The 47294-nt window shown below is 44.4% G+C and carries 45 protein-coding genes, 7 tRNA genes, 1 rRNA gene and 1 riboswitch; of the genes, 5 read left to right on the forward strand and 48 right to left on the reverse strand.

Annotated elements, in window-relative coordinates; translation table 11 throughout:
• Positions 1–210 precede the first annotated feature (210 nt).
• The 12 genes from D7Y06_RS13730 to D7Y06_RS13785 form a co-directional block, all read right to left on the reverse strand.
• Positions 211–1149, reverse strand: coding sequence for an ROK family glucokinase (locus tag D7Y06_RS13730; RefSeq protein ID WP_120408354.1), 939 nt, complete (start codon positions 1147–1149; stop codon positions 211–213).
• 130 nt (positions 1150–1279) lie between these two features.
• Positions 1280–3397 carry a transglycosylase domain-containing protein gene (locus tag D7Y06_RS13735; RefSeq protein ID WP_120408355.1) on the reverse strand — a complete coding sequence of 706 codons (2118 nt, stop codon included), beginning with the start codon at positions 3395–3397 and terminating at the stop codon, positions 1280–1282.
• Between the two features lie 123 nt (positions 3398–3520).
• Positions 3521–4069 carry a stage V sporulation protein T gene (gene spoVT / locus D7Y06_RS13740; RefSeq protein WP_120408356.1) on the reverse strand — a complete coding sequence of 183 codons (549 nt, stop codon included), beginning with the start codon at positions 4067–4069 and terminating at the stop codon, positions 3521–3523.
• Between the two features lie 116 nt (positions 4070–4185).
• Positions 4186–5244: a phosphotransferase enzyme family protein gene (locus D7Y06_RS13745; RefSeq protein WP_120408357.1), complete on the reverse strand. Its 1059-nt coding sequence runs from the start codon at positions 5242–5244 to the stop codon at positions 4186–4188.
• Positions 5245–5263: 19 nt separating this feature from the next.
• A complete protein-coding gene (locus tag D7Y06_RS13750; protein WP_120408358.1) occupies positions 5264–6187 on the reverse strand; it encodes a sugar phosphate nucleotidyltransferase in 924 nt (307 codons plus the stop codon).
• A 12-nt stretch (positions 6188–6199) separates the two neighbouring features.
• Positions 6200–6667, reverse strand: coding sequence for a 6,7-dimethyl-8-ribityllumazine synthase (ribH, locus tag D7Y06_RS13755; protein ID WP_120408359.1), 468 nt, complete (start codon positions 6665–6667; stop codon positions 6200–6202).
• A gap of 49 nt (positions 6668–6716) precedes the next feature.
• Positions 6717–7919, reverse strand: coding sequence for a bifunctional 3,4-dihydroxy-2-butanone-4-phosphate synthase/GTP cyclohydrolase II (locus D7Y06_RS13760; protein ID WP_120408360.1), 1203 nt, complete (start codon positions 7917–7919; stop codon positions 6717–6719).
• A gap of 44 nt (positions 7920–7963) precedes the next feature.
• Complete coding sequence (locus D7Y06_RS13765) at positions 7964–8611, reverse strand: riboflavin synthase (RefSeq protein WP_120408361.1); 648 nt, start codon at positions 8609–8611, stop codon at positions 7964–7966.
• Positions 8593–9696, reverse strand: coding sequence for a bifunctional diaminohydroxyphosphoribosylaminopyrimidine deaminase/5-amino-6-(5-phosphoribosylamino)uracil reductase RibD (gene ribD, locus D7Y06_RS13770; RefSeq protein ID WP_120408362.1), 1104 nt, complete (start codon positions 9694–9696; stop codon positions 8593–8595). Before ribD ends, D7Y06_RS13765 begins: the two co-directional genes overlap by 19 nt.
• 82 nt (positions 9697–9778) lie before the next feature.
• A riboswitch (FMN riboswitch) is annotated at positions 9779–9912 on the reverse strand.
• A 62-nt stretch (positions 9913–9974) separates the two neighbouring features.
• Positions 9975–10562 carry a hypothetical protein gene (locus D7Y06_RS13775; RefSeq protein WP_120408363.1) on the reverse strand — a complete coding sequence of 196 codons (588 nt, stop codon included), beginning with the start codon at positions 10560–10562 and terminating at the stop codon, positions 9975–9977.
• Positions 10555–12492, reverse strand: a complete 1938-nt coding sequence (locus tag D7Y06_RS13780) for an LTA synthase family protein (protein ID WP_120408364.1) — start codon at positions 12490–12492, stop codon at positions 10555–10557. Before D7Y06_RS13780 ends, D7Y06_RS13775 begins: the two co-directional genes overlap by 8 nt.
• On the reverse strand, positions 12489–13427 hold the full coding sequence (locus tag D7Y06_RS13785) for a lysylphosphatidylglycerol synthase transmembrane domain-containing protein (RefSeq protein ID WP_256387226.1): 939 nt from the start codon (positions 13425–13427) through the stop codon (positions 12489–12491). Before D7Y06_RS13785 ends, D7Y06_RS13780 begins: the two co-directional genes overlap by 4 nt.
• A gap of 301 nt (positions 13428–13728) precedes the next feature.
• Between D7Y06_RS13785 and D7Y06_RS13790 the strand changes: the two genes are divergently transcribed.
• On the forward strand, positions 13729–14691 hold the full coding sequence (locus D7Y06_RS13790) for a zinc dependent phospholipase C family protein (RefSeq protein ID WP_158591371.1): 963 nt from the start codon (positions 13729–13731) through the stop codon (positions 14689–14691).
• 9 nt (positions 14692–14700) lie between these two features.
• Here D7Y06_RS13790 and D7Y06_RS13795 read toward each other — a convergent pair whose 3' ends face one another.
• The 15 genes from D7Y06_RS13795 to D7Y06_RS13865 all read right to left on the reverse strand — a co-directional run bounded on the left by D7Y06_RS13795 (position 14701) and on the right by D7Y06_RS13865 (position 30209).
• Positions 14701–15648 carry a D-2-hydroxyacid dehydrogenase gene (locus tag D7Y06_RS13795; protein ID WP_120408366.1) on the reverse strand — a complete coding sequence of 316 codons (948 nt, stop codon included), beginning with the start codon at positions 15646–15648 and terminating at the stop codon, positions 14701–14703.
• Between the two features lies 1 nt (position 15649).
• On the reverse strand, positions 15650–17098 hold the full coding sequence (locus D7Y06_RS13800) for an MFS transporter (RefSeq protein ID WP_120408367.1): 1449 nt from the start codon (positions 17096–17098) through the stop codon (positions 15650–15652).
• A 100-nt stretch (positions 17099–17198) separates the two neighbouring features.
• Entirely contained in the window at positions 17199–18050 is an 852-nt protein-coding gene (locus D7Y06_RS13805; RefSeq protein ID WP_120408368.1) for a patatin-like phospholipase family protein, read from the reverse strand.
• Between the two features lie 112 nt (positions 18051–18162).
• Positions 18163–20007 (reverse strand): methyl-accepting chemotaxis protein, encoded by a 1845-nt coding sequence (locus D7Y06_RS13810; RefSeq protein WP_120408369.1) that lies wholly within the window; start codon positions 20005–20007, stop codon positions 18163–18165.
• Between the two features lie 53 nt (positions 20008–20060).
• Positions 20061–20510: an NfeD family protein gene (locus D7Y06_RS13815; RefSeq protein WP_120408370.1), complete on the reverse strand. Its 450-nt coding sequence runs from the start codon at positions 20508–20510 to the stop codon at positions 20061–20063.
• A 142-nt stretch (positions 20511–20652) separates the two neighbouring features.
• Positions 20653–21117, reverse strand: a complete 465-nt coding sequence (locus D7Y06_RS13820; RefSeq protein ID WP_120408396.1) for a MarR family winged helix-turn-helix transcriptional regulator — start codon at positions 21115–21117, stop codon at positions 20653–20655.
• 20 nt (positions 21118–21137) lie between these two features.
• The gene (locus D7Y06_RS13825) at positions 21138–22103 is read right to left on the reverse strand and encodes a beta-ketoacyl-ACP synthase III (protein ID WP_120408371.1); all 966 of its coding nucleotides are present in this window, start codon (positions 22101–22103) and stop codon (positions 21138–21140) included.
• 15 nt (positions 22104–22118) lie between these two features.
• Positions 22119–23831: an acetyl-CoA carboxylase carboxyltransferase subunit alpha gene (locus D7Y06_RS13830; RefSeq protein ID WP_120408372.1), complete on the reverse strand. Its 1713-nt coding sequence runs from the start codon at positions 23829–23831 to the stop codon at positions 22119–22121.
• Position 23832: 1 nt separating this feature from the next.
• The gene (gene fabZ, locus D7Y06_RS13835; RefSeq protein WP_120408373.1) at positions 23833–24270 is read right to left on the reverse strand and encodes a 3-hydroxyacyl-ACP dehydratase FabZ; all 438 of its coding nucleotides are present in this window, start codon (positions 24268–24270) and stop codon (positions 23833–23835) included.
• A 3-nt stretch (positions 24271–24273) separates the two neighbouring features.
• Positions 24274–25509 (reverse strand): beta-ketoacyl-ACP synthase II, encoded by a 1236-nt coding sequence (gene fabF / locus D7Y06_RS13840; RefSeq protein ID WP_120408374.1) that lies wholly within the window; start codon positions 25507–25509, stop codon positions 24274–24276.
• Positions 25510–25537: 28 nt separating this feature from the next.
• Complete coding sequence (gene fabG, locus D7Y06_RS13845) at positions 25538–26278, reverse strand: 3-oxoacyl-[acyl-carrier-protein] reductase (RefSeq protein WP_120408375.1); 741 nt, start codon at positions 26276–26278, stop codon at positions 25538–25540.
• On the reverse strand, positions 26265–27179 hold the full coding sequence (fabD, locus tag D7Y06_RS13850) for an ACP S-malonyltransferase (protein WP_120408376.1): 915 nt from the start codon (positions 27177–27179) through the stop codon (positions 26265–26267). The genes fabG and fabD overlap by 14 nt, the downstream gene beginning before the upstream one ends.
• 26 nt (positions 27180–27205) lie before the next feature.
• Positions 27206–28138, reverse strand: coding sequence for an enoyl-[acyl-carrier-protein] reductase FabK (gene fabK, locus D7Y06_RS13855; protein WP_120408377.1), 933 nt, complete (start codon positions 28136–28138; stop codon positions 27206–27208).
• A gap of 4 nt (positions 28139–28142) precedes the next feature.
• Positions 28143–28376, reverse strand: coding sequence for an acyl carrier protein (acpP, locus tag D7Y06_RS13860; RefSeq protein WP_120408378.1), 234 nt, complete (start codon positions 28374–28376; stop codon positions 28143–28145).
• Between the two features lie 153 nt (positions 28377–28529).
• Positions 28530–30209: a methyl-accepting chemotaxis protein gene (locus D7Y06_RS13865; RefSeq protein WP_120408397.1), complete on the reverse strand. Its 1680-nt coding sequence runs from the start codon at positions 30207–30209 to the stop codon at positions 28530–28532.
• Positions 30210–30626: 417 nt separating this feature from the next.
• Between D7Y06_RS13865 and D7Y06_RS13870 the strand changes: the two genes are divergently transcribed.
• Complete coding sequence (locus D7Y06_RS13870) at positions 30627–30854, forward strand: hypothetical protein (protein WP_147415667.1); 228 nt, start codon at positions 30627–30629, stop codon at positions 30852–30854.
• Between the two features lie 348 nt (positions 30855–31202).
• On the opposite strand, the gene D7Y06_RS13875 is transcribed toward D7Y06_RS13870, so the two are convergent.
• The 5 genes from D7Y06_RS13875 to D7Y06_RS13895 all read right to left on the reverse strand — a co-directional run bounded on the left by D7Y06_RS13875 (position 31203) and on the right by D7Y06_RS13895 (position 36620).
• On the reverse strand, positions 31203–32090 hold the full coding sequence (locus D7Y06_RS13875; RefSeq protein ID WP_120408380.1) for a C40 family peptidase: 888 nt from the start codon (positions 32088–32090) through the stop codon (positions 31203–31205).
• 47 nt (positions 32091–32137) lie between these two features.
• Positions 32138–33115 (reverse strand): dipeptidase, encoded by a 978-nt coding sequence (locus D7Y06_RS13880; protein ID WP_120408381.1) that lies wholly within the window; start codon positions 33113–33115, stop codon positions 32138–32140.
• A 308-nt stretch (positions 33116–33423) separates the two neighbouring features.
• Entirely contained in the window at positions 33424–34947 is a 1524-nt protein-coding gene (locus D7Y06_RS13885; RefSeq protein ID WP_158591372.1) for an O-antigen ligase family protein, read from the reverse strand.
• A gap of 116 nt (positions 34948–35063) precedes the next feature.
• Positions 35064–36104, reverse strand: coding sequence for an Ig-like domain-containing protein (locus D7Y06_RS13890; RefSeq protein ID WP_158591373.1), 1041 nt, complete (start codon positions 36102–36104; stop codon positions 35064–35066).
• A gap of 336 nt (positions 36105–36440) precedes the next feature.
• Positions 36441–36620: a hypothetical protein gene (locus D7Y06_RS13895; protein ID WP_120408384.1), complete on the reverse strand. Its 180-nt coding sequence runs from the start codon at positions 36618–36620 to the stop codon at positions 36441–36443.
• Between the two features lie 199 nt (positions 36621–36819).
• Here D7Y06_RS13895 and D7Y06_RS13900 point away from each other — a divergent pair, with 199 nt between their 5' ends.
• Entirely contained in the window at positions 36820–37005 is a 186-nt protein-coding gene (locus tag D7Y06_RS13900) for a ribbon-helix-helix domain-containing protein (RefSeq protein ID WP_199714717.1), read from the forward strand.
• A gap of 82 nt (positions 37006–37087) precedes the next feature.
• Here the strand turns inward: D7Y06_RS13900 and abc-f are convergent, their stop codons facing one another.
• The 5 genes from abc-f to D7Y06_RS13925 form a co-directional block, all read right to left on the reverse strand.
• On the reverse strand, positions 37088–38581 hold the full coding sequence (gene abc-f / locus D7Y06_RS13905) for a ribosomal protection-like ABC-F family protein (RefSeq protein WP_120408398.1): 1494 nt from the start codon (positions 38579–38581) through the stop codon (positions 37088–37090).
• A gap of 360 nt (positions 38582–38941) precedes the next feature.
• Positions 38942–39238 (reverse strand): hypothetical protein, encoded by a 297-nt coding sequence (locus tag D7Y06_RS13910; protein WP_120408386.1) that lies wholly within the window; start codon positions 39236–39238, stop codon positions 38942–38944.
• 133 nt (positions 39239–39371) lie between these two features.
• On the reverse strand, positions 39372–41387 hold the full coding sequence (locus D7Y06_RS13915; RefSeq protein WP_120408387.1) for a beta-galactosidase: 2016 nt from the start codon (positions 41385–41387) through the stop codon (positions 39372–39374).
• Between the two features lie 15 nt (positions 41388–41402).
• The gene (locus D7Y06_RS13920) at positions 41403–41996 is read right to left on the reverse strand and encodes an HAD family hydrolase (protein WP_120408388.1); all 594 of its coding nucleotides are present in this window, start codon (positions 41994–41996) and stop codon (positions 41403–41405) included.
• Positions 41997–42057: 61 nt separating this feature from the next.
• On the reverse strand, positions 42058–42615 hold the full coding sequence (locus tag D7Y06_RS13925) for a manganese efflux pump MntP (RefSeq protein WP_120408389.1): 558 nt from the start codon (positions 42613–42615) through the stop codon (positions 42058–42060).
• A gap of 341 nt (positions 42616–42956) precedes the next feature.
• Here D7Y06_RS13925 and D7Y06_RS13930 point away from each other — a divergent pair, with 341 nt between their 5' ends.
• Positions 42957–43295, forward strand: a complete 339-nt coding sequence (locus D7Y06_RS13930) for a PadR family transcriptional regulator (protein ID WP_120408390.1) — start codon at positions 42957–42959, stop codon at positions 43293–43295.
• Positions 43292–44626 (forward strand): permease prefix domain 1-containing protein, encoded by a 1335-nt coding sequence (locus D7Y06_RS13935; protein WP_120408391.1) that lies wholly within the window; start codon positions 43292–43294, stop codon positions 44624–44626. The genes D7Y06_RS13930 and D7Y06_RS13935 overlap by 4 nt, the downstream gene beginning before the upstream one ends.
• 29 nt (positions 44627–44655) lie before the next feature.
• Here D7Y06_RS13935 and D7Y06_RS13940 read toward each other — a convergent pair whose 3' ends face one another.
• From D7Y06_RS13940 to D7Y06_RS13990, 11 genes are all read right to left on the reverse strand, one after another.
• Positions 44656–44931, reverse strand: a complete 276-nt coding sequence (locus tag D7Y06_RS13940) for a hypothetical protein (RefSeq protein WP_120408392.1) — start codon at positions 44929–44931, stop codon at positions 44656–44658.
• Between the two features lie 18 nt (positions 44932–44949).
• Positions 44950–45672, reverse strand: a complete 723-nt coding sequence (locus tag D7Y06_RS13945; RefSeq protein WP_120408393.1) for a phosphatase — start codon at positions 45670–45672, stop codon at positions 44950–44952.
• A 3-nt stretch (positions 45673–45675) separates the two neighbouring features.
• On the reverse strand, positions 45676–46332 hold the full coding sequence (locus D7Y06_RS13950) for an HAD family hydrolase (protein ID WP_120408394.1): 657 nt from the start codon (positions 46330–46332) through the stop codon (positions 45676–45678).
• Between the two features lie 77 nt (positions 46333–46409).
• Positions 46410–46482 (reverse strand) — tRNA-Lys (locus D7Y06_RS13955).
• A 21-nt stretch (positions 46483–46503) separates the two neighbouring features.
• Positions 46504–46576: transfer RNA gene (locus tag D7Y06_RS13960), tRNA-Phe, on the reverse strand.
• A gap of 5 nt (positions 46577–46581) precedes the next feature.
• A tRNA-Met gene (locus D7Y06_RS13965) sits at positions 46582–46655 on the reverse strand.
• A 47-nt stretch (positions 46656–46702) separates the two neighbouring features.
• A tRNA-Tyr gene (locus tag D7Y06_RS13970) sits at positions 46703–46784 on the reverse strand.
• 49 nt (positions 46785–46833) lie between these two features.
• Positions 46834–46906, reverse strand: a tRNA-Thr gene (locus D7Y06_RS13975).
• Between the two features lie 53 nt (positions 46907–46959).
• A tRNA-Val gene (locus D7Y06_RS13980) sits at positions 46960–47032 on the reverse strand.
• 4 nt (positions 47033–47036) lie between these two features.
• Positions 47037–47110: transfer RNA gene (locus D7Y06_RS13985), tRNA-Asp, on the reverse strand.
• A 58-nt stretch (positions 47111–47168) separates the two neighbouring features.
• Positions 47169–47294: ribosomal RNA gene (locus D7Y06_RS13990) — 23S ribosomal RNA — on the reverse strand; the annotation flags it as partial.

Consider the following 47294-nt stretch of genomic DNA (forward strand, 5'->3'; position numbering starts at 1 on the left):
ATGCTATTTTATTGCCAGTTTTTATTGAATTTTCAAGGTGCATCTGCGCTTATTCAAATGCGAAGTTTGAGTTAATAATATAACCAAAATAAGAGAGAAATAATATAACTGCTTTTGATATCACTTTTGTAACCTAAATCTATTATTCTATGAAAAAGAGGCTATCTCAAATCAGATAGCCCCTTCTACAAACCCGATAAAGATAGGGCTCTACTCTAATATCATCTGCACGCACCCGTACATTCCAGCGTCGTTTCCCAACTTAGCCAGAGCGAATTCAGCCTCTTTACAGGCATGGAATGTTTTTTCGGAATAATATTTTTTTACCCTGTCTGTAACAATACTTCCCGCCTTTGAGACACCGCCTCCGATAACAAACACTTCCGGGTCTACCACACAGGCAATCCCTGCCAGGGCGGTTCCCAAAATATTTGCCATCGTTTCTACCACTTCTCCGGCAACTTTATCCCCCGCTTTAGCCTCGTCAAATACATTCTTTGCAGAGATATGCTGGAATTTTTTTAACGCTGTCTCCTCCTGTGTGGATGCAAGGGCCCTCTTTGCCAGACGAACCACTCCTGTGGCAGAAGCATACTGTTCCAGACAGCCCCGTTTTCCGCAGCCGCAGGTTTCTGTTTCCGTCTCGTCCACCATGATATGTCCGATTTCCCCTCCGGCCCCGTGGCTTCCCGCCACGATTTTTCCATCTACAATAATGCCGCCGCCAACTCCTGTTCCCAGAGTTACCATAACTACATTCCGATGGCCTTTTCCACCTCCCTGCCACATTTCTCCCAGGGCTGCCACATTGGCATCATTTCCCACCTTGATTTTACATCCCATACGTTTTTCCATAACCTCTGCCACATTTACCTGGCCCCAGCCCAGATTGACACAGCACTGGACAACCCCCTGTGAGGTTACAGGGCCGGGAACGCCGATTCCGATTCCCTGCAAATCCTCCTTGCCAATTTTTTTCTCTTCCATCTTTTTCTCAATAGAAACGGCCACGTCGGGAAGCACATTTTCTCCGCTGTTCTCCTTGCGGGTTGGAATCTCCCACTTTTCCACCAGTACACCTGTGGTTTCAAACAAACCAATTTTACAGGTAGTTCCCCCAATGTCCACGCCAAATCCATACTTTTTCATGCTTTCAATCTCCTATCCTTCCTTATTTTTCCAGCCTGCGTTGATTACAGGCACTTTCAACAATTCTATACGAAATACCCTAGCTTAACGTCTTCCAAATATAAAGTCGGGTTAATTTGGAGACGTTACACTAGCCATCTTGCAGCTCCCCGTCCCCTGGGGAAGAATTCTCTTGTAGAACATCTCCATCCCCATTGTCCGGGCTTTCCGGGGAATCCTCCCCCTGTTCCTGGGTTTCCCGCTGTAAATCCAGTTCCTTTTCATATGTGTCCGCCTGGACGTAGGGAAGAAATTCCACCGGTGCCAGACCCTGATGCCGGTTTTCCATAAAAGTATGCCAGATTTCTCCGGGATAGCTGGAGCCTGTGAGTCCCGGCAGTTTTTCCGGCATATCAAACCCCACCCAAATACTGGCGGTATAATACGGGGTATACCCTGCAAACCAGCCGTCTTTGTTATCGTTGGTGGTTCCTGTTTTTCCTGCGGAGGGCATATTGCTCACCCCCAACCCCCGGCCGGTTCCCTCCTGTATCACCGTCTGCATCATATTCGTTACCATACGGGCCGCCGTTGTCTTATATATCTTCTCAGCCTCCTGGGTGGTGGAAACCACTACATTTCCCTGGGCATCGGTAATTTTCACAATACAGGTAGGCATCCGGTAATCCCCGTCATTTTCCAATGTGGCATAAGCTGCCGCCATCTCCACGGGAGATGCACCGTTGGTCAATCCCCCAAGAGATGAGGTAAGACGCTCGTCCTCCACTGCCAGTTTGGAAAAATTCATTGCCTTTAAATAGGAAAGTCCTACCTTTGGGGTAACCTCCTCAAAAAGCTGCCACGCCACCGAGTTTTTGGATTTTGCCAGGGCAGTGCGCAGAGTCATTTCCCCGCTGTACACCCCGTCCGCATTGGAAGGGCCATCCTCGATAGCCTGGTCCACCACAATGGAATCCGGCGTATACCCGCGCTCCAATATAGGGGTATATACAATTAAGGGCTTAATGGCGCTTCCCGGCTGACGGTAACTCTGGTATGCCCGGTTCAAAGTATATCCGTCAAAGTCCTGGCTTCTGCCCCCCACAATGGCGCACACATAACCCGTTTCATTGTCAATGCAAACGCCGGCGCCCTGGAGTTTGTAAACCCCCTCTTCATTTACCTCTGTAAAATCTTTCAGTTTATCATCAATCGCCTGTTGAAGCTGTGTCTGGGCTTCCAAATCCATGGAAGTATAAATCCGGTATCCCGCAGTGTACAGCCGTTTCTGGCACTGCTCATACATATTGCTGTAGTTTTTCTGATATGCTTCCTTATCCTCTTTGGAGTTAAACTCCGTGCGGAAAGTAAATCCGTCCTGTTCCATCAATAGCCGGATGGCGCAATAGTAGGTGTAAGTTTCCACATAATTATTTTTTTCTGTCTCCGGACGTTTCAGTTCAATTTCTTCCGCTTTTGCCAGATACATGGCGCTCTCTGAAATCTTACCATCCTCATACATATTTTTTAAAATCCTGTCTCTTCTCCCCAGGGTATTTTCAATATTTGTCAAGGGGTCATACAAAGTAGGATTATTTGGAATAGCGCATAAAAATGCAATTTGGGACAAATCCAACTGAGAAACTTCCTTATTAAAATAACCGATGCTTGCCGCCTGAATTCCATAATATCCATTGCCAAAATAAATATTATTAATGTAAAACTCCAGAATTTGATTTTTATTGTATTTCTTTTCCAGCTCTGTGGCAATAAACATCTCCTCCACCTTTCTCTCCCAGGTTTTATCCTGGTTTAGAAACACAGTACGGGAGAGCTGCTGGGTGATCGTGCTCCCTCCCTGGGTCACTTCCCCGTTTTCAATCATTGCCTTAATTGCCCTTATAATCGCCTTATAGTCAATTCCCTTATGCTGGTAAAATTTTTTATCCTCTATGCTCACAATGGCGGCTCCCACATCCACCGGCATCTGCTCATAGTCCAGATAATACACATCCTTTTCCCCTTTCAGGGTTGTAATTTTTTCCCCGTTTTTGTCGAATACCACGCTGGTTTGTGACGAGCGGAAAGTATTTTCATTGGAGGAGCGTACAAACTGCACCGCCTCATCTTTCATATCTGCTATCTGCTTTCCGTATCCGCCGTAGTAGTAATATGCCACGCCGCCTACCACAAGTATCATCAGCAAAAACTGCATCCAAACAAAAAACCAAAATAAACGGTATTTTTTCTTTTTCTTCTTTCGCGCCATAGCTCTCCTTTATATCATTTCAATTTTCTGATATAGAAACTATTTTACACGTTTTAGACATATTATACAAGATAATTTCTGTGCATAAAAAACAGAGCAGAGGTTTTCCCCTGCTCCCTTCGCCTACTGCTCCATCTGTTTTCCCAAGAATCCCGCCGCTGTCACCGCCAGTTTCCGCTCCGTATCTCCCATGGAGCGCTTATCATCTTTATTATAAAGCACCACCGCTCCAATCGCGTCCCCTTCACAGATTATAGTAGCAATGGCCTGGGAATGAAATTCCCCCGCATCATCCAGGGTAACTTTTACAAAAGCGTCATCTTCTTTGCTTGCCACCCGGTCTTCCCTGTTCTCAATAATATTTTCCATCTGCTTACTAATTGGCTTTCCGTCAAACTCTTTCTTTCCGTTGCCCGCCACTGCCACTACATGGTCTCTGTCGGTAATGCAAACAAGATTTCCTGTGGTCTGGGCCAAGCTCTCCGCATACTGCCCGGCAAACTGTGAGAGCTCCCCGATGGGAGAATATTTTTTCAAAATAATCTCTCCCTGACGGTCTGTAAAAATCTCAAGCGGGTCCCCCTCCCGGATTCTAAGTGTCCTCCTGATTTCCTTTGGAACAACGACTCTTCCCAAATCGTCTATTCTTCGCACAATTCCTGTCGCCTTCATTTTCTGATTCCTCCGTATTCTTCCATTGTCTCGTAAAATTTACTTATTTAATCATGATTTCTTTTGTTTTGTTAGTATCTGTAAGAATTAGAAAAATATGCACAGGCATTTTATTTTTATATTTCCTTCCACTTCCGTTCTATATCTGCCACTAAAGCAAGTTGACAGCGGCAACGGTCTACATTATGTTTCTCCCTCGTCACCTTAAAGTAAGTATCACCGGAAAGATAATCCGTTAAAAAACGCATCCCGCACTCTAAGGTCATCATCTTAGCCCCCATGGGAAGCATACGAATTTCATTTTCCGTAAGACTCCCCTGGCACCCTTCTAAAAACCCTTTTTTGTACGCCTCATAGAGCTTAAGGGAAAGGGATACCTTATCCAAATCCTGTTCATCTTCTGCCGCTGTATTAGCTCCAAAGCGGATAGCATCTCCAAAATCATGAACGGAAAGCCCAGGCATCACCGTGTCTAAATCGATGACACAAAGTGCCTTATGGCTCTGGCCATCCAGCATTACATTATTCAGTTTCGTATCATTATGGGTGACACGAAGGGGCAGCTCCCCTCTCTTTAACATATCATCCAAAAGGGACATCTCTTCCCTTCGCTGGCAGATAAAGTCAATTTCTTTTTTAACTTCCTCTACTCTACCGCAAATATCCTGCTCTACTGTTTTTTCAAAAATCCGAAACCGCTTTGCGGTATTGTGGAAATCAGGGATAACCCAGTGCAGTGTCTCCGCCGGAAAATCCCGAAGCATAGACTGAAAACGCCCAAAGGCAATGCCGCTCTCATAAAAATCCGAGAGCTGATCTGCAGCATTTAAAGTGACTGCATCCTCGATAAATACATATACTCTCCAGTAGTTCCCCTCTTCATCCTTAAAATAACTTTTTCCATCTAATGCCGGCACAGGGGTCAAAGTCTCTCTTTCTGGATTTCCCCCGTTTTTTCCAATCATATCCTTTAAATATAAAGTAACTTTAACAATATTCTCCATCAGCTCTTCCGGATGGGGAAATACATTTTTATTTATCCCCTGTAAGATATACCGCTCTTTTCCGGAGGTTTTCGCCAAAAAAGTCTGATTGATATGTCCCTGTCCATAGGGCTCTGCCGATACCGCCGGAAATTTTAACTGAAACTGCTGTAAAATTTTTTCCTTCTCCATAAAATATCCCCCAATTCTCTTAATCTTCCCACAGCTGGCAGGGATAAACCCCTTTCTTCTTAAAATCTGAAATTGCCTGCATTACAATCCCTTTATCTTCCTGATAGGTAACGCCGTACCAGCGGTCCTCGGATTTCAGCACCTTAACCTTGGCCTTCCCCTCTTCCATAAGCTCCTCCACGGCAAAGGGAAGGAAAAACTCACATTTCAAAGGATTTTTTTTCAGGTTATCCTGTAAGAACACCGGAAATCCCTTCTCAAGCTCTCCCATCATCCCCGCTGAAAATCCCCAAAGATTCATGGAAACGATAGTCCCGTCCGGAAGCTTCTCCCATGTCTTACCCTCGTCTTCCGTATACGCCGGGGAATCCCCATGTTTTTCAATACGGGTTCTCTCATGAATATCTGTCAAAAATCCCTGGTCATCCACCTGGCACACACCTCTGGCCACATGTCCATTTTCCGTAAGGGTATTCTTAAGAAGATATCCCACCATGGCAAACTGGTACATATCTTTTTCCTCATTTGAATCAAGATAGTCATAAATCATTTGAAAAGCGCCTCTGCCATAAAAATCGTCTGCATTAATCACCGCAAAAGGCCCATGGACTTTATCTTTGCAGGAGAGCACAGCATGGCCCGTTCCAAAAGGCTTTTCCCTTCCCTCAGGAACCTTAAAGCCTTCCGGCAGATTATCAAGTTCCTGATACACGTACTCCACCTGAATCTTTTTGCTCATGCGATTTCCTATACGTTCTTTAAATAAGGATTCATTCTCTTTCTTAATTATAAATATAACTTTTTCAAATCCTGCCAGCATGGCATCGTACACAGAGAAATCCAAAATCACATGGCCATAGTCATCCATAGGGTCCATCTGCTTTAATCCGCCGTAACGGCTTCCCATACCTGCCGCCATAACTACTAATACAGGTTTTTCCATACACAGACCTCCTTATTTATCAATTTCACGAATCAGGTTAATCATCTCGATTGCCCCTGTTGCGCACTCAAATCCCTTATTTCCCGCTTTGCTTCCCGCCCGCTCAATAGCCTGCTCAATATTATCTGTGGTTAAGATGCCAAACATAACAGGAATCTCTGCGTTTAAAGATACCTGTGCAATTCCCTTTGACACTTCACTGCACACATAGTCATAATGGGACGTGGCTCCCCGAATCACCGCCCCAAGGCAGAGCACTGCATCATATTTTCCGCTCTTTGCCATTTTTGATGCGATTAAGGGAATCTCAAAAGCCCCGGGCACCCAGGCCACGTCAATGTTATCCTCATTTACATTGTGGCGCTGCAGACCATCAATGGCTCCTCCTAAAAGCCTGGATGTAATAAAATCATTAAATCTTGCTACAACAATTCCAATTTTCACATCACCTGCTACAATTTTTCCTTCAAATGTGTTCATAATCATTCTCCTTTACTTTTCCTTGTTTTATATAATTGTATTTTAATTTTTATCTATAATTCAGCATATGCCCCATCTTTTTCTGCTTTGTCTTCATGTAATAGGCATCGAAGGGCGTAAGTTCCATCTGAATGGGCACACGCTCCGCTATGCTTAATCCAAACTCGGAGAGCCCCTCAATTTTCTGAGGGTTATTGGTGAGAAGCCTTAAGCTCTTTGCCCCCAGATCCCGAAGTATCTGGGAACCAATATAATACTCCCGCAAGTCCTCGTCAAATCCCAGGGCTAGATTTGCCTCCACCGTATCCATACCCTGTTCCTGGAGTTCATAAGCCTTTAATTTATTAATCAGCCCAATTCCCCGGCCCTCCTGGCGCAGATACAAAAGAATTCCTCTTCCCTCCGCCTCAATCTGCTTTAAGGCAGAGGTAAGCTGCTCTCCGCAGTCGCAGCGCAGAGAGCCGAAGGTATCCCCTGTCATGCACTCGGAGTGGACACGGCACAAAACATTCTCCCCGTCCCCGATTTCTCCTTTTACCAGGGCCACATGATGTTCCCCGTTTAATTTGTTGATGTATCCGTAGGCTGTAAATTCTCCGTACTTGGTGGGCATTTTTACCTTTGCCTCACACTCAATTAACTTCTCGTGGATTTTTCTGTACTCCTGCAGCGCACGGATCGTCACCATTTTAATCTGAAATTTTTCTGCCAGGCTTTGCAGTTCCGGCGTGCGCATCATGGTGCCGTCATCCCGCATAATCTCACAGCAAAGGCCGCACTCTTTTAAACCTGCCAGCCGCATAAAATCAATGGTGGCTTCCGTGTGGCCGTTACGCTCCAACACCCCGTTTTTCTTGGCCAGAAGGGGAAACATATGCCCGGGCCGCCTAAAGTCCTCCGGCCTTGCAGTATCCTCCACACATTTTCTGGCGGTAAGCCCCCGCTCTGCGGCGGAGATGCCCGTGGTAGTCTCCATGGCGTCAATAGACACGGTAAATGCCGTCTCATGATTGTCTGTATTCTCCGTTACCATCTGGGGCAGCATAAGTTTTTTCACCAATTTCTCCCCCATGGGCATACAGATCAGCCCTTTCCCATGCATGGCCATAAAATTTACATTCTCTGTAGTTGCAAACTCCGCAGCACAGATAAAGTCCCCCTCATTTTCCCTGTCCTCGTCATCCGTCACCAAAATTACTTTTCCATTGCGAAGCTCCTCAACCGCTTCCTCAATGCTGCTGTACTGAAACATATCCATTCCTCCTGATTTTTACATATTATATCTTTCTTTAACTTTTAAAATCCTGCCCCGAACAATAAGTCTTTTGTCAAAGTGCTTTTCCCCTTCTCCGGCTCTTTGGGCTGCATAAGCTTCTCCACATATTTTCCAATAATATCATTTTCCAGATTCACCGTATCCCCCGCTTTCTTTTCCCCCAAAACAGTCTCCCCCAGGGTGTGGGGAATGATGGACACGGAAAAACTGTTTTCCGTCACAAGGGCCACGGTAAGGGATGTTCCGTCAATGGCAATGGAACCCTTCTCCACAATATACCGCATTACCTCTTTTGGGGTATCCACCGTGTACCACACGGCGTTCTGTTCCCGCCAGACTTTTTTTATCTTTCCTGTCCCGTCAATATGCCCGGACACGATATGCCCGCCAAATCTTCCGTCCATTGCCATGGCACGTTCCAGATTCACCCGGCTTCCCGGGGCTAACTGTCCTAAATTGCTGCGCTTTAAAGTCTCCGGCATCACATCCGCCGTAAATCCATTGCCGTGAAGTTCCACCACGGTAAGGCACACGCCGTTCACCGCAATGCTGTCCCCTATTTTTGTGCCTTCCAGCACCTTATGCGCCTTTAACTGTATTTTCCCGGAAGTACTTCCCGATTCCACCCGCACCATACTGCCCATTTCTTCTATGATTCCTGTGAACAATCCGCCACCTCCCACTCAATTAAAATGTCTTCTTCGATCCGGCTGATTATGGGATTTTTCAAGAGATACGCCAGGTCAGGTTCCGACACCCCATCTCCTGCCACCGGGCTTTTTGCCAAGGCTCCGCCAAAAAGTTTAGGCGCAATATAACTTTCCACTTTCTGCACAATCCCCTGAGACAGTGCACTGGCATTTAAACTGCCGCCCCCCTCTAAAAGGATGCTGTCAATTCCTCTCCCTCCAAGTATTCTCATAAGCTCCCGCAAATCCACATGTCCCTCGTATTCCCCTGTAACTACCACCTGGCATCCCATATCTTCAAATGCACGGATTTGCCCTTTCTCCGTAACACAGGTGGCAATTATCGTCCTTACATTCTTTGCCGTCTGCACCACCTGGGAATCCAAAGGCGTCCTAAGGCGGGTATCACAGATAATCCGAATGGGATTTCTCCCTCCCGCTATCCGGCAGGTAAGGCTGGGGTTATCCGCAAGCACCGTTCCAAGCCCAACCATAATCCCCATATACTTATGCCTGCTTCTCTGAACCCTCTCACGGGAAGCCTCCCCGGTAATCCATTTGGAAGCCCCTGTTACCGTGGCGATTTTCCCGTCGGCAGTCATGGCATATTTCATTACCACATAGGGCGTCTTATTATCCATATAGTGGAAAAACACCTGATTGATGGCTCTGCACTCCTCTTCCAAAACCCCGGTCACCACTTCAATTCCATGAGCCTTAAGCATCTCCACCCCTTTTCCTGCAACCAGGGGGTTTTTGTCCATAGAGCCCACATATACCTTCCGTATTCCGCTTTGAATAATAATCTCCGTACAGGGAGGGGTCTTTCCGTAATGACAGCAGGGCTCCAAAGTCACGTAAATTTCCGCTCCCCGCATATCCTCCCCGCAATTTAAAATGGCATTGCGCTCTGCATGGTATTCCCCGCATTTGTGATGGTAATCCTTACTTAATATCCTGCCGTCTTTCACAATCACGGCTCCCACCATGGGATTGGGATTTGTCCACCCCTCCCCTTTTAATGCCTCATTTATGGCAATTCTCATATAATCTTCCGGTGCCATATTACCCTCCTGTGTATACAAAGAAAACCCTGAACAAAAGTTTCAGGGCATAAAACCAATGATACCGATACCGTATCATATATTTTATCTTCTCTCATCCAGACTATACTGTCGGCTTTGGAATCTCACCAAATCATGCCTCGGAACCTTCTTGGTTCCTTACGGCTCGCGGGCTTTACCGCCGGTAGGGAATCTCACCCTGCCCTGAAGATTTGCTATTCTTTTTATTTATTAACCATATCACACGTGGATATACCTGTCAATCAAATATTATTTGACTATTTCACTTTTTTGTAAAAAGAATTGGTAATCTGATTCCCATATACATAAAAATCCAGGTCTGCACTGCCGTCTTCCTGGGTACGGTGAATCAAATCCCCCTCCCTCTTATATGTCCCTTTTCTCACTTCCCCATCCGAAGAGCTCTCCTCGTACGTCCCGTCCTCATGGAAAGCAATTTCGCCCTCCGCTCCCTGGGACTCATAATTACACAGGGCTTCAAAAGTATTTCCCGAAGGTATTTCCCCCTGGCACAGGTACTGCTCCGGAAAAATGTACTCCCCGTTTTTCACAAAATGAAGGGAATTCACATCATCCGTCTCAGAATAAAGCTGAAACCCCTTTTCGTCTATCGAAAAGCTTCCGGAGTCAAAAGTAAAGGTCTGTCCGTCGATTTCCGCCTCCTGAATATAAGTCATGGTTCCCATATCCAGGGCAAAGCGAAATATGTTTCCCTCCCTTTCCGGAATCGTTAATTCATAAATTTCCACTCCTCTTCCCTCTCCTCCTCTGTAGGCAAATACTGCCAATCCAAGGGCAAATACAGCCAGCAAAACTCCGGCCCCGATTTTTATTCTTTTATCCATTCTTGCCTCCAAAAAATAAATCACTTTTTTCTTTTTTCTGAAACAAACCGTTATACTGTAAAATCTGATATTTTTCCAGCCAAACCTTATCCTCTCCAAAGGCGTCCTCATAGTGATAATAACGCCCTGCGCTCTGGGAATAATAAGCCCTGCCGTTCATAGCGGGAATTTCCTCCATCAAATCCGATAAAAACTGATGATAGGGCGGGAGAGGGATTCCCGCCTGCTCTAAGAGCATGGTGGAGAGAAAATTTAAACTGGTATGCTCCACATGGCGGCTTTCACTGGGGAAATTTGTCCAGATAAAAAAGGGAACCTCGTACAATTCTTCCAGTTCTGCCAAAGTTAACCCGGAGAGTCCTTTCCCGTTTAGCAGGCGGTAAAAACGGGAGTTTAAACTTGGCTGATGGTCCCCGAAAAAGCAGATCACCACAGGCCTTTGGGCCTTCTCAAAATATGCGACAAGTTTCTCCACCGCCAAATCTGTCTGATGTGCCAGGGTAAGGTACTGGTTCACATCGGCATAGGGAATATTGGTGCTGTAAACATCTGTGACAAAGTTTTCATAGCTGTCTGTATATCCCCCATGGTTTTGCATCGTAACTCCCATTAAAAACAGGTTTTCATCCTCCGGCAAAGCCTCATATCTCTCAATAATTTTATCAAACATCACCTCATCGGAAACATATTTCCGCATAAGATTGGACTGGTCAAAATCGTCAAGAAAGTACATTTCGTCAAAGCCCAGCAAGGGATATACCGCATCCCTGCTCCATCCCGTGTCATAATAAGGATGCATAGCCACGCAGGTATACCCCTGGCCTTTTAAAGTACCCACAATGGAATAGGCATTTTCCTCTGTGAGATACTGCTGATATGCCACGGAACCGGAGGGCAGCCAAGCCATACTGTTTCCCGTCATAAACTCCCACTCCGAATTTGGGGTTTTCGCCCCGTACACAGAGGCGAGGGCTTTTCCATAAATGGCATTTTCCTTTAAAGAACTGATAAAGGGCATTACTTCCTGGTTTGTCTTTAAATTTCCCATAGCCCCTAAATCCGCAAAAGACTCATCCATTATTGCAATTATGACAGGTTTCTCTGACACGTTCCCGGTATCCTCTGCCTTAGAATATCCCTCCTCTATCGCTTTCACTGCCTCAGCAGAATAATGTTCCGGCTTTTCTACAAAGGAATCCCTGATACTTAAAGCAAAATTTAACAAATATCCATTTCGGTATGTCCCCTTTTTCTCCCAGGTTTCCGTCACTGTGTTCACAGATTGAAGCCCTACATACACAAATGCAAACACTGCCACAGAGGCGGAGAGAATGCGGACTATCCACTCTTTTTTAAACTGAATCTGAATCTTTTTTATCCCTGCAAGCCACACCACAGTAAGCAAAATCGCATTCATAGCCTGGGCATTTAAGGAAAACTTATAATTGGAAGCCACGCTTAAGCCTGTAGAAAGGGACTTAATATCCCCGAAGGTAATTTCATTCCCCCGAAAAGCATACACAAAGTAGTTTGCCCCGGCAAAAACCAGCAGGATAAGATGTGTAATCACGCATGTTCTTGCCGTATTATTTGTAATTGTCTGGACAAACATGTAACAAAACAGACAGCAGAACATATTTAATAAAAACTTTTCATCGGAAATTCTTTCCCTCAAATCTTCTTCTAACAGAAGATACTGCACCGTCCAGGTAGTTACAAAACTGCTCAGGGCGAAAACCGGCACGATTACCGCCCAGTTCCATTTCTCTTTCAGCTCTATTTCCAATACCTCTGCCCCAAAATATAGAGCGGGAAACAGGCACATATTAAAAATAGAAATTCCCGCAAAAAAATGGGCCAGCAATGAAATTAAAGTTACAATTCCTGTAAACAAAATTTTTTTCTTTGTTATATTTACCGTAATCTTCATTTTCTCATTCCAATTCTTCGCCTTATCACAATAATCATTCCCACCAAAAAGGGAAATACAAATGTTGCAAACCGATATAAAAGAGAGGCTGAGCCTGCCGCTCCGGTTCCTGCAACCGCCGCAAAGAGCAGAGTAAACACAAATTCTGTGGAACCGATTCCTGCCGGGGAGGGAAGCACCGCCGCAAGCATCACAGACAGAGACGTAACCGCCAGGGTCTGGGGCAGTGTGATTTCTCCCGTCTTATAAAAAACAACATAGGGGATTCCATACCAAAAAGCCAGCTTCACCAAATCCATGAAAATTGTCCTTATAATAAGGAGCGGCTTACTTAACAAAAAAGCCGATGCCTCCTCCAAAACAACACACTGTTCCCTCAGCTCCCTTATCTGCCCGTCAAATTTATGCTTTCTGTTTATTTTATCCAAAACAAGGAAAATCCATTTGTGCAGTTTTGTGGAATAACAGGCAAAAACCATCACTCCCGAAATACAAACCGTAAGGATATATCCCACCGCAAGCAAGTGGGAGTATTCACCAAAATACTCCATCATAAAGCCAAAGCTTAGGGCAAAAAATATTACGCTGAATATAGCAATGCTCAGTTTGTGCAGCACGTATTCAATCATATACATCCCCGTTCCCTTAGATACAGGAATCCCCTTTTCATTAAAATAGTATACCGCCGCAATCCCTGCACCGCTGCCCAGCGTGGCCACCCGGTAAAAACTGCAAAAAAATGCGCTCTCCACACCGAAAGTATAGGAAAACTCCGGCCGATACTCCCTTGCAAACCCCATGGTGACTGCCCCCTCCATACACTCATAGACCAATGAAGAAAGGCATATAACCGCCACGACCCACATACTGGTATTTTTAAGTTCATGGAGGATGGGTCCCGCCTGCTCCCTGAATGTGTACACAATCACAGCCACAATCAGCAGTACAAATCCCCACTTTAATATTTGTTTCTGTCCTTTACTGATAAAATCACTTCCTATGTATTTATTCTGTATTTCTTCGTTTTAAATCCTATCGTTTCTGCTCACACTTAGGAAGTATAGCACAGAAAATTACTAAAAATCAATCGGCCCTGTGAACAAATTTTTGAAAAAACATATGAAATCATAAGTCAGTTTTACCTGTGATAAAATGGATACATTTTGTTAAAAATATGTTATAATGCCTTTGTACGCTAAACTTATGGAATTTATTGCCCTTCAAAGGAGGTTTTTTATGCCCGGTTTTACCACACACTATCTATTCGGACAGCAAACTTATCAAAAATTACACCCCTCAGAGGTAAAACAGACCATTCAGAGATATCACACGGTATTTTCCTTGGGGCTTCAGGGTCCGGACATATTCTTTTACTTCTTCCCTTTCTTTTTCTGGAAAGGCGGGATCCCAGGCTCCTTGGCCCACACTACAAACACGCAGAAATTTCTGTGGTATCTCTTAAAAAGCCCTGAAATTTTTGAATCCAAAAGACAGAAGAAGATTGCCCAGACCTACGTCTTCGGCTTTATCGGCCACTACCTTTTGGACAGCATATGCCACCCTTATGTCTATGGCAGAACAGGTTATCACCCAACAGAAAAAGGCTATCTGGGACATCATATCGGTTTGGAGACAGATATAGACACTACCCTTCTGTGGGAATATCAGGAAAAAGTTCCCAGCGAATTTCACGGGGCGGAGTGCATCTCACTGTCCAAAGAACAAGAAGAAATTGTATCAAAAACAGTTTATTTTGCATGTAAAAAGGCGTATCCTGCATTAAAAATCTCCCCGGGAATCGTAAAATCTTCCATCCATGCCATCCGCCAGGGGTGCAGGCTGTTATACGATTCTACAGGATATAAAAAAATACTGGTGCGCCGGATAGAGTCCATCTGCCCCGGATATGGGATGTTGTCTTCCCTGATACCCAGCGATACCATTATATATCACACTGACCCCTTAAACTTAAAGCACCACCCGTGGGTGAATCCCTGGGACGAGTCCGCCATATCCCATCAGAGTTTTACCGAACTCTTCGAGGAAGCCGAAAAGGATTATCAGCGCATCCTAAGAGATATCGCCTATTTCTTTGGAAGAGAGCGCACCAAGGAGGAGCAGAGGGCAGCCCTCAAGGTTATGGTACGCCACCTGGGAGACAAGAGTTACCACAGTGGACTGGCAAGTGATAAATTATAAAATTTTAATCTAATTTTTTGATATCTTCTCTAAAGATTCCTTTATCTGCTGCAATACAATCTCCATAAGCCTTGTGCGGGCCTCCAGCCCTGCCCAGGCAATATGGGGAGTAATCAGCAGTTTTTCACTGTCCTTTATCAGCCTTAAAGGATTGTCTCTTGCCATGGGCTCTGCGGACAGCACATCCAGCCCTGCGCCTGCTATTTTTCCCTGGCTTAAAGCCCCCGCCAGATCCCCCTCATTTACAATGGGCCCCCGGCCAAGATTTAAAAAGATTGCCTCCGGCTTCATCTTTTCAAAAGCCGCCTCGTTGAAAAGCCCCTTAGTCTCCTCATTTAAAGGGGCATGTACCGACAAAATATCGGACTGGGCAAGAAGTGTGTCAAAATCCACCTCCTCATAAGTACTGTTATGGTTTTTCCCGGAGGTAGAGTAGTAAATTACACGGCATCCGAAAGCTTCGGCGATTTGTGCCACCCTCCTTCCAATTTCCCCAAGCCCTGCAATCCCCCAAGTCTTTCCTGAAATCTGCCAGAAGGTCTTCTCAAAATGAGTAAAAATCTTATCATTTACATACCGTTCCTCTTTTACATAGTCATCGTAATACCTAAGTTTTTCCAGCAGGTAAAACAACATGGCAAATGTGTGCTGAGCCACGGACTCCGTGGAATATCCCGCCACATTGTGCCAGATAATCCCCCGCTTTTCCAAATAAGGTTTATCTAAATTGTTTGTCCCTGTGGCGGTAACGCAGACAACTTTTAACTTCTCTGCACCTGAAACCGTCTTTTCACTTATGTTGGCTTTGTTCGTAACAATTACGTCCGCATCCCTTACCCTCTCCAAAATTTCCTCATCCGGGGAAAAATCATATTTAACCACCTCCCCCAGCTCATCAAACCCTTTTAAATCCAAATCCTCACCAATCGTCTTTGCGTCCAAAAATACAATCTTCATTTTATTTTTCTCTCCTTAATTTTTTGGATACTTCAAACATTTTTCTTTTGTCTAATTCATAGAACTTCATAAAAAACAGGGATAAGAGCCAGCAAATGATGGGCAGGCCGCAGTATAAAAACAATGTAGTGCCCTTAAGTTCCCCTGTGAGTTCATCCCCAATCTGGGGAAACCGCCTGTTATACCCCATCACAAGCATTACAAGCCCCACAAACGCCGTTCCCAAAGCGGCAAACACTTTATCTACAAAGGAAAACAACGCCCCCATAAGCCCAGGCACAAATCTGCCGCTGCGGTATCTCTCATAATCGGAACAGTCTGCAATCATTGGCACCACCATGTTATTTGTAATGGATTTACAACCGTTTAACAAGATATACACCAGGACAAACCCTATGGTAATACCGTTGATATGCCGGGGGTTAAAGCTAACGGCATTGATATTTTCCTGCATCAACACCCCTGTCATAACCACCTGGAAGAAAATTCCCAGGGCTGTAAACAACATAAGGGAACGCTTCTGCCCCATGCTCTGGGCAACCCGGATGCCTGCGCTGATGACAAACATGGTGGGCACAGCCGTCACAATACCGATGAGCCCTGCAATGGCATAGTTATTCATTAAAATACCAAAAACCATAACCCCCACAGTGGTGTGGGCATATACGGTGGAGGCAAATTTATTCATACATGCCGCCAGAATCAAAATCCGTATGGGTTTGTTGTGGCGGATAATATCCCAGTAATCCCGAATCTGAACTTTCTGTATGCTGCTCTGTTTTTTCAGAAGAGAGACCTTATCCTTTGACGCAATTCCAATCATAGCCAGAACGGTGCAGACAAGGGAACACAAAACCACCCAAACCACATATTCTTTAAACAGGGCTTCATTTGTAAATCCTCCATATTTGGGCACAAGATAATTTGCCACAAACACAGCCGTTCCCCCGAAGGCCGCCATGACAAACAGGGAATCAAAATAAGTGGAAACCGGCCTCTGCTTTGGATTATTGGTAAGAATCGCCTGTCCCGATTTTGCCACCACTGTCTGGAATGTGTACCCCAGCACAAAAAGGCCATAGGCTGCCACAAAAAAAGGAATTCTCATATACCGGTTTATCTCGTGGGTCATAAAATGCAAAAATACTGCGCTCACCGCCATGATCAGGTTTCCCAAAAGCATAAAGGGACGGAATTTTCCAAACCTGCCTTTCGAGCGGTCTAACATAAATCCCACTACGGGGTCCGTAATGGCGTCAAACACATTCATTCCTGTTAAAATGCAGGACACCAAAACCACACTGAAACCTGCAATGGAATTGGCATAATATGATACATACCCCATCAGGGCAAGATAGAGGTTTGTCGCCGCATTATTCAATGAAAAAAAGCAAATCTGCCAATATTTGGCATTATTATACCCCTGCTGTACCTTCCTTTTTGTCTCCATACACTACGCCCTCAAAATCTATCCTTTGTCTTCTAAAATATATATAGCGAATCTCTATGTCTTTTCCATGAATAAATTCTTAAAAGTCAATTATTTTTTCTTATTTTTCCAGGTACTTTTTTAAGGCGCATATACTCTCCTTTGCCTTATAATACCCCTCCTCATACAGAGCATGAAGTTTTTCCGGGTCTGACTCCGTCCTGCCCACTCCCAGGGTGGAATCCGGTGCAATAATAAACACTTCTCCCGCCTTTTCCCTAGCCCACAACTCTCTCATGCAAAGGTTATAGTTTTCCGCCCGGTGCTTTAAGGCATCTACCAAATTGGGATAGCTCTGGTAAATCCTTGATACCATTTTTAAAGAGTGGCCAGGCTTCTTTCGATACCCTTTCTCCCTGGTAAGAATCACAATATTTTTATCACATCCCTTTTCTACAGCCCGCAAAAAAGGAACGGAATCCGCTAAAGCTCCGTCCATATAATAGTGCTTCCCCACTTTCACCGGCTGGAACAGCACCGGAAGGGCACAACTGGCCACAATTGCCTGAAAAGAATCATCATCCCTGGGAACTGTAAGATACTCTGCCTTTCCCGTATGGATATTGGTAACGCCTGCCTCCACCTCCCCGGGATAATCTTTAAAAGCCTGAAAATCAAAGGGAAGAATCTCATTGGGAAGTTCCCCAAATACAAAGGGTATATTATAAAATGTCTTTTTCCCTTTATCAAAAAGATATTTCATACCCATATATCGCTTGTCTGACATATATTCCTCAGCCAAAATACGGTTTCTGCCCTTCTGCCCTGACAGATAGGACATGCCAAAGGCAATTCCCGCCGACACGCCGATAAAATAATCCGGCATAATATTTTCTTCTAAAAAACAATCTGTGACACCGCAGGAAAACACCGTCCTGCTTGCGCCGCCTTCCATGGTAATACCTAACTTCATGTGACAAATTTCTCCATTTTTCTTCTTATTTTACTACAGCCTGCTACTTTAGGAAAGAGGAATCCCCGGCAAACGGGAATCCCTCTCTATATATGCACTCTGTATGTATTTCTTATTCCTCTTTCCCTGCACTGTCCTGGGGCTTTAGCTGAACATCCTCAGTCTCCTCTTCGCCTAGTTCGGGAATATGAATCTTCTCCGCCACTGTCTCCTTAATGGAATCTAAGGTGAATTTCGTGGTATTATCCTTAAGTTCTCCTGATAAGACGATCAATCCCTGGGTCTCTGTGGTACATTTGTCCACAACCTCATTAAGCTCAATCATAGATGCTGAGGTTTCTTCCGTACTTGCGGCATACTGCTCTGAAATAGCAGAAAGCCCTTCCAGCACATCCAAGACATTTGCTTTCAGTTTTCCAAGGCCATCCACCTGGCCAGAAATATTCTCAACAGCCATTTTTACAATCTTAATCTCATCATTTAACTCATGGAACATATTCAAGGTATCTTCCAATTTTTCATTCTGCTCTTCAATAATCTCCATCATCGTTCCCATAGTGGCAACGCTGCGGTTGGAATTTCCAATCAAAAGATTTACTGCGTCGGCAATCTTTTCCGCAGAGCCCCGGCTCTGGTCTGCCAGAGTACGAATCTCTGTGGCCACAACTGCAAAGCCTTTCCCCTGCTCCCCTGCTCTTGCCGCCTCAATGCTGGCATTTAAAGAAAGAAGGTTGGTCTGGTTTGCAATGTCCGCAATCAGATTTGTAGCCTCCTGAATCTCCAGGGCCGACTGATTTGTCTCGTCCGTCTGATGCTGCACTTCGTCCACCGCCGAGTTGGTTCTCTTGCTGATTTCCAAAAGTTCTTCCAAATTGGAATTTGCAGAGCGGTTGTAATCCGTCATCTTCTGGGCGCTCTCTGAAAGTTTGGAAACATTTTCTGAGGTGGCGTCAATGGCGGAACCCATCTCTATGACTGCCGTATTCGCATGCTGTACGTCCCCTGCCTGCTGGGTAGCCCCGTTGGCAATCTCATTCACCGCCTGATTTACATTGTCAATGGAATTGCGGATGTTGTCAAAAGAGCTCTGAAACTCACTGGAAAATCCATCCAACTCCGAGGCTGTGGTAATGATATTTTTAATGATATCCGTAAGAGATGTAACCAGATTCTGCATAGAGCGGGCAACTGCACCCAGCTCGTCTCCCCTGGTCATCAATTTTTCATGGACTTTCACATTTAATCCGCCCTCAGCCACAACCTCCATATGGTTTACCGTCTGTCCGAGGACTTTGCCGATGGTGCGCACCATCACAAGAATTAAAACCATAGAGATGGCAGCAATAGCACAGAGAGCCGCAATCAGCTTTATCACGGCATTTCTCGTCATTGCAGACATTTTGTTTTTGCTGTATCCGGTAAACATACTGCCGTATATCTTCCCGCTGGAATCTCTCATGGGCACATAGTAGGTCATATATTCCCGATTCCCAATTTTTAGATTGGCATTATACACGCTTTCCCCCTGCTGAAGCAGTGAGTATATGCCTTCGGAGATAGGCTGGTCTTTCATATTGTTGCCGTCGGCATCCTCCATGGTGGTTGCACAGCGGTTATCCCCCAGTATAATGGTAAGCTCCACCGTGGTATTCTCGTTGAACTCATCCAGCAGGTGATAATTCTCGGTAATATTTAAATCCCCTTTGTAGAGCACCCCGTTCTCGTACCTGTAATCTCCCTCCGCCAACAAATCCATCTGCCTTGTAAATGCGTAGGATGCTGTTGCCAACTCGTCTTTGATAATATTTTCCCCCACATTTCGGATCTCGCTGGCACCGATGAGACATCCCAGTGCCACAATGAGCAGCATAGGGATTGCTACAATCAAAACAACTTTGCTCACAAGCTGCAGACCCTTTTTCTTCCTATTGTTCACTAGCGTTATTTTTTCTCCCATTGTAATGCCTTTCTCCTTTCAAAATACCAATTATTCATAAGGCGCTAAAATAACTATGATTCCCTTTCCTCTGGAGATATTTTAACCACAATCAGCTTCACCCCAGTAACTTCCACCACTCTGGCTAACTCCCCCTCTTCTAAAATCTCATCCTCCCTCTTGCTGCGGGCCGTCCACTCCTGACCGTTTAGCACCGCAGTGCCTGTTCCATTGATATTGTCCACTCTCCCAGTAATTTTCACTGTTTTATCCACCACATCCTCGTAATTGGTACGGATTTTATTCGGGTTTATATATTTGATAGCAAAAGGTCGGGTAAAAATCAGAAGTACCATAGAGACAATAAAAAATACCACAAACTGCGCAAAGGTTCCAAATCCCAGGGCACAGACCCCCATTGCCGCCAATGCCCCTGCTGCAAACCAGATTGTGGCAAGCCCTACGGTAACAGCCTCTGCAATCAGAAATATAATCATTATAATAAGCCAGATTAACACTGTCATGTTTGGCCTCCCTTTAAAGATAACTTATTTCTTATGATACCATTTTGAGAAAACAATTTCAATGTTTTTCTGTGCCGGAAAAACCACTTTTTGTCACAGTCTGCCCTTTCCACAATATGGCAAAATAAAACGAGAAGCCCTCTTAAGACTCCTCGTATATTTTATGGAAATAATCATTCAGTTTTGCCAGTGAGTACACAAGCACCGTTGTCTCCTGCTCGTTTAACCCTTCTTTTGCATTCTCTATCATCCTGCGGTGAAATCCTTCGTGGTGTCGGTATGCCCTTTTCCCTTTCTCCGTCAGGGACACAAAGACCACCCGCTTATCCTTCTTTCCCCGCTCCCTTAAGGCATAGCGCTTTTCCACCAAACCGTCCATGGCCTTAGTGAGGGTGCCGGTTGTCACGTTTAAGAGCTTTGCCACTGTAGACATGCTTTTCGGCTCTTTGATACCAATGGCTTCTATCACATGCATATCGTTGACGCTGATGTCTTTAAACTCTCTGGTAATCAGACATTTCTCTTCGATTTCCACAATGTCTTTAAAAAGTTTTACCAACAATTCATTCAGCACTTCATCGGCACCGGACAACCTTTCTGCCTCCATTTTTTCCTCCATAAAACATTTTACCATTCTAACACTGCCGCTCCCCAGGTTAAGCCTCCCCCAAATCCGGCAAGCACAATTTTATCTCCTTTTTTTATCCTTCCCGCTCTGTTAATTTCATCCAGAAGAACAGGTACGCTTCCCGCGGAAATATTACCGCACTCCTGTAAATTCGTGGGAAATTTTTCCATGGGGACCTTAAGGCGCTTTGCCACAGATTCGATAATACGGATGTTTGCCTGGTGAAGAATAAACAAATCAATATCTGAAACAGTAAGCCCTGCCTCCCCCAAAGCCTCCAAAATCGCTTTGGGCACAGTGCGCACCGCAAATTTGTACACTTCCTGTCCGTTCATATTGGTGTAAGATAAATCCGTGGAATTTTTCATATAGGGATTGTTGATTCTTCTGTTTTCACAGGTAAGGGCCTGGCCCTTGGCCCCATCAGAGCCCTGGGAAATCCCAAGGATGCCAAAGTCACTGTCCACCTTTACCAAAGCAGCCCCGGCCCCGTCTCCAAAGAGCACACAGGTGCTTCTATCATTCCAGTCCATCATCTTGGAGAGAATCTCCCCCCCCACTACAAGAATATTTTTATACCTGCCGCTTTTTATATAGGCGTCCGCGGTCTGCAGGGCGAAAAGGAAACCGGAACATGCGGCATTGATATCAAAAGCCACTGCATTCACTGCCCCAAGCTCCCGCTGAAGTTCGCAGGAAAGGCTGGGAAACACGTTGTCGGGAGAGAGGGTTGCCGCCAGAATCATATCAAGCTCCTCCGGTAAAGCCCCTGCTTCCTCCAAAGCCTGAAGGGATGCATGAAAAGCCAAATCAGTAAGAGTTTCCTCCGTGGCGATATGCCTTGCGCCGATTCCGGTACGGCTTTTAATCCACTCATCGGAGGTGTCCATAATTTTACTCAAATCATCGTTGGTGACAATCCGCTTCGGAAGCGCACTGCCCGTACCACATATCCTGGTTTTCATCTCATTCTCCTCACCCTAAAAACTCCGGAACCGCTGATACCGTTCCTCTGCTATCTCCTGACCGCTTTTTCCTTTATATTTCTCTAAAAACTCCCGCATATTACACTTCATAAACATAGCAATGTCGTGGAGGGCCTTATCATCCGCCCCGCCGTACTCGGGAATTACTTTTTCCACCACGTTTAAATGAAGCAGATCCTGGGCAGTAATTTTCATCACCTCTGCTGCCTCTTTTGCCCGTTTCCCATCTTTCCACAGGATAGATGCGAATCCTTCGGGAGATAGGACAGAGTAGGTGGCATTTTCCATCATCCACACCTCGTTGCCCACGGCAAGAGCCAGTGCGCCGCCGCTTCCCCCTTCTCCAATCATAAGGGTGAGAATGGGCACTTTCACCGCAGACATCTCATAGAGGTTCCTTGCAATGGCTTCCCCCTGTCCTCCTTCTTCCGCTTCCATGCCGCAGAATGCCCCGGAAGTATTTACAAAAGTAATAATGGGCCGCCCGAATTTTTCCGCCTGTTTCATTAGGCGCAGGGCTTTTCTGTATCCTTCCGGCGAGGGCATGCCGTAATTGTGAAGCATGCAGTCCTTCATATCTTTTCCCTTGTGGACGCCAATTACCGTTACGGGCTGGCCGTCAAGGTATGCGATTCCTCCTACCACTGCCGGGTCATCCCTGAAATACCTGTCCCCGTGGAACTCTATAAAATCGTTAAAAATTTCATCCATATAATCCACAGACGCAGGTCTGTCAGTTTTTCTTGCCGCCTTCACTTTTTCCCAGGCGGTAAGGCTTCTGCTCTTTGCACTTCTCTCTTTCATCAGTTCGCTGGGGGCATACTCAAAGTCCGTTGCCGGGGTAAAATTGGCAAATCCCTCCTGGCTGCGATGCAATTTCAATATTTTATATAAAGTCTTCTTTAAATCTTTACGCTCCACAATAGCGTCTACAAATCCGTGCTCTAACTGGAACTCCGCCCTCTGAAATCCCTCTGGCAGTTTCTGCCCGATGGTCTGCTCAATTACCCTGGGGCCGGCAAAACCGATTAATGCTCCCGGCTCTGCTAAAATAATATCTCCCAACATGGCAAAACTTGCCGTCACCCCCCCGGTGGTGGGGTCTGTGAGGACAGGAATATACAAAAGCCCTGCGTCGGAATGTTTCTTTAAGGCCGCAGATGTCTTTGCCATCTGCATCAGGGAGATAATTCCCTCCTGCATCCTTGCGCCGCCGGAACAGCAGAATAAAATCACCGGAAGATTTTCTTCTGTGGCCCGCTCTACGGCGGAAGCAATTTTTTCTCCCACTACATGGCCCATGCTGCCCATTAAAAACCTGGCGTCACAGACACCTACCACTGCATCCTCCCCGTAGATTTTCGCCGCTCCGATGGTAACTCCCTCGTGAAGCCCGGTCTTTTCCTGGGTTGCCGCAAGTTTTTCCTCATACTCCGGAAAATCCAGGGGATTTTTGGTCTCAAGCTCCTCAAACCAGGGAGAAAAGCTTTTGGCATCCGCCACCATCTTAATTCTGTTGGATGTCCGCACACGGAAATAATTGCCGCAGGCATAGCAGACATATTTATTTTCTTTTACATCTGACTTTACAAGTTCTTTTTTACAGGCGGGGCAGACCATTATGTCTTTGTCTGACTTACCCTCTGTGGATTTTGTCTCATTTCCCTTTGTGTTAGTCGCATTTTTCTTTTTAAATAAAGGTGCCATTTTAATTTTCGCCTCCGATTGCAAATGTGAGTTCTGCGGACGCTGCAAGTTTACCGTTTACTCTCGCAGTCCCTTTTCCGATTCCGATTGGGCCTTTTTCCTTGATAATCTCAAGCTCCAGTTCCAACACGTCCCCGGGCAGTACCTTGTTTTTAAACTTGGCATTGTTAATTCCTGCAAAATATGCCGTCTTTCCCTTATTTTCCGGCCTGCTTAAAATGGCTACGGCCCCTACCTGGGCCATGGCCTCAATAATCAAAACCCCGGGCATCACCGGCTCACCTGGAAAGTGTCCGGCAAAAAACGGCTCGTTGTAGCTGACACATTTTTTTCCCACTGCCCGCTTGCCTTCCTCCACTTCCTCAATGGTGTCGATCAGCAGAAAAGGCTGTCTGTGGGGAATGATTTCCATAATCTGTTTTGTACTGTATAATGACATATTCTACCCCTCGTATTTTGCCAGTAAAAGCGTCGCATTATGCCCCCCGAATCCCAGGGAATTGCTCAGGGCATATTTGTAATCTCCCCTGGCAGGCTCTTTACAGTAATCTAAGTCTATCTCTTCATCCTGGGTGGTATATCCCACGGTCTGGTGGAGATACCCCTCCTCTAACTCCTTGACACAGGTGACAAATTCAATGGCTCCTGCAGCCCCCAGGAGATGCCCTACCATAGATTTGGTGGAGTTGATTTTAAGGTCTTTTGCATGGTCTCCAAAAGCAAGTTTAATGGCCCTTGTCTCAAAGAGGTCATTGTGGTGGGTGCCTGTGCCGTGGGCGTTGATATAATCAATATCCTCCGGCTTTATCCCCCCGTCTTTTACTGCGTATAACATGGCTTTTGCAGCGCCCTCACCGCTCTCCTCCGGGGATGTAATATGATATGCGTCTGAGGTGCATCCGTATCCCAAAACTTCTGCGTAAATTTTTGCCCCTCTGTTTTTTGCGTGCTCTAACTCTTCCAGCACAACAATGGCTGCACCTTCGCCCATGACAAACCCGCTTCTGTTTTTGTCAAAGGGAAGCGAACATTTTTCCGGGTCGTCCACGGTGGACAGGGCGGTAAGGGCTGCAAATCCCGCAATGCCCACCGGGGTTACGCTGGCCTCGGAACCCCCGGCAACCATTACGTCCGCATCCCCGTACTGAATGGTACGGAATGCCTCGCCGATGCTGTTTGTGCCTGTGGCACATGCCGTCACCACATTTAAGCTTTTTCCTTTCAGCCCGAACTGGATGGAAACGTTTCCTGCCGCCATGTTGCTAATCATCATAGGCACCATAAGAGGGTTTACACGGTTCGGCCCTTTCTCTAAAATTTTAGAATGATTTGCTTCCATGGACTGGATGCTTCCTGTGCCGGAGCCAACGGAAACTCCCACCCGGTAAGGGTCTTCTTTTTCCATATCAAGCCCTGCATCCTCTATGGCCTCTTTTGCCGCAGCTACCGCATACTGGCTGAAAAGTTCCATTCTCTTTGCCGCTTTAAAATCCATAAATTTTTTTGCGTCAAAGTCTTTTACTTCCGCTGCAATATGGCACTTATATTCTGATGCGTCAAAATGTGTGATTGGCCCAAAGCCGATTTTTCCTTCCTTTGCGGACTGCCAAAATTCTTCTACGGAAAGCCCGATAGGAGTAATCGCACCCATTCCTGTTACAACAACTCTCTTACTCATTTTTTCATTTCCTCCGATATTTCATATCCTATATGCTCATTCCGCCGTCCACGGCAAACACCTGTCCGGTAATGTAATCCGATGCATCCGACGCTAAAAACACCGCCATATTGGCAATATCTTTTGTGGTCCCGATGCGTTTTAAAGGAATGGCATCTGTCATTTTGGCCTTCGCATCTTCTGTCATAGCCTCCACCATATCTGTGGCAATAAAACCCGGGGCAATGGCGTTTACATTGATTCCACGGCTGGCAAGCTCTCTTGCCACGCTTTTCGTAAGGCCGATGACTCCCGCTTTGCTGGCGCTGTAATTTGCCTGTCCCGCATTTCCCAAAATTCCGGAAACGGAAGAGATATTTATAATCTTTCCGCATTTCTGTTTTAAGAAATACCTGGACATATGGCGGATGGTATTAAATGCGCCTTTTAAGTTTGTGCCAAGCACCGCATCAAAATCTTCCTCGGACATTTTCATTAAAAGCCCGTCTCTTGTAATTCCTGCATTGTTTACAAGAATATCAATTTTGCCGTATTGTTTGATTAAATCCTGTATCATTGCGCCGCAGGCTTCAAAGTCAGATACATTGCACTGGTAAGTCTCTGCTTTTCCCCCGGCAGCACGGATTTCCTCCGCTGCGCTCTCCGCTTTTTCCTTAGAGCCGTTATAATTTAAAATTACTGCAGCTCCCTCTTTTGCCAAAGATAAAGCAATCTCTTTTCCGATTCCCCGGCTGGCGCCTGTTACCAGGGCAACTTTATTTTCCAACATAATTTTTGAAGTCCTCCAGCTTATCAATATTATTTACTTTCACATCCCGGTTAATTTTACGCATAAATCCGGTAAGGGTTTTTCCCGGCCCGATTTCCAAAAACTCGTCTGCGCCGTCTGCAATGAGGCGCTCCACCGTCTGCTGCCAGCGCACAGAGGATGCTACCTGTTTTGTGAGCAATGGCTTTACATCGGAGGCTTTTGTGACATAATCTGCGGTGACGTTGGCAAGGTAGGGGATAAACTCATCCGCTATTTTTACATCCTTTAATGCTTCCCCCAGTTTTTCCCCTGCGCCGGATAACATTTGGGAGTGGAAGGGCCCGCTGACCTTTAAAGGCACAATGCGCTTTGCCCCTGCTGCTTTTAGTGCTTCCCCTGCTGCGTCCACAGCAGCCTTTTCTCCGGTAATCACAATCTGTCCGGGACAATTGTAGTTTGCAATGGAAACGATTCCTTCCGTTTTTTCACAGACTCCCTCGATAACTTCCGCATCAAGGCCCAAAACTGCGCTCATGGCCCCCCCTGTGGGAACTGCTTTTTGCATATAAATTCCTCTTTTTCTCACAACGGAAAAAGCGTCTTTCATATCCATAACATTTGACGCTATCAATGCACCGTATTCTCCCAGGCTTAAGCCCGCCGTTACATCCGGGGTGATGCCCTCTTCTTTTAATGCAGTTAAAATAGCCGCTTCCGTGGCCAGCATTGCAATTTGTGTATATTCCGTAATATTAATTTTGTCATTTTCCTCAAAACAAAGCCCCGGAATATCCAAACCGGAGGCCTCTGATGCTAAATCATACACTTTTTTGCAGGCCGGAATTGTATCATAAAATTCCTTGCCCATTCCTACGTACTGTGACCCCTGTCCAGGGAACATAAATACCAGCTTACCCATGCCAACATCTCCTATCTCTTAACAGTCTATGGCTGTCTCTGTCCTAATAAACTTTCTGCCTGTGCCACGATTTCTTCTATCATTTCTTTACAGGTCTGCTCCTTGCTCACAAGGCCCGCAATCTGTCCTGCCATCAGGCTTCCCTTTACCACATCACCATCCATAACGGCGCTTCTTAAGGAACCTAAGGTAAGGCGCTCTAACTCTTCTAATCCTACACCCTCCTCTTCCATTTTTAAGTACTCTCTTGTCATCTGGTTTCTAAGTACCCGGATGGGATGCCCTGTGCTTCTCCCTGTCACCTCAGAGTCGATGTCCTTTGCCTTAATGATGCGCTCTTTGTAATTGGGATGTACAATGGATTCTTTTGCCACTACAAATCTTGTTCCCATCTGAACTGCTTCGGCGCCTAACATGAAAGCCGCCGCAAGGCCTCTCCCGTCGCCGATTCCTCCTGCTGCAATGACAGGAATTTTTACAGCGTCCACCACCTGGGGAACCAGTGTCATAGTGGTTGCGCTTCCGATATGTCCGCCGGACTCCGTTCCTTCCGCCACAACGGCATCGGCGCCGCCCCGCTCCATCATCTTTGCCATAGCTACGCTTGCCACCACGGGAATTACCTTCACACCGGCTTCTTTCCACATATCAATGAACTTTCCGGGATTTCCCGCACCGGTTGTCACTACCTTAACCCCCTCTTCCACTACCACCTGGGCAACTTCCGGGGCATTGGGGTTCATCAGCATTACATTGACGCCAAAGGGCTTATCCGTAAGCTCTTTTACTTTCTGTATCTGCTCCCTCACCACTTCGGGAGGTGCGCTGGCCGCTCCGATAATCCCTAAGCCCCCGGCTTCCGATACGGCGGCTGCCAGATGATATTCCGCAACCCAGGCCATGCCTCCCTGAATGATAGGATATTCAATTCCAAGTAACTCTGTAATCTTGGTTTTCATGATTTTATGCCTCTACGCCTTTTGTTTTCAAATACTCAATAACATCGTTTACAGTTAAAATTTTCTCTAAGTCCTCTGAGGGAATCTCCACGCCGTACTCTTCCTCAAGGCTCATAACAAGCTCAAATAAATCCAGGGAATCTGCACCCAGGTCGTCTTTGAAGTTGCTCTCTGCCTTTACTTCATCCTCTGAAACGTTTAACTGCTCTGCGATAATAGTTTTCAATTTTTCCAACATGTGATTTTCTCCTTTTTACCTTTTTCATTTTTTTACATTTGACCAGAAAATATTTTGATAGTCAAATTATTTGATAAGCAAAGTATATATGCACTGGATATATTTGTCAATATGTTTTTTAAGATTTTTTAAGGAGCTCACTGCAGCACCATTCTAACGGCGGGAGTTTTTAAGCCGGAAGGCATAGATCAGTTCCTTTAACAAGCCGGACTGGGAGGACATCTCCTGGCTGGCCGCCGCACACTCCTGGCTTGTGGCAGAGTTATTCTCAACTACTGCGGAAATCTGTTCCACCCCGGTAGCCACCTGCTCCATGGCCTGAGTCTGGTTCTCCACTGCCGCCACAACCTGTTCCATCTTCACCGTCACATTTCCAGCCAGTTTTCCGGTCTGCTCCAGGGCCTCTGTAACCCTGTTCATAACCTTGCCGCCTTCGGTAATGGAGGCAACGGAATTTTCAATCAGCTCCTTTGTAGCCTTGGCAGCCTCATCGGACTTAGCCGCCAGACTGCTGATTTCTTCTGCCACGACGGCAAAGCCTTTGCCGGCGGCACCGGCTCTGGCAGCCTCCACAGCCGCATTTAATGCAAGAATGTTAATCTGAAAAGCAATATTTTCTATAGTGGCAATAATGGTGCTAATCTCCTTGGAATCATTGGAAATATTTTCCATGGACACGCTCAGCTCCCTCACGTTCTCCATACTGATACCAAGCTGTGCACCGGCCTGATTGACAAAGTGTCCAACCTCTTCCGCCGCTTCCGCAGTCCGCTTTGCATCCTCTGAAATTCCCGTAATGGTGGTTGAGATTTCAGTGACGGCGCTGGCCTGCTCAGTAGCCCCCTGGGCCAGAGTCTGGGCACTGGCAGACACCTGGTCGGAACCGTTGGATACGTGCCCGGCGCTGGCCGCAATCTGTCCCATTGTCTGGTTTAATGCGCCTAAAATACTGTCCAGGGACTTCTTTATCGTATGGAAATCCCCCATATAGTCCTGATTGGCCTCCTTCGTCAAATCCCCTTCAGCAATGGCTTCAAGCACGTCTGCTATTTCCCCTATGTAAGACCTGAGACGGCGGATGGTATCCTCAAATATTTCCCCAAGCATACCAATTTCATCTTTTGAGCGGATACCGATGGAAACTTCCGTTCCCTCAGCCAGCCCAAGCTCACCCTGCTCCATCTCCATGGCCGCCTGAGTGATTTTTCCCAGAGGAATGGAAACCGTTTTCTTTATGTAAAATGTTAAGAAGATGATGCACAAAATAATCACAGCCGCACTAATCGCCATAGCATAATTGATAATTCTGCCAGTTGCCGTCTCCGCATCCGTTACGGATATCCCGGCAAAAATCAAGCCGTCAATCTCACCGCTCTCATTCTTTGTGGGCACATAAGAGCACAAGTAGGATTCTCCCAGGATATCCGCCTGGCCTACATAGGACTGCCCCTGGGTAAGTACAATGTCGCACAAATTGGAAGCAAGCTTTGTTCCCACTACCCGCTGTCCGTTTTGGGTCACTGTACTGTAAGCCCTGGTGTCCCCCTGAAAAATTGTGAACTCACAGCCCATACGCTCTTTTAGCCCATCCAGAACCTGGTTAATATCTTCATCCTCCGATATCCGTTCCAATTCATGCTGCAGCATATTGGTACCGCTTGTACAAACATTGGTCTGCATACTTCTCACCAGCTTATTAAACATGGTGACACAGACCACCACTGCCAAAATGATAGAAAGCGACAGCATGATTACTACAACATTGCCAACCTTCCGTCCGATATGCCTGCACTTTCTGTTCCTTTTTCCCTCTACAACCTGTTTTTTTCCCATACCGCTTTTTCTCCGTTTTTTTATAGTAATATTGGCTGTGCCGGCCCGAAATGGGCTGTAAGCAAAGCCTGTTTCTATTGTAACATAGGATACGAAAATAAAAAACATATTTTTCTCTGTTTCAAATACTGCTGCCAGGCTGCTTTTAACCTCTGTACGCAATTATGCGTATAATTCATTATACTTTTTCCAAAATTACTTAAGAATACTCAACTTTCGGTGGAACTACGGGACAATTATAATTGCTTGCACATTTCATATGCTTCTCTCCTTACACTATACTTTTAGATACTACATATCAAAAAAATAGAAAGGAAGTAATGTAATGAATTTTTATAAAATTATCTTTCCTTGTGCATAGTTTTTCAATTTTTTTCCAGACTATATCCTATCAACGATTTTCAGAAAGGATTTATTATGGAAAAAAATGTAAATTTAAACTATGCCACAGACCATGTGAGCCAGGCAAAAGAGGCGGATATCAAAAATACTGTCACAAACGGCATCCGGGACGCAATTCCCGGAAATTCCTCCCCTGCGGCGGTAAAACAGGAGGGGTTTTATAATGAAGATGACAAAGCAGCGCCGGACAATAACCCCTTTTTTACGGAGAGGAGTAATCCCTTAAGCAGTAAAGGAAATTAATTGCACCGGGCAGAGATAACTTTCCTCTGCCCGGTGTTTTTATTTTACACAACAATTTCAAACACTTCACTTTGACTTTCTCCGCATATTCCTTATTTTTATGAAAACTAAAGCTGATTAAGTATCCCTTTGTACAGCTTCTGCTGTCAAGGTAACTTTTAAGCTTCTCCAACCCTTTTTCCCGGTACTTTTGCCATGCCATATTTTAAGTTCTACAATATGCTCAAAACCTCCGTAGGATATCACAACATCCATCCTTGAACTGCTTCGGGTTTCCGGTTTCTGCAAATTGGTTCTTTTCCAGATTTTTTACAATACATACCCCCGCTCCAATAACAATCACAGCCATCAAAAAATACTCCCCGCAGCATACAGGCTTTTCCGCAAATCCTCCCTGTAAAGTCTGTCCTCCTCCAAAAAACTGCTGATGACACAGGCAAAACTGTTTATATTGCCCGTGGCGTGTATGTAGCGCCCTTCCCCGATATAGATTCCAATATGTCCTGGGAAATACAGCAAATCCCCCTTTTTAAGCTTGTCAAAAGAAATGCTTTTTACCGGATAGCCCGGATGAATTTTTGCATCCCTGTAAATGATTACTCCCCCAAAGAGATAACACATAAAGGTCAGCCCGGAACAGTCAATTCCCTGCTGGCTCTTTCCCGCCCAGCGGTAGGGCGTGTTTAAGTAGCTGGCGGCAAACAAAACCACCTTTTCCCGAAACTGGGCCTCCGGGACATTTGGGCCAAGAAAATACCCCGGTTTTCTGCCCAGATAGAGATACCCGTCATCGTCAGGACGCCGCATCACTGCAATTTCAGGGACAAAACCTGTGATTCCCGATGCTGTCCGAACCCGCAGATATCCCTCATATGTTTTTCCCCGTACATCCTCCCCTTTCCCGGAATACGTTATACATTCCACATAACTTCCCTTGTCCAGAGTCACAAGCCTATCCCCCTGCACTTTTGTCTCTGCCAGCACATCCGCAAAAGGCGCCGCCACCATCATCTGTCTGCCGCACCTGTCCCTCTGCCTTAATTTTTCTTCTATGGTAATTTTCACCGCATCCCTTTTCACATATCCTGGATACCCATAATGAGTTACAATCTGATAATACTCCCCCTCCTCCCCCAAAATCCCCACTGCCCAGCCCATAAAAATCTGGTCAGCCGGGCTTTTCAAATCTTTTTCCATAAGAAAGGCAGAAGGCACCCTGACGATTCCTACCCTCATCCATAACTCCTTTGCATTTTTCTTTCAATATATGCAAAGATGTCCCCTTATAGCATCTCTCTGTAAAACTCCCACACATTTTTGTAACACACTGCCTCAATTTCACTTTCCCGAAACCCAGATTTTTTCAAAGCATCCCACAAAAGCTCTGCCTTAGAAGCATCTTTTAACTCCAGATTATCGTCCATACCGTCAAAGTCGGAACCAAGGCCGATGCAGCCGATTCCTCCCACATCCGCCATGTGGCGGATATGCCTGACAATATCTTTCACCCTGCTGAAATACACTCCATTTGTCTTTTCTTCCGTAAGAAAAGTCCCATAATAATTAATTCCGATAATACCACCCTGGTCCGCAATCTTACGAATCTGCCCATCTGTAAGGTTCCTGGGATGCCTGCAAATTTCTCTGGCATTGGAATGACTTGCCGCAATCCTTTTCTTGCTGTATTTTAGCACATCTGAAATTCCCTCATCCGAAAGATGGGACACGTCCACAATTATCCCCAGCTCCTCCATTTTTTCCAGAAAAGCAATCCCCGTCTCCGTTATGCCCTTCCCCTCCCTGACACTTACTCTCCTGTCATCACAGGCTGCAGGCGATGCAAGGGAGTTTTCATAATTCCAGGTAAGGGTCATCATCCTTGCCCCCAGGCGGTACATCTTCTCCAGTTTATTTAAATCCCCCTGGCAGATTTCCCCCTCCTCCAAGGTCAGAACAGCCGACAAAATCCCGTTCTTTTTGTTTTCCTCCATCTCCTGAAATGTGCGGGCCTGGCGAATCCGTCCCCCACACTGATTTATCTCTTTTATAAAAATCTCAATCTGCTCTTTTGCACAGGCGTAAGCGTCCTCTTCCTCCCCCCAGTCCACAAAAACAGCAAAATTCTGCAAAATGTAATTGCCTGTTTCCATTTTGCGCACATCTAACTGTAAATCGTTATCCATTAGGGTTACGACATTTCCCTGCCGTTTTTTTGCACGCAGCGCTGACAGGGTATCGCAGTGTAAATCTGCTATATACATAAAATTCCTCCTCAAATATTATTTCCTACAAAGAAAAACAGAAGCGGCCGTCTAATGCTCCGCTTCTTCTATCAGTTCCAGTATTTCATCCTCTGACCATAACTCATTTGGAAAAATAGATATATCTTCTTTGTGTTTTCGTATTTTTCAAAATATTAAGTAATTGTGCTCTTTCCTGAGCCATTCGGTCCTGCCAGAACAAGTATCATGGGTTTTCTATCAAACATACTGCCTCGTTCCATCTGCATACTCAATATATGCTTTTTTTCCACATCATATCTCGCTACAGTTTTTTTTCTAATAAGGAATTATTTTGTTCGTGTCATCCCCCCATTCGCCAGCCCTAAAAATAGAAAGAGCAGCGGCAGATGATAAATGGAATACCCGTTTACAAGACCCTGAATCAAATATACGCACAATGTCACAATCACCGCAATCTGCACCTCATTCTTTTTCCACGTACGAAATGCCTGAATAAGGGTAGCTATTAGCAGTCCAAAATATCCCAAAACACCAAGGAGTCCCATATCCACCAGTACCTGCATCAACTCATTGTGAGGATCGCGAAGATTTGATCCAAGATATGCCATAGATTCTTCCCTGAAAGATTCCGTCATAAAATCCTTATAACAGTTTTGCCCATTTCCAAAAAAGATCCGCCAAATCGGTTCTTCTTTTAAGGATTTCACTGTTCCTTTCCATATAAATCCCCTGTGGTTAAAGGTCTCATCCGTAAGGATAAAATGCCTGAAAAAAGAACTCTCCGGCAAACTTGCCCTTCTGACATTTATCCATACAAGAACCAGTGCGCCAATCACCCCCAAAACCAACAATACTCCTACAACAGTATATCTTACTTTTAAAAAACATTCCACAATAACTTCTTTTTTCCACATGAAAAACACTGCAAAAATTCCAAAGCAAACCACTTCAGCTAAAATCCATACATCACTCAGCACAAACGCCCCGATTCCATCAAAAGGATAGAGGTGTTCTCTCCACAAATGCAAAAGCAGGCAAATGGTGACTTTTGCTCCCAGATAAATTCCCAATAATTCTATGTAGCGCATTAACCATCGGGTATCTCCCAGGGCAAAATACCCCAGTATAAAAATCCCTGCTGCCACAGCAAACAATGCGCTTTCTGTCTTGATAAAAAATACAAATAAAAATCCCATATACAAATTGATGCCGTAAACCACCTGGGAAAAACGCTCCCTGCAAAGCATAAACATTACCATTACAAGGGGCAGCATCAGAGATACAAAACACGCATTAAAATTTGTATTCCCCAAAGGGGTCAAAAGAATATCCGGGGACTCACACCCGGTCTGTATGTACATAAAATTAATTTTGCAGGCGCACAAAATCCCAAAGAGATAAATCACTGCGCTGCCCAAAAGCCAGCCCCATATTACTGTGCTGTCAAATGTACCGTAACACCGGATGCCAAAATAAATCAGTATAAAACCCAAAAAACATATGCCGCACAGGGTTCTGCTGCACATCTCCCAAAAAGCTTCCTTCCTGTCTAAGGCAAGAACCGTGGACAGGAAAACTGATAATAACAGTATCAGGGCAAAAATAATATCCACTTTTTTGATGCACAATTTTTCCTTTCGGGAATCCCAAATTTTCTTTCCAAAAACCGGAAATAAAAAACATGTATAGATAAATGTAAAAAATAAAAAAAAATGCTTTTTATCCCACGTAAGGCTGAACATTTTATTGGTATAAAACACCGGAAAAAATACGCACATTACAAGAATATAAAAGCTTGTCACTTGCTGTCCCAGCCAGTCCGCCAGGTTGTCTATTTCCTTTTTCATCATCCGCTTTTTCATCCTTCGCTTTTTTCATTTTACAACAGCAAAAAAGCAGGAGTCATAAAGAGTTTCATTCTATATACTCCTGCTTTTTTATCTGTGAGATTACTGCATCTTACAGATTATTTCACTTTAATTTTTACCGTTGCTTTCTTTTTGCTTCCGTCCTTTGCCGTAGCGGTAATTTTGACAGTTCCTTTTTTCTTAGCGGAAACTTTACCTTTGGAATTAACGGTTGCAATTTTCTTATTAGAAGTTTTCCAGGTCACTTTCTGATTGTCAGCAGTTGCGGGTGTAACAGTTACTTTCAATGTCTGGCTTTTTTTCACCTTCATGGTTTTATTGCCCTTGATTGCCAGCTTTGTAACCTTAACGGCTTTCTTGCTTGCATTTAAAGTAACTTTTGCTGTTTTTCCATTACTGGTTTTTGCAGTAATTGTTGCTTTTCCAGCCTTTTTAATTTTTACTTTGCCCTTGCTGTCAACAGTTGCAATTTTCTTATTGGATGTTGACCATTTCACTTTTTTGTCTTTTGCATCCTTTGGTGTTACCGTAGCTTTAAAGCTGTAGGTTTTTCCCACTTTTGCTTTTAAAGTACCTTTTACAGTCTGGCCGTTTAATGTAATAGCTACTTTTGAAACTTTCTTATCTACTGGCTGCTCATCCTTCGTCGTTTTCACTGTTACCGTTGCAGTGGCTGTCTTATTGCCATCCTGTGTGGTAACTGTGATGGTTGCTTCCCCGTCACCGGTTGCTGTCACTGTACCATTTGCTACCGTTGCAACCTTATCATTGGAAGTTGCCCATGTAACATTTTTGTTTGTTGCATTAGCCGGAGCTACGGTAGCCGTTAATGTTGCAGTTGCTCCGATTTTGTCCAAAGTAACCGCTGTCGGCGCCACTGTCACACCTGTAACTGCCACTGTGTTAGGTGTATTGTCACCTGGCTTTTCATTTCCACTGGTAGTTCCGCCTGGCGTATTGTCCCCGCCGCCGCTGGTTATGTCTCCGCTTCCGCTGGTTACTGCTGCTTCCCCATTTCCCGTTGAAGCGTAAACAGCAAAATTTGCCGGAAGCAATGTAGTTCCCAAACATACTGCCATAGCAACTGCCGCTGCACGTTTCACAAAACCTTTTGTGAACTTTACTTTCAGTTCTGTCATTTTCATGTCCTCCTATTTTTCTCTTTTTTATCCTTTTTGTATGGCATTTCTTTCCATACTGTGATTCAGTGAATCACTCTGCATGTATCATTATAACGGTTCAGTGAACCACTGTCAACAATAAATCAAAACTTTTTAGCTGCCTTGTGCCATTTTGTATCCTTTTAAGGAATATGAAAGAATATTTTAAGGAAGGGCCGGTGACAATGCACCGGCCCACATGAGAAAAACAATTTTGTCTGGCTGCCTTATTAAAATAAAAAACTTAACTGTATAATCTATTATCTAGGGATATGGGCTGACCTATCCGAGTGGTGGCAATCCACCACTGTACACTTACTTTGCACTTCCTCTGGATCTGCTCCGATTTTCTGTTGTATTTAACCCTAGAAGAATTAAATCACAGAGCATATGATTCATTGTCACATTTGCATATTTAGAAGATTTTAAAACATCTAATTCTTCTTTCATAGCGTTGGACACAGAAACAGAATAGCGTTTTGGATTTTCAGCCATACTCTCCCCTCCTCTCAAGGTTCAGTGAATCACTATTTGCATTATTCATTATAAGAGTTCAGTGAACCACTGTCAATAAAAATGTAAAATTTTCCAATGGGTTTTTCTTCTTAAATTACCAGAAACCTTTTGTTTTTCAGCTTTAGTTGCCTTTACATCCTAGCATTACTCCGGTATAATCACAAATGAGGTGATGCATATGGCTACAAACAGACCAAGATATACGGTTTCTGTGGATGATGAACTATTCCAGAGAATTGAAGACTTCCGCTACGAACATCGTTATCAAACGCGTTCTCAGGCGACAGTTGAGCTCATTCGGCTTGGACTTGAAGCATTAAAAAAAGAGCAGACGGAAAAAAATGACGCATCTTCCGACAATTGAAGAAAAATCACTGGAAATTGCTTTTATCCAGTGATTTTTCTTCATTTCACATAAAATCTCCGCCGTTAAACCTCCGGCTGCTCTAAAAGTTCTCTTTTAAGACCTGCACAACCTTTGTGGCCGTCTTTTCACAAAATGTTTTGTCATGCTCCACAAACAAAAGGGTGGGCTGCCATTTTAAAATCAGGTTTTCCAACTGCATCCTTGAAAAAATATCAATATAATTTAAGGGTTCATCCCAAATATAAAGATGCGCCTTTTCGCAGAGACTTTTTGCAAGCAGGACTTTTTTCTTCTGCCCCTCGCTGTACTCTCTCATATCCTTGTCAAACATTTCCCTGGAAAAATCCAGTTTTCTAAGCACTGCTTTAAACAAACTTTCCTCTACTCCTTCTTTTACAGCAAAATCCTTAAGGTTTCCCCCCAGAAAAGAAGTGTCCTGGGAAACATAGGAGATAACCAGCCCGCTGCCCACTTTATATTCCCCCTCATATGCAATCTTCTCCCCCAGGAGTAATTTAATAACACTGGACTTCCCGCATCCATTGCATCCCTTTAACGCCACCCTGTCGCCTCGTTTTATGTCAAAGGCAACATTCCCGCATATCTTTCGGTTGTCATAAAACAGAGACACATTTTTAAGCTCGGCATAAACGTTGGAATGGTACTCCAGGGGACTTATTTTCAGGTCATCCGCCCTTTCTATATTTTTAAGCAGCTTTGACTTTTCTGCAATCTTCTTTTCCGCCCGTGCCTCCCCGGCCTTTGCCTTTGCCATCATCTTTGCTGACTTATGACCTATATAACCTCTGTCCACCCGCAGGCCGGCAATTCTGGTATGGTATTTTGTCTTTTCCACCTTATCCGCCCACTTAGCCTTCTCCGCCGCCGTCTCCTGTAATTTATGGATTTCTTTCTTTAACCTGTCATTCTCCGAAACCTCAAAGGCGTCACGGCGGCTTTTATTTTCCATCCAGGAAGAAAAATTTCCCTGCTCTATCTCAATATTATTTTTATTAATGGATAAAATGTGGTCAGTACAGGTGTCCAGGAAAGCCCTGTCATGGGATACTAAAATAAACCCTTTTTTGCTTTTCAGATAATTTGCTACCAAATCCCTTGCCTCTTCATCTAAATGGTTTGTGGGCTCGTCAATTAAAAGGAAATAATTGTCCCTGGAAAACAGAACGGAAAGCATCACTTTCGTCTGTTCCCCGTTGGAAAGAGTATCAAAGGGCCGGAATAACACAGAATCATCCACCTTAAGAATGGATAACTCCCTGGAAATCTTCCAGTAATCATAATCCGGGTATATCTCATCTACAATATCTATCCCATTTCTTGTCTTATCCCCCGTGTGAAAGGGAAAATAATCAAAACAGGAACTGTGGGTTATCTTACCCTGATAGGGAAACTGCCCTAAAAGTAATTTTAAAAAAGTAGTTTTTCCCCTTCCGTTTCTCCCTGTAAATCCCAGCCTCCAATCTGTATCTATGACAAAACTTACATTTTCAAATACATTATCATAACTGCCCTCATAGGCAAAAGTTAAATTCGATACTTTTATCTGTGCCATTTCTTTGTCCTCCTTTGCTTTGGCGTGTGCAATCGAGTAGGGATGGTTTTCCCCTACTCGCCGTGTGGCCCGCATGCCGCGTCTGCGGCAAATTTCCATATGCGGGTCTGCGCATAAAAATAGCCGCAGGAAAGTAAATTCCTGCAGCCCGAAAGACAAAGAAACGCTATGCATTCCTTGTTATAAGGGAAAAGAATTCATACTTTCCTGCTTACAGGCACAACAAAATGGACAGTAGTTACTGTCGAAATCACAATTTGTCTGCCTGAAATCATTAGCAAGAAAATATGAACATCCTTTCACCTCCAAATTTCATATAAACTGTTAGTATTATATCATGATTTTCAATATAATTTGTTTTTATGCATTATCCGGTTTTGCATAACGGTTCCAAACTTTATCCGCCCCGCACACATGCTTGCTTCCATCGGCCTCCGTTATAACATAATCTCCGTTTCCAATAAATGTCCTGCCTCTGCGGTGTACAATATACGGGCACACAATAGAGCCATCCTCTCTTGTTATCTTAACCAAAAAATCTGTGACAATCCAGCCTTTTGTCACAACATCGGACCAGAGCTCAAAACCATCTTCCATATTTTTTCCCACTTCATATTGCTCCACGTCAACTTCAAAACTAATTCTGCTGCTCTTCATCTTTTACCCTCCTGTCATTTTCCATATATCAGACCTGCACATTACCAACCCGCCAATAAATATATATTCCTACTTCTATAATAATGTAAATCACCGGATTTGTCCAGTTATTCTTTTAGGCCCACTTTAACCCTTAACTTTCCGCCAATATGCGAAGATCCCAGCCTTTTACCTCAAAAGTACCTCCCCCATCTACCTGCTCTTTTGTAAATATGTCCCTGGCAAGGATTCCCTCATGAACTGCCCTTTGTACTTCCGGTGAATAGTTCAGGTAAAACCAGAAAGCCTTCCCCTCCTCATTCCTGCCTTTTCGCAAAATCAAGGGAAACTCTGCCTTTGGTACATCAAGCCCGGCATCCTTTAAAGCCATGTCGAAAACTTTCCACAAAACCCTTTTATCCGTCATACATCCAAGGTAATATCCAAATCCCTCTCCAAAGGGATGCCTGGTAACGGCAGCGTAATCTTTCCAGTTATAATGCCCATAAGATGCCAACACCTGAGTATCCTCCTCCGGAATTAAAAGCTCCATGAATTTTTCAGCATAAAAATTTTCCGCTCCACAGGTAATATCCCCGGATAATACTACATTTTTGGGAAAAGTAAACTGATGGTATGTCACCCCAAGGGCCTGATGGATGATATGGGGCTGTACACTGTGGTACACTTTCACATTTTCATTGGCAAACCCGCTTTTAAAGGTAGCCACTAGGACTCCTCCATTATTTATATAATCATTTAATTTTTTCAGTACCCTTTCATCTGCTGCATACAGGACAGGTACGACAATCATTTTATACTCATTGAGGTTCTGGGATTCCTCCCAGACAAAATCACATTCCACATTATGCTCATACAATGTATCATATACCCACCGAAGAACATCATTATATTTTATACCCTCATTGGAGGCGGCTGCTGCCTCTATGCCAAACCATTCCAGTGCAGTTAACGCTTCATTACTTACAAGAATAGCCACATCATTCTTCTTTTTCAAATTTACTAAAAATTTGCCATACTTTTCAAACTCAGCCCCCACTCTGCAGGCTTCTATATATGTTTCATTTTCTTCCAGGTCGTGGCTCAAAAGCCCTTTCCAGTATGTTTCCAGGGAATTGTGTATAGAATGCCAATGCCAGTACTCCACTGCATTTGCCCCGGACGCAATATGGCTGAATGCCTGAAGCCTAAGCTGCCCTTTGTAAGGCGTCCAACAAGGGAAACCCTGGGCCTGAGTCTCTAAAATCAAATAGTTGTCCCCCTTTAAGGAACGAATCAAATCTCCCCCAAATGCAATCTCTTTTCCTGTAAGTTCATCCTGGGTGGGATGATAGATATCCGCTCCTGCAATCGTCAGGCATTTTGCGATGTCATAGTGATCTGCATTGGGCTGAACCCCATAAGAATGTCCCCGCCAGTCAAAATCAAGATTGTGGGTGATAAACTGTTCTTCCCTTTTGTACTCCCCCACTATCCCTGCCTGCCAGGAGAGAAATTCCGACACAAGAGCGCGCTGAAACTTTTCAAACTCCGCCCCAAGGCTTCCGTTTACCGTCCCCCTCACATCAGGAAAATCCTCCCAGGCATCCAGACGGTTGCTCCAGTAATCCAGGCCAAATTCTCTGTTCAAAGCATTTAAATCGTCTTTAAACTTTACACGGAGATACTTTACAAATCGTCTCTGAACATTTTCTCCCGCAGTCCCATAATATTTTGTCTCATTGTCCAACTGATAGCCAATCACACATTTTCTGTGTGCTGTGCGCTTCATCATTTCCCGGATGATCCTTTCACTATAAAATAAATACACCGGATGGGTGATATCCATAATCTGTCTGTGCCCATAAATCCCCCTGCCCTCTTTGGTCAAGGCCAGCACATCCGGATGGGATTTCACCATCCAGGAAGGAACCGCATAAGTAGGCGTTCCCACTATAACGGAAATTCCCGCTTCCTCCATTGCATCCAAAACTTGTTCCAACTGAGAAAAATCAAATATCCCTTCCTGAGGTTCATATGTACTCCAGGTGGATTCCCCAATCCGCGCCAGGTTTATCCCGGCCTTTTTCATCATAGCTATATCTTTATCCAGCCGCTGCACCGGCATATATTCCAAATAATATGCCGCCCCATAATAGAGCTTGTCCATTCCCGTCTCCTTTTCCTATGATTCCAGTTCTTCTTTCACCTTGTCAAAATCCTCTTTAAATACAAAGCCTTTTAAACCTGCTTTCTCCGCCCCTTTTACATTGTCTTCCCTGTCATCAATAAACAGACATTCCTGAGGTTTTAGATGATGGGATTCCAACAGATAACGGTAAATCTCAATCTCCGGCTTTAACATATGTACCTCAGCGGATACCACAATCCCATCAAAAAAATCCATATCAATCTGCCTTGGAAAGTACTGGAAAAACTCTATGGCCGCATTGGAGAGCACGTAAAGTCCGTATCCTTTTTCCTTTACATATGCCATAAACTCCCCGGCTCCCTTCACCGGAAGCATACACACGTCCCAGTTTTCCACGCATTTTCTTAATTTTTCATGTAATTTTTCAGGAACGCGTTTTTTTACTAGGTCAAAACGCTCTGCATTGGTAATGTCACCTCTGTCCCCCATGGCCCATTCCGGCCCCGCAAACAATTCCTTTTTGATTATCTGCTTTTCTTCCTGTGTGTCACAGACCTGGTCTAAAATTACATCGGGATTGTAATCTAACAACACATTTCCCATATCAAATATAATATTCTTAATCATATAGTTTCTCCTCCCCCTTTTTTTCTTGCTCCATTCTACCACTTTTCTGCAAATAATGGAATTACAATATGGAAAGTCCTCCCAAAAGGATTTTGACACCGATAGCAATAAGAATGATTCCCCCGCAGACCTGGGCCTTTGCCTGGTATTTTGCCCCAAAAATACTTCCCATCTTCACCCCCGCCCCAGAGCACACAAAGGTCACAAGACCAATAAAAGATACGGCGGGAATAATTGCAACTTTTAAAAAGGCAAAGGTAACTCCCACCGCCAGAGCGTCAATGCTGGTTGCCACCGCCAAAAGAAACATGCTCTTTCCATCCATGGCAGCATCCACATCCCCCTCCCCGGTAAAAGCTTCTTTTACCATGCTTCCCCCAAGGAACAAGAGAAGCAGAAAAGCAATCCAGTGTGCATATTTTGTAATCATATCTGCAAAAAAACTTCCCAGAAAATAGCCGATTAGGGGCATCAATGCCTGAAATCCCCCAAACCACACCCCTGCAATGCACATGTGCTTTACCTTTATATTTCCCAAAGATAAACCTTTGCATACAGATACTGCAAATGCATCCATAGACAACCCAACCGCCAAAATAAATAATTCTGCAATACTCATATTTCTCTCCTTTTGTATTTTCCTAATTTCCAGGGGAAAATCCACCCTATAACTGCCGGGTGCAAAAAAGACTCACAGGCAGCTAGATGCTGCCCATGAGTCTCATCGTCTATAGTATTACCGGGTGTCTCCACCATTATGTCGATAATTACTACACATTTAAAAATTGTGCCGATTACTCCCTCTGGGAATTGATATTTCTTATATTATCATATGCAAAAAAAGAATGCAATATACAAAAAAATCTTGACATATATAGGTTGCCTATATATAATTGCAAATATAGACAGTCTATATATTTTAAGTTTATGTTGCCTTTTTAGACAAAGAAAGGAGATACCATGGGAATTGACAAAAATTTAATTCAGGGAAGCCTGAACATTATGCTGCTGCGCCTTTTGGAAGATAAAGATATGTACGGCTATGAAATGATTGAAACCCTTCGTAAAAAATCTGACAACGTATTTGAACTGAAAGCGGGTTCTTTATACCCTTTACTCCATTCTCTGGAAGAAAAAGAGTTTCTTACCTCTTACCAGGATGATTCTTCCGGAAAAAAACGCAAATATTATCACCTTACAGCTTCCGGCCGAAAGCAGGTAAAAGAAAAAAAGAGGGAATGGGAAACCTATCAGACAGCAGTGACAAACGTGCTGCATTTCTCAGGAGGTGCCCTATGACCTACGAAGAATATATGATTATATTAGAAAATCAGATAAAAAACAAAAAAGCAAAAGACCTTGTGCGCCAGGAGTTTGAAAATCATATTGAAGAACAGAAAGAAAGTTATGAGGCGGAAGGTATGGAAGAAAAAGCTGCACTGGAAGAAGCCATCCGCCAGATGGGAGATCCTGTGGCAGCAGGACAGGCACTAAATCAGATTCATCGTCCAAAATTTCCGCTTCGGCTCTTTACCCTGGCAATTATTCTGACGATTTTTGGCATTTTAATGCAGGGAATCATATTTTCCCATGTGGATCTGGGCTATCACACCCCAAATGCGCAAAATGTCTGGATTGCATCCTCCTTCCATTACCTGGGTAAAACAATTCTTTTTAATATCCTAGGACTTGGAATTATACTAGGCATGTTATACTTTAATTATAACCTGTTTGTTAAGTTTATTCTTATTTTTTACGGAATTTACTTTTTGTTTGTGGCTGCAGGAGGATTTGTTATTGTGGAATATCATTCCTACTGGTCATACAATTACTCTCTATGGATGGTATACCCCCTGATTTTCGCAGGATTGCTCTACCACTTTAAAAACAAAGAGATTTGGGGAATTTTCATCTGTGAATCCTTGACACTGGCAATTTTCCTTGCAAAAATAATTTTCCCTGGGAATGTTACCTTTTCCAGTGCCGCCATAGAATGTTATATAATTATTATATTTATTTTGTTTTTATCCATAAAGAAAGGAATTTTTGGCCTCCCAAGCAAAAAGCTATATGCGGCAGGATTTCTTATGTTTACGCCTGTCCTGTCCCTGATTCTCCTTCCCTGGCTGCCGCCATATTACACTGCAAGATTAAAAAACATGTTTTTGTTTTTTACAGGCTCTCAATTGGAGGGAGAAGGATATTACCTTGTAAACCATTTAAGAGAAAACATTCCGCACTATTCCTTGTTTGGCGGCAGTACTCTACCTGACTACATTAACCCAGGTGAACTTTACTCTAACTTTATGCTTACCTCTGCTTTTTCCTGGTTTGGAATAATTCCCGGCCTTATGGTGATACTGCTTCTTATCCTGTTCTGTATCCTAACTTTAAAAAGCGCTCTCCACCAGCACAACCGTCTTGGGATGCTCCTGGGAAGCGCCTGCGGAATCAGCATTTTGGTGCGGGTACTGGCCTATACATTCAGCAACCTGGGGTATGGGGAATACTACACGATTTCTGTTCCCTTCTTAGCCTACGGGGGAATTAATATTCTGCTCAATGCCGTCTATGTAGGATTTGTGCTATGCGTCTTTCGCAACACAAACATATTAAAAGAGGAGTGCTAACCTGCACTCCTCTTTTAAATCCAACCTTTTCAGAAAAAAAATATTTTCACCGCTACCGAAGTAACAAAAACTGCCACTGCCAGGCAAAACATACTCATCAATTTATTATAAGTTCTGTACTGCCAGGACATAATCAGCATAACCACTGCCATTAAAGGCTCAATAATATGAATTGCCCCGCTCCAAACCCCAGTCATCTGTAAAACGCATAAAACAATTACCGCTGCAGACAGCAATATCTGGACAATCTGTAATATTTTGTCCAAAGTTGACTTTTCATTCCAACTCGGCATCCTTTGACCCATAATCTTTTCCCTCCTGTTTCACTTTTCTTCTATTTTATTTAATACCAATGAGAGACGCTCCATATCAAAATTAACCACCAGCTCCTCTGGAAAATCTGCTTCCTCTAAAACTTCCAGAGCCCTGTCAAACCTGCCAACCTCATAACAGATATGACTGTCTGTGCCAAGAATTATATTTGTTTTATATTTCTTGGCCAAATCCAGCATTTCCAATATATTTTCCCTGGCATTTTCTCTGAAATTTAAAGGGTGCATAGAGCTGTTATTGACTTCCAGCGCAATGTGGCATTCTGCCGCCGCTGCTGCAATTTCATCCATATTTAAGGGGTAACGGGAATCATCTGGATGTCCAATTATGGTAACTTTAGGATTCTCAATAGCCCCAAGAATTGCCTTTGTATTTCCTGCCTCACCCAAATTGTCAATGCAGGGTGTATGCATACTTGCGATAATATAATCCAAACGATCTATAATCGAAGGATGAACATCGATTTCCCCCTTCTCCCCATAGATATTCGCCTCAATTCCATTATAAATTAAAACACCATTTATTTCTTTCGGTATCACTTTAAAATTCATAAAATACATTCTGTGGGCAGTTCCCGGCATCCTTTCCGCATGTTCGCTGATGCCTAGAGCTTTCAGGCCTATCTTTGCCGCCTCCTCAATGTTTTCCTTTAATGTACTGTAAGCATGCCCACTGGCAATAGTATGAGTATGCAAATCAAATAATGGCTGCATTTCCTACCCCTCTTTCTTTATGAAATCAATGACATCTGACAAATTTCCTGCAATATACTCCGCAATCTCCCTTGTGTCAATATCCCCCTCATCCAAATCCGGTATAAAAACAGGATGGCAGCCGGCTCTGTATGCTGACAATATCCCCGCAGGGGCATCCTCCAGTGCAATGCACTCATCAGGAAAAAGCTCCAGATGCTTTGCTGCAGTCAAATAAATATCCGGTTCCGGTTTTCCCTTCCCCACCATGTCCCCACAGATAATTTCATCAAAATATTCCCATACCCCAACACTGGTGAGATACCACTCTGTACGGCTTCTATTGCTGGAAGTCGCCACAGCTGTTTTCATTTTGTTCCGCTTTAAGAACTGTAGCAGCTCGTCTAATCCCTTTTTCTTTTCCACCCCATGTATTTTCACATATTCTTTCATAAGTTTTCTTCTAAGGGTTTTTGCCTCTTCATAGGGAAAATCTTTTCCCAAAAGCTGTTTTAAGGTTTCGGAACAGATAACAGGATTCATACTTCGGATCACAAGAGCATGTTCATAGGTCATTGTATATCCAAATTCCGCAGCGGCCTCACGCCAAAACCGATTGTACAACTTTTCTGTGTCCAACATTAAGCCGTCCATATCAAATATTACGCCTTTTATCTTCATAAAAATTCTCCTATGCATGCAATATACAAAAATAGCGAAACCCCTCTATCCGTAAGGAATTCCGCTAATTTCACTCATGAGACATCGGGGATTCGAACCCCGGACAACTTGATTAAAAGTCAAGTGCTCTACCGACTGAGCTAATATCCCATACTCAAATTTTTTTGAGAATGCCCAGTTCCGGAATCGAACCAGAGACACGAGGATTTTCAGTCCTCTGCTCTACCAACTGAGCTAACTGGGCATGAGTTGCGGGGACAGGATTTGAACCTATGACCTTCGGGTTATGAGCCCGACGAGCTTCCAGACTGCTCCACCCCGCGATATTAAATTTAAAATTAACTTCCTTTGCAAAACTGCATTGGAAGAATGGGCAGAGGTGGATTCGAACCACCGAAGCAATTTGCAGCAGATTTACAGTCTGTCCCCTTTGGCCACTCGGGAATCTGCCCATTTATAATAAAGAACCAAAGTTCTATATCATACAATATTTTCTTTTTAAGCCGATGATCGGACTCGAACCGATAACCTGCTGATTACAAATCAGCTGCTCTGCCAATTGAGCCACATCGGCACAAATTCTGTTTCATCATCGCAAACCTGAGACTTACTCTCCCTTTAACAAAATGGGACCTATAGGGCTCGAACCTATGACCCTCTGCTTGTAAGGCAGATGCTCTCCCAGCTGAGCTAAGATCCCATAACGACCCAAGCGGGACTCGAACCCGCGACCTCCGCCGTGACAGGGCGGCGCTCTAACCAACTGAGCCATTGGGCCAAAAAGCTGATATATACCATCAAAACTTCATACAGATACCCGATTGATTCTGTCTTCCTTGGTCAAGCCCTCGACCGATTAGTAACAGTCAGCTCCATGTGTTGCCACACTTCCACCCCTGCCCTATCTACCTTGTCGTCTTCAAGGGGTCTTACCCGCTTTTGCGGGGGATATCTCATCTTAA

Origin of the sequence: Roseburia sp. 1XD42-69, from assembly GCF_003612565.1 — a bacterium.
GTDB lineage: Bacteria > Bacillota > Clostridia > Lachnospirales > Lachnospiraceae > Roseburia_B.

What these genes read in the sequence shown, in the direction of transcription:
- D7Y06_RS13815 (WP_120408370.1), bottom strand. Translation starts at nt 20,510, where the DNA reads ATGACAGTGTTAATCTGGCTTATTATAATGATTATATTTCTGATTGCA.
- D7Y06_RS13780 (WP_120408364.1), bottom strand. Translation starts at nt 12,492, where the DNA reads ATGAAGATTACGGTAAATATAACAAAGAAAAAAATTTTGTTTACAGGA.
- D7Y06_RS13820 (WP_120408396.1), bottom strand. Translation starts at nt 21,117, where the DNA reads ATGGAGGCAGAAAGGTTGTCCGGTGCCGATGAAGTGCTGAATGAATTG.
- D7Y06_RS13810 (WP_120408369.1), bottom strand. Translation starts at nt 20,007, where the DNA reads ATGGGAGAAAAAATAACGCTAGTGAACAATAGGAAGAAAAAGGGTCTG.
- fabK (WP_120408377.1), bottom strand. Translation starts at nt 28,138, where the DNA reads ATGAAAACCAAGATTACAGAGTTACTTGGAATTGAATATCCTATCATT.
- D7Y06_RS13800 (WP_120408367.1), bottom strand. Translation starts at nt 17,098, where the DNA reads ATGGAGACAAAAAGGAAGGTACAGCAGGGGTATAATAATGCCAAATAT.
- ribH (WP_120408359.1), bottom strand. Translation starts at nt 6,667, where the DNA reads ATGAACACATTTGAAGGAAAAATTGTAGCAGGTGATGTGAAAATTGGA.
- D7Y06_RS13745 (WP_120408357.1), bottom strand. Translation starts at nt 5,244, where the DNA reads ATGGAGAAGGAAAAAATTTTACAGCAGTTTCAGTTAAAATTTCCGGCG.
- fabZ (WP_120408373.1), bottom strand. Translation starts at nt 24,270, where the DNA reads ATGTCATTATACAGTACAAAACAGATTATGGAAATCATTCCCCACAGA.
- D7Y06_RS13915 (WP_120408387.1), bottom strand. Translation starts at nt 41,387, where the DNA reads ATGGACAAGCTCTATTATGGGGCGGCATATTATTTGGAATATATGCCG.
- abc-f (WP_120408398.1), bottom strand. Translation starts at nt 38,581, where the DNA reads ATGGCACAGATAAAAGTATCGAATTTAACTTTTGCCTATGAGGGCAGT.
- D7Y06_RS13865 (WP_120408397.1), bottom strand. Translation starts at nt 30,209, where the DNA reads ATGGGAAAAAAACAGGTTGTAGAGGGAAAAAGGAACAGAAAGTGCAGG.
- D7Y06_RS13775 (WP_120408363.1), bottom strand. Translation starts at nt 10,562, where the DNA reads ATGGATAAAAGAATAAAAATCGGGGCCGGAGTTTTGCTGGCTGTATTT.
- D7Y06_RS13795 (WP_120408366.1), bottom strand. Translation starts at nt 15,648, where the DNA reads ATGAAGATTGTATTTTTGGACGCAAAGACGATTGGTGAGGATTTGGAT.
- D7Y06_RS13735 (WP_120408355.1), bottom strand. Translation starts at nt 3,397, where the DNA reads ATGGCGCGAAAGAAGAAAAAGAAAAAATACCGTTTATTTTGGTTTTTT.
- acpP (WP_120408378.1), bottom strand. Translation starts at nt 28,376, where the DNA reads ATGTTGGAAAAATTGAAAACTATTATCGCAGAGCAGTTAAACGTTTCA.
- D7Y06_RS13895 (WP_120408384.1), bottom strand. Translation starts at nt 36,620, where the DNA reads ATGGCTGAAAATCCAAAACGCTATTCTGTTTCTGTGTCCAACGCTATG.
- D7Y06_RS13925 (WP_120408389.1), bottom strand. Translation starts at nt 42,615, where the DNA reads ATGAGTATTGCAGAATTATTTATTTTGGCGGTTGGGTTGTCTATGGAT.
- fabG (WP_120408375.1), bottom strand. Translation starts at nt 26,278, where the DNA reads ATGTTGGAAAATAAAGTTGCCCTGGTAACAGGCGCCAGCCGGGGAATC.
- fabF (WP_120408374.1), bottom strand. Translation starts at nt 25,509, where the DNA reads ATGAGTAAGAGAGTTGTTGTAACAGGAATGGGTGCGATTACTCCTATC.
- D7Y06_RS13805 (WP_120408368.1), bottom strand. Translation starts at nt 18,050, where the DNA reads ATGAAGTTAGGTATTACCATGGAAGGCGGCGCAAGCAGGACGGTGTTT.
- D7Y06_RS13910 (WP_120408386.1), bottom strand. Translation starts at nt 39,238, where the DNA reads ATGAAGAGCAGCAGAATTAGTTTTGAAGTTGACGTGGAGCAATATGAA.
- D7Y06_RS13930 (WP_120408390.1), top strand. Translation starts at nt 42,957, where the DNA reads ATGGGAATTGACAAAAATTTAATTCAGGGAAGCCTGAACATTATGCTG.
- D7Y06_RS13790 (WP_158591371.1), top strand. Translation starts at nt 13,729, where the DNA reads ATGCCCGGTTTTACCACACACTATCTATTCGGACAGCAAACTTATCAA.
- D7Y06_RS13900 (WP_199714717.1), top strand. Translation starts at nt 36,820, where the DNA reads ATGGCTACAAACAGACCAAGATATACGGTTTCTGTGGATGATGAACTA.
- D7Y06_RS13885 (WP_158591372.1), bottom strand. Translation starts at nt 34,947, where the DNA reads ATGATGAAAAAGGAAATAGACAACCTGGCGGACTGGCTGGGACAGCAA.
- D7Y06_RS13940 (WP_120408392.1), bottom strand. Translation starts at nt 44,931, where the DNA reads ATGGGTCAAAGGATGCCGAGTTGGAATGAAAAGTCAACTTTGGACAAA.
- D7Y06_RS13920 (WP_120408388.1), bottom strand. Translation starts at nt 41,996, where the DNA reads ATGATTAAGAATATTATATTTGATATGGGAAATGTGTTGTTAGATTAC.
- D7Y06_RS13760 (WP_120408360.1), bottom strand. Translation starts at nt 7,919, where the DNA reads ATGTTTCAGTACAGCAGCATTGAGGAAGCGGTTGAGGAGCTTCGCAAT.
- ribD (WP_120408362.1), bottom strand. Translation starts at nt 9,696, where the DNA reads ATGGCACCGGAAGATTATATGAGAATTGCCATAAATGAGGCATTAAAA.
- D7Y06_RS13950 (WP_120408394.1), bottom strand. Translation starts at nt 46,332, where the DNA reads ATGAAGATAAAAGGCGTAATATTTGATATGGACGGCTTAATGTTGGAC.
- D7Y06_RS13730 (WP_120408354.1), bottom strand. Translation starts at nt 1,149, where the DNA reads ATGAAAAAGTATGGATTTGGCGTGGACATTGGGGGAACTACCTGTAAA.
- D7Y06_RS13750 (WP_120408358.1), bottom strand. Translation starts at nt 6,187, where the DNA reads ATGGAAAAACCTGTATTAGTAGTTATGGCGGCAGGTATGGGAAGCCGT.
- fabD (WP_120408376.1), bottom strand. Translation starts at nt 27,179, where the DNA reads ATGGGTAAGCTGGTATTTATGTTCCCTGGACAGGGGTCACAGTACGTA.
- D7Y06_RS13945 (WP_120408393.1), bottom strand. Translation starts at nt 45,672, where the DNA reads ATGCAGCCATTATTTGATTTGCATACTCATACTATTGCCAGTGGGCAT.
- D7Y06_RS13830 (WP_120408372.1), bottom strand. Translation starts at nt 23,831, where the DNA reads ATGGCACCTTTATTTAAAAAGAAAAATGCGACTAACACAAAGGGAAAT.
- D7Y06_RS13880 (WP_120408381.1), bottom strand. Translation starts at nt 33,115, where the DNA reads ATGTATATAGCAGATTTACACTGCGATACCCTGTCAGCGCTGCGTGCA.
- D7Y06_RS13935 (WP_120408391.1), top strand. Translation starts at nt 43,292, where the DNA reads ATGACCTACGAAGAATATATGATTATATTAGAAAATCAGATAAAAAAC.
- D7Y06_RS13875 (WP_120408380.1), bottom strand. Translation starts at nt 32,090, where the DNA reads ATGAGGGTAGGAATCGTCAGGGTGCCTTCTGCCTTTCTTATGGAAAAA.
- D7Y06_RS13890 (WP_158591373.1), bottom strand. Translation starts at nt 36,104, where the DNA reads ATGACAGAACTGAAAGTAAAGTTCACAAAAGGTTTTGTGAAACGTGCA.
- spoVT (WP_120408356.1), bottom strand. Translation starts at nt 4,069, where the DNA reads ATGAAGGCGACAGGAATTGTGCGAAGAATAGACGATTTGGGAAGAGTC.
- D7Y06_RS13825 (WP_120408371.1), bottom strand. Translation starts at nt 22,103, where the DNA reads ATGAAAACCAGGATATGTGGTACGGGCAGTGCGCTTCCGAAGCGGATT.
- D7Y06_RS13870 (WP_147415667.1), top strand. Translation starts at nt 30,627, where the DNA reads ATGGAAAAAAATGTAAATTTAAACTATGCCACAGACCATGTGAGCCAG.